Source organism: Deinococcus aerolatus (assembly GCF_014647055.1).
Lineage (GTDB): Bacteria > Deinococcota > Deinococci > Deinococcales > Deinococcaceae > Deinococcus > Deinococcus aerolatus.
The window spans coordinates 1-57047 of record NZ_BMOL01000006.1 but is presented as its reverse complement, the minus strand read 5'-3'; the positions used below and the strand labels follow the sequence as shown (position 1 = coordinate 57047).

General features: G+C 65.2%; 52 protein-coding genes and 1 pseudogene (1 of these 53 running past the window's edge). 27 read left to right on the top strand and 26 right to left on the bottom strand.

Features of this window, described 5'->3' with window-relative positions:
- The 5 genes from IEY31_RS08155 to IEY31_RS18920 form a co-directional block, all read right to left on the bottom strand.
- On the bottom strand, positions 1 to 776 hold the 5' portion of the coding sequence (locus IEY31_RS08155; RefSeq protein ID WP_188970776.1) for an isocitrate lyase/PEP mutase family protein. The gene continues 28 nt to the left of window position 1, outside the view; 776 of the gene's 804 nt are visible here — the first part of the coding sequence; its start codon is at positions 774 to 776; its stop codon lies beyond the left edge, outside the window.
- Between the two features lie 82 nt (positions 777 to 858).
- Positions 859 to 1692: an alpha/beta fold hydrolase gene (locus tag IEY31_RS08150; protein WP_188970774.1), complete on the bottom strand. Its 834-nt coding sequence runs from the start codon at positions 1690 to 1692 to the stop codon at positions 859 to 861.
- A gap of 92 nt (positions 1693 to 1784) precedes the next feature.
- Positions 1785 to 2363, bottom strand: coding sequence for a TetR/AcrR family transcriptional regulator (locus tag IEY31_RS08145; RefSeq protein ID WP_188970772.1), 579 nt, complete (start codon positions 2361 to 2363; stop codon positions 1785 to 1787).
- 31 nt (positions 2364 to 2394) lie between these two features.
- On the bottom strand, positions 2395 to 2592 hold the full coding sequence (locus IEY31_RS08140) for a hypothetical protein (protein ID WP_188970770.1): 198 nt from the start codon (positions 2590 to 2592) through the stop codon (positions 2395 to 2397).
- A gap of 134 nt (positions 2593 to 2726) precedes the next feature.
- Positions 2727 to 3095, bottom strand: coding sequence for a recombinase family protein (locus IEY31_RS18920; RefSeq protein ID WP_188970987.1), 369 nt, complete (start codon positions 3093 to 3095; stop codon positions 2727 to 2729).
- A gap of 366 nt (positions 3096 to 3461) precedes the next feature.
- Here IEY31_RS18920 and IEY31_RS08130 point away from each other — a divergent pair, with 366 nt between their 5' ends.
- Complete coding sequence (locus IEY31_RS08130; RefSeq protein WP_188970768.1) at positions 3462 to 4571, top strand: nitric oxide synthase oxygenase; 1110 nt, start codon at positions 3462 to 3464, stop codon at positions 4569 to 4571.
- A gap of 97 nt (positions 4572 to 4668) precedes the next feature.
- Here IEY31_RS08130 and IEY31_RS08125 read toward each other — a convergent pair whose 3' ends face one another.
- The 5 genes from IEY31_RS08125 to IEY31_RS08105 all read right to left on the bottom strand — a co-directional run bounded on the left by IEY31_RS08125 (position 4669) and on the right by IEY31_RS08105 (position 8606).
- Complete coding sequence (locus IEY31_RS08125; RefSeq protein WP_188970766.1) at positions 4669 to 4932, bottom strand: hypothetical protein; 264 nt, start codon at positions 4930 to 4932, stop codon at positions 4669 to 4671.
- A gap of 26 nt (positions 4933 to 4958) precedes the next feature.
- Positions 4959 to 5858, bottom strand: a complete 900-nt coding sequence (locus tag IEY31_RS08120) for an alpha/beta fold hydrolase (RefSeq protein WP_188970764.1) — start codon at positions 5856 to 5858, stop codon at positions 4959 to 4961.
- 275 nt (positions 5859 to 6133) lie between these two features.
- Positions 6134 to 7090 (bottom strand): ABC transporter substrate-binding protein, encoded by a 957-nt coding sequence (locus IEY31_RS08115; protein ID WP_188970762.1) that lies wholly within the window; start codon positions 7088 to 7090, stop codon positions 6134 to 6136.
- Complete coding sequence (locus tag IEY31_RS08110; RefSeq protein ID WP_188970760.1) at positions 7087 to 7854, bottom strand: ABC transporter ATP-binding protein; 768 nt, start codon at positions 7852 to 7854, stop codon at positions 7087 to 7089. The genes IEY31_RS08115 and IEY31_RS08110 overlap by 4 nt, the downstream gene beginning before the upstream one ends.
- Positions 7851 to 8606, bottom strand: coding sequence for an ABC transporter permease (locus IEY31_RS08105; RefSeq protein ID WP_188970757.1), 756 nt, complete (start codon positions 8604 to 8606; stop codon positions 7851 to 7853). The genes IEY31_RS08110 and IEY31_RS08105 overlap by 4 nt, the downstream gene beginning before the upstream one ends.
- 137 nt (positions 8607 to 8743) lie before the next feature.
- Here IEY31_RS08105 and IEY31_RS19030 point away from each other — a divergent pair, with 137 nt between their 5' ends.
- Positions 8744 to 9025: an integrase core domain-containing protein gene (locus IEY31_RS19030; protein ID WP_373289137.1), complete on the top strand. Its 282-nt coding sequence runs from the start codon at positions 8744 to 8746 to the stop codon at positions 9023 to 9025.
- Between the two features lie 16 nt (positions 9026 to 9041).
- Here the strand turns inward: IEY31_RS19030 and IEY31_RS08095 are convergent, their stop codons facing one another.
- Both IEY31_RS08095 and IEY31_RS18665 read right to left on the bottom strand, forming a co-directional pair.
- The gene (locus IEY31_RS08095; protein WP_188970753.1) at positions 9042 to 10007 is read right to left on the bottom strand and encodes a proline iminopeptidase-family hydrolase; all 966 of its coding nucleotides are present in this window, start codon (positions 10005 to 10007) and stop codon (positions 9042 to 9044) included.
- Positions 10008 to 10259: 252 nt separating this feature from the next.
- Positions 10260 to 10460 (bottom strand): hypothetical protein, encoded by a 201-nt coding sequence (locus tag IEY31_RS18665; protein WP_229723417.1) that lies wholly within the window; start codon positions 10458 to 10460, stop codon positions 10260 to 10262.
- Here IEY31_RS18665 and IEY31_RS19025 point away from each other — a divergent pair.
- From IEY31_RS19025 to IEY31_RS08075, 4 genes are all read left to right on the top strand, one after another.
- Entirely contained in the window at positions 10407 to 10712 is a 306-nt protein-coding gene (locus tag IEY31_RS19025) for an HD domain-containing phosphohydrolase (RefSeq protein WP_373289132.1), read from the top strand. The two genes, IEY31_RS18665 and IEY31_RS19025, sit on opposite strands and share 54 nt — an antisense overlap.
- Positions 10703 to 11287 (top strand): DUF2726 domain-containing protein, encoded by a 585-nt coding sequence (locus IEY31_RS08085; RefSeq protein WP_188970751.1) that lies wholly within the window; start codon positions 10703 to 10705, stop codon positions 11285 to 11287. The genes IEY31_RS19025 and IEY31_RS08085 overlap by 10 nt, the downstream gene beginning before the upstream one ends.
- A gap of 309 nt (positions 11288 to 11596) precedes the next feature.
- Complete coding sequence (locus IEY31_RS08080) at positions 11597 to 11809, top strand: hypothetical protein (protein WP_188970749.1); 213 nt, start codon at positions 11597 to 11599, stop codon at positions 11807 to 11809.
- Between the two features lie 23 nt (positions 11810 to 11832).
- Positions 11833 to 12825 (top strand): hypothetical protein, encoded by a 993-nt coding sequence (locus IEY31_RS08075; protein WP_188970747.1) that lies wholly within the window; start codon positions 11833 to 11835, stop codon positions 12823 to 12825.
- Positions 12826 to 15773: 2948 nt separating this feature from the next.
- Here the strand turns inward: IEY31_RS08075 and IEY31_RS08070 are convergent.
- Complete coding sequence (locus IEY31_RS08070) at positions 15774 to 16286, bottom strand: hypothetical protein (protein WP_188970745.1); 513 nt, start codon at positions 16284 to 16286, stop codon at positions 15774 to 15776.
- Positions 16283 to 16840, bottom strand: coding sequence for a hypothetical protein (locus tag IEY31_RS08065; RefSeq protein ID WP_188970743.1), 558 nt, complete (start codon positions 16838 to 16840; stop codon positions 16283 to 16285). Before IEY31_RS08065 ends, IEY31_RS08070 begins: the two co-directional genes overlap by 4 nt.
- Before the next feature lie 197 nt (positions 16841 to 17037).
- On the opposite strand from IEY31_RS08065, the gene IEY31_RS08060 reads away from it, so the two are divergent.
- Entirely contained in the window at positions 17038 to 17310 is a 273-nt protein-coding gene (locus IEY31_RS08060) for a helix-turn-helix domain-containing protein (protein ID WP_188970741.1), read from the top strand.
- Here the strand turns inward: IEY31_RS08060 and IEY31_RS18660 are convergent.
- From IEY31_RS18660 to IEY31_RS08045, 4 genes are all read right to left on the bottom strand, one after another.
- Positions 17297 to 17818, bottom strand: a complete 522-nt coding sequence (locus IEY31_RS18660) for an MBL fold metallo-hydrolase RNA specificity domain-containing protein (protein ID WP_229723416.1) — start codon at positions 17816 to 17818, stop codon at positions 17297 to 17299. The two genes, IEY31_RS08060 and IEY31_RS18660, sit on opposite strands and share 14 nt — an antisense overlap.
- A gap of 43 nt (positions 17819 to 17861) precedes the next feature.
- A complete protein-coding gene (locus tag IEY31_RS18655; protein WP_229723415.1) occupies positions 17862 to 18083 on the bottom strand; it encodes a hypothetical protein in 222 nt (73 codons plus the stop codon).
- Between the two features lie 281 nt (positions 18084 to 18364).
- On the bottom strand, positions 18365 to 18838 hold the full coding sequence (gene sufU, locus IEY31_RS08050) for a Fe-S cluster assembly sulfur transfer protein SufU (RefSeq protein WP_188970739.1): 474 nt from the start codon (positions 18836 to 18838) through the stop codon (positions 18365 to 18367).
- On the bottom strand, positions 18835 to 20085 hold the full coding sequence (locus tag IEY31_RS08045) for an aminotransferase class V-fold PLP-dependent enzyme (protein ID WP_188970737.1): 1251 nt from the start codon (positions 20083 to 20085) through the stop codon (positions 18835 to 18837). The genes sufU and IEY31_RS08045 overlap by 4 nt, the downstream gene beginning before the upstream one ends.
- 709 nt (positions 20086 to 20794) lie before the next feature.
- On the opposite strand from IEY31_RS08045, the gene IEY31_RS08040 reads away from it, so the two are divergent.
- Positions 20795 to 21907 carry a GGDEF domain-containing protein gene (locus tag IEY31_RS08040; RefSeq protein ID WP_188970735.1) on the top strand — a complete coding sequence of 371 codons (1113 nt, stop codon included), beginning with the start codon at positions 20795 to 20797 and terminating at the stop codon, positions 21905 to 21907.
- Positions 21908 to 21998: 91 nt separating this feature from the next.
- Here the strand turns inward: IEY31_RS08040 and IEY31_RS08035 are convergent.
- Positions 21999 to 22184 (bottom strand): annotated as a pseudogene (locus IEY31_RS08035) (transposase); the annotation flags it as partial.
- Between the two features lie 179 nt (positions 22185 to 22363).
- Here IEY31_RS08035 and IEY31_RS08030 point away from each other — a divergent pair.
- Positions 22364 to 23260 (top strand): GGDEF domain-containing protein, encoded by an 897-nt coding sequence (locus IEY31_RS08030; protein ID WP_188970733.1) that lies wholly within the window; start codon positions 22364 to 22366, stop codon positions 23258 to 23260.
- 93 nt (positions 23261 to 23353) lie between these two features.
- Here the strand turns inward: IEY31_RS08030 and IEY31_RS08025 are convergent, their stop codons facing one another.
- The 3 genes from IEY31_RS08025 to IEY31_RS08015 form a co-directional block, all read right to left on the bottom strand.
- A complete protein-coding gene (locus tag IEY31_RS08025; protein WP_188970731.1) occupies positions 23354 to 26590 on the bottom strand; it encodes a diguanylate cyclase in 3237 nt (1078 codons plus the stop codon).
- Between the two features lie 86 nt (positions 26591 to 26676).
- Positions 26677 to 27513, bottom strand: a complete 837-nt coding sequence (locus tag IEY31_RS08020) for an alpha/beta fold hydrolase (RefSeq protein ID WP_188970729.1) — start codon at positions 27511 to 27513, stop codon at positions 26677 to 26679.
- Entirely contained in the window at positions 27500 to 30229 is a 2730-nt protein-coding gene (locus IEY31_RS08015; RefSeq protein ID WP_188970728.1) for a PAS domain S-box protein, read from the bottom strand. Before IEY31_RS08015 ends, IEY31_RS08020 begins: the two co-directional genes overlap by 14 nt.
- Before the next feature lie 937 nt (positions 30230 to 31166).
- Here IEY31_RS08015 and IEY31_RS08010 point away from each other — a divergent pair.
- The 5 genes from IEY31_RS08010 (at position 31167) to IEY31_RS07990 (ending at position 36836) form a co-directional block, all read left to right on the top strand.
- A complete protein-coding gene (locus IEY31_RS08010; RefSeq protein ID WP_188970726.1) occupies positions 31167 to 31991 on the top strand; it encodes a hypothetical protein in 825 nt (274 codons plus the stop codon).
- Positions 31992 to 32418: 427 nt separating this feature from the next.
- On the top strand, positions 32419 to 32772 hold the full coding sequence (locus tag IEY31_RS08005) for a hypothetical protein (RefSeq protein ID WP_188970724.1): 354 nt from the start codon (positions 32419 to 32421) through the stop codon (positions 32770 to 32772).
- 571 nt (positions 32773 to 33343) lie between these two features.
- The gene (locus IEY31_RS08000) at positions 33344 to 34318 is read left to right on the top strand and encodes a hypothetical protein (protein WP_188970722.1); all 975 of its coding nucleotides are present in this window, start codon (positions 33344 to 33346) and stop codon (positions 34316 to 34318) included.
- A gap of 331 nt (positions 34319 to 34649) precedes the next feature.
- Entirely contained in the window at positions 34650 to 35876 is a 1227-nt protein-coding gene (locus IEY31_RS07995) for a S1C family serine protease (protein WP_229723414.1), read from the top strand.
- A gap of 489 nt (positions 35877 to 36365) precedes the next feature.
- On the top strand, positions 36366 to 36836 hold the full coding sequence (locus IEY31_RS07990) for a hypothetical protein (RefSeq protein ID WP_188970718.1): 471 nt from the start codon (positions 36366 to 36368) through the stop codon (positions 36834 to 36836).
- A 395-nt stretch (positions 36837 to 37231) separates the two neighbouring features.
- Here IEY31_RS07990 and IEY31_RS07985 read toward each other — a convergent pair whose 3' ends face one another.
- Together IEY31_RS07985 and IEY31_RS07980 are read right to left on the bottom strand one after the other, a co-directional pair.
- Entirely contained in the window at positions 37232 to 38089 is an 858-nt protein-coding gene (locus tag IEY31_RS07985) for a hypothetical protein (RefSeq protein WP_188970716.1), read from the bottom strand.
- Positions 38090 to 38633: 544 nt separating this feature from the next.
- Entirely contained in the window at positions 38634 to 41219 is a 2586-nt protein-coding gene (locus IEY31_RS07980) for a CHAT domain-containing protein (protein WP_188970715.1), read from the bottom strand.
- A gap of 270 nt (positions 41220 to 41489) precedes the next feature.
- On the opposite strand from IEY31_RS07980, the gene IEY31_RS07975 reads away from it, so the two are divergent.
- The 13 genes from IEY31_RS07975 to IEY31_RS07915 all read left to right on the top strand — a co-directional run bounded on the left by IEY31_RS07975 (position 41490) and on the right by IEY31_RS07915 (position 55251).
- Positions 41490 to 42818 (top strand): CHASE2 domain-containing protein, encoded by a 1329-nt coding sequence (locus IEY31_RS07975; RefSeq protein WP_188970713.1) that lies wholly within the window; start codon positions 41490 to 41492, stop codon positions 42816 to 42818.
- A 31-nt stretch (positions 42819 to 42849) separates the two neighbouring features.
- Entirely contained in the window at positions 42850 to 43695 is an 846-nt protein-coding gene (locus IEY31_RS07970; protein ID WP_188970711.1) for a hypothetical protein, read from the top strand.
- A gap of 524 nt (positions 43696 to 44219) precedes the next feature.
- Complete coding sequence (locus IEY31_RS07965; protein WP_188970709.1) at positions 44220 to 45092, top strand: MurR/RpiR family transcriptional regulator; 873 nt, start codon at positions 44220 to 44222, stop codon at positions 45090 to 45092.
- A gap of 30 nt (positions 45093 to 45122) precedes the next feature.
- Complete coding sequence (locus tag IEY31_RS07960) at positions 45123 to 46409, top strand: ABC transporter substrate-binding protein (RefSeq protein WP_188970708.1); 1287 nt, start codon at positions 45123 to 45125, stop codon at positions 46407 to 46409.
- A 4-nt stretch (positions 46410 to 46413) separates the two neighbouring features.
- Positions 46414 to 47331 (top strand): carbohydrate ABC transporter permease, encoded by a 918-nt coding sequence (locus IEY31_RS07955; protein ID WP_188970706.1) that lies wholly within the window; start codon positions 46414 to 46416, stop codon positions 47329 to 47331.
- Positions 47328 to 48149: a carbohydrate ABC transporter permease gene (locus tag IEY31_RS07950; protein WP_188970704.1), complete on the top strand. Its 822-nt coding sequence runs from the start codon at positions 47328 to 47330 to the stop codon at positions 48147 to 48149. The genes IEY31_RS07955 and IEY31_RS07950 overlap by 4 nt, the downstream gene beginning before the upstream one ends.
- The gene (locus IEY31_RS07945; protein WP_188970702.1) at positions 48146 to 49660 is read left to right on the top strand and encodes a gluconokinase; all 1515 of its coding nucleotides are present in this window, start codon (positions 48146 to 48148) and stop codon (positions 49658 to 49660) included. The genes IEY31_RS07950 and IEY31_RS07945 overlap by 4 nt, the downstream gene beginning before the upstream one ends.
- Positions 49657 to 50289, top strand: a complete 633-nt coding sequence (locus IEY31_RS07940) for a bifunctional 4-hydroxy-2-oxoglutarate aldolase/2-dehydro-3-deoxy-phosphogluconate aldolase (RefSeq protein ID WP_229723413.1) — start codon at positions 49657 to 49659, stop codon at positions 50287 to 50289. Before IEY31_RS07945 ends, IEY31_RS07940 begins: the two co-directional genes overlap by 4 nt.
- Positions 50282 to 51223 carry a sugar kinase gene (locus IEY31_RS07935; RefSeq protein ID WP_188970700.1) on the top strand — a complete coding sequence of 314 codons (942 nt, stop codon included), beginning with the start codon at positions 50282 to 50284 and terminating at the stop codon, positions 51221 to 51223. The genes IEY31_RS07940 and IEY31_RS07935 overlap by 8 nt, the downstream gene beginning before the upstream one ends.
- A gap of 19 nt (positions 51224 to 51242) precedes the next feature.
- Positions 51243 to 52286 (top strand): mannonate dehydratase, encoded by a 1044-nt coding sequence (locus IEY31_RS07930; RefSeq protein ID WP_188970698.1) that lies wholly within the window; start codon positions 51243 to 51245, stop codon positions 52284 to 52286.
- On the top strand, positions 52283 to 52906 hold the full coding sequence (locus tag IEY31_RS07925; protein ID WP_188970696.1) for a bifunctional 4-hydroxy-2-oxoglutarate aldolase/2-dehydro-3-deoxy-phosphogluconate aldolase: 624 nt from the start codon (positions 52283 to 52285) through the stop codon (positions 52904 to 52906). The genes IEY31_RS07930 and IEY31_RS07925 overlap by 4 nt, the downstream gene beginning before the upstream one ends.
- A 36-nt stretch (positions 52907 to 52942) precedes the next feature.
- Positions 52943 to 54091 carry a galactonate dehydratase gene (dgoD, locus tag IEY31_RS07920; RefSeq protein ID WP_188970694.1) on the top strand — a complete coding sequence of 383 codons (1149 nt, stop codon included), beginning with the start codon at positions 52943 to 52945 and terminating at the stop codon, positions 54089 to 54091.
- A gap of 644 nt (positions 54092 to 54735) precedes the next feature.
- The gene (locus tag IEY31_RS07915) at positions 54736 to 55251 is read left to right on the top strand and encodes a ComEC/Rec2 family competence protein (protein ID WP_188970692.1); all 516 of its coding nucleotides are present in this window, start codon (positions 54736 to 54738) and stop codon (positions 55249 to 55251) included.
- Between the two features lie 47 nt (positions 55252 to 55298).
- Here the strand turns inward: IEY31_RS07915 and hydA are convergent, their stop codons facing one another.
- Together hydA and IEY31_RS07905 are read right to left on the bottom strand one after the other, a co-directional pair.
- Complete coding sequence (gene hydA, locus IEY31_RS07910) at positions 55299 to 56672, bottom strand: dihydropyrimidinase (RefSeq protein WP_188970690.1); 1374 nt, start codon at positions 56670 to 56672, stop codon at positions 55299 to 55301.
- Positions 56669 to 56935, bottom strand: coding sequence for a hypothetical protein (locus IEY31_RS07905; RefSeq protein WP_188970688.1), 267 nt, complete (start codon positions 56933 to 56935; stop codon positions 56669 to 56671). The genes hydA and IEY31_RS07905 overlap by 4 nt, the downstream gene beginning before the upstream one ends.
- Between the last annotated feature and the right edge of the window lie 112 nt (positions 56936 to 57047).

Here is a 57047-nt window from a genome sequence, read left to right as displayed (position 1 = left end):
AACTCACCACCGGCCACCAGCCCAGCTGCCGCGTCCTGCAGGGCGGTCAATGCCACGCGCTGGGTAAAGGGCCCGGTGGAGACGCGCGCCACCCCCAGTTCCTGCAGTTCCTGCACGGACAGACTTACACCCGGCACGCTGATCACGGTCAGCTTCTGTGCTCCCAGCGCCTCTACCACCGTCTTGATCTCCTCACGCGCCACCAGACCCGGAATGAACACCACCGGAGCGCCTGCGTCCAGAAAAGCCTGTCCCCGGCGAATGGCTTCCTCCAGCACCTGCGCGCGCGGTGTCTCGGCCGCAGCACGCACCAGGGCGTCAGTACGGGCGTTAAGGACAAACTCGATGCCCGCCTCCTGGCCAGCGGCCATCACCGCGCGTACGGCAGCCACCGCCTCGTCCAACGGCCGCATCTGATCTTCCAGATTGCCCCCAACCACACCCGCTGCAATGGCCCGCCGCGCCGTCTCGCCGGCGTTACCGTAGCCAGCTTCCAGGTCCATGGTGACTGGCAGATCCACGGCCTGAACGATCCGCCGGACCATGTCCAGATGCAGGTCAAGTGGAATGTTCTCGCCGTCGGCGTAGCCGAAGGTAGATGCGATGGAATGGCTGGCGGTCGCCAGGGCACGCACACCTGGAGTCGCGGCGACCACCTGGGCGGACACCACATCCCAGACATTGGCCAGCACGAGAATCTCTGGGACGGTGTGCAGTTTCAGGAAGGTGCGGGCCTGGGCAGCAAGGGGGGGACGGACGGGCAGGGTCTGCGTCATGGTGAACTCCTGGTCTGAGAAAGAAGAGGGTGGGCAGTTTCAGAGTTCTCAACCCCTGGACTACAGGGGGTGAGGACTGGCCTTACTTGTTGAGGAAGTCCAGCAGGGCGGAGTTCACCTCGTCGGCGAACGTCCACAGGATATTGTGCGGTCCCCCTTCGATCACCACAGACTCGCTGCCCTTGATCAGCTCCGGCAGGCGCGCGCCCGTGGCCTCGACCGGCAGCACGCGGTCCGCGTCCCCATGCATGATCAGGGTGGGCACCTCAATCTTCGCTACATCCGGCCGGAAATCTTCCAGCCACGTCCCCACACACGCCAGCGTCGCGGTGGCCGAAGCACGGGCCGCCACATTCCAGCTGGCCCGCACCGCCTCGTCACTGATGTGGCTGCCGCCCAGCACATCGGTGTTGTAGAAATTCTTGAAGAAGTCAGTCAGGTACGCGAAACGGTCCTTGCGGATGGCGTCCTCGATGCCCGTGAACACGCTGCGGTCCACGCCCTGTGGATTGTCGTCGGTCTTGAGCAGGAACGGCGGGATGGAACCGATCAGGACCGCTTTTGCCACGCGGGCCGAGCCGTAGGTCCCCAGGTAACGGGCGACCTCGCCCGTGCCCATCGAGAAGCCCACCAGCACCACATCATGAAGGTCCAGGTGGCTCAGTAGCGCATTCAGATCGGCGGCGAAGGTGTCGTAGTCGTAGCCGCCGGACGGCTGGCTGGACTGGCCGAAGCCGCGGCGGTCATAGGCGATGACGCGGTAGCCGGCCGCCAGCAGGGCCGCCTCCTGCCGCTCCCAGGAGTGGCCGTTGAGGGGGTAGCCGTGAATCAGCACGACAGGCTGACCCGCGCCGTGGTCCTCGAAATAGAGGTCGATGGGGTGGTTGTTTTCCTGGCCGACAGTCACATAGGGCATAGCGCTCTCCTGAAAAGAAGGCGTTGGAAGCAGCTCTGCAGCCACACCAACCTACTCGTAGGTAAGTAAATCCGATCAAAAAAAGTGCTATGTCAGAACGTCAGCATGGCCTTGATGGCCCGCTGACCAATAGCCTCAAACCGCCCGGGGGCGTGAGAGGTCCGGGCCAGCAGCATCGCACCTTCCAGCGCGGCCAGCAGCAGCTCCGCCAGGAGTTCCGGAGTGTCACGCAACTGCAGTTCCCCGCTGGCGTTACCGTGCTCCAGCACCTGAGTCAACCACGTCTGGTTCAGCTTGAAGAACTCCTCCACTTCACGTCGCATGGACTCTGGCAGAGTCGGTGCGTCCCCAGCAAGCACGGTACATAGACAGATCCGGCCGTCGGGATGGATAACGGTGCGGTAGGCTTCCAGGTAACGGTTCAACCGCTGTCTGGCCGAGGGGGTGGCGTTAAGAATGGTTTCTAACTGCTCCTCAGTGTGCCGTCGGTATCTGCGGACGAGGGAGATGCCGAGATCGGTCTTGAGCGGAAAATGGTAATGAACGCTGGCATTGCGAATACCCAGCGGGCCGCTGATGTCGGTGTAACTCACGGCATTGAATCCACGCAGCTGAACGAGGGCTTGGGCCACATCCAGAATACGTTGTGCAGTGTCTACCGGCTCCGACATGCCATAGTGTCTACCAACTAGTAGATAGATGTCAAGCTCTTGGGGTGAGCGGAGCCTTGAGGCTGACCCGGTTTGCGCAGCTGGAGATAAGTTCAGCTATGGAACGCACAGACAGGCTGCCCTGCTGCATGCTGACACGCTCGCCGCCCACCTGAAAATCCAGTTGCCATACCGAAATCCTGACGTACTTCAGCGGTTCGCCGGAGTCTTCCTGGCTGTGTTTCAGCACAGCCCACCCTCTTGCAAAAAATCGCCCCGTACCTCCCCCGTGATGCCACGCCCGAATCGAAGCCCCATGTCGTCGCGCGCACGGCAACCGAGAGAGACAGACTCTTGGCCCCTCTTGGCACGGCTCCCTGCAGATTAGCCAAGCTGTGCCGAGACTGGACGCGCTCTTGACTCTGAAGATGCCATTTCCCGCGTTTCAGACATCAATTTTCCAAAGGATTCAGGTATCGAACGGAGGTCATCCAGGTTGCGGGTGAGGCGGTCCATGCTGTGGACTACCACAGTGTCGCCCTCTCGGGCGTGACCCAGCAGGGCGATCAGCTGGAGGCGATGGGTGTTCTCGCCACTGACCTTGTCGGTGAACACCTTGTCGAATCTCAGGCCGTCCAGTTGGCGAACGGTGTTCTTGTCCTCCCAGCTGGTGTGGGCGTAGCCGAGGCGGTGGGCGGATTCAGGGGGACTCCCGTCAGGTTGGGGGCTTGAACCGTGACAGGATTCTGTCAAGAAATGCAAAAAATGACCCTGATCATACGGGCTCCGATTGAATCGTTTGTAAAACGATGGAAATCCGAGCGAAGCGAGAACGAGTAGAACGGGTTCCGGGAGTGGAGTTGGCAAACCGGCGCCCTCCCGGTTTGTCAACGAAACAGACGGAATACGTATCAGATGCTTTTTTGCCTATCACCTGACGTCATTTTGGGTACCCTGAATCGACACACGGTGTCCTGTCCCAATCTGCTCGCTACGCAACCTGTGCCGTGGACGTCCAGCACCTGGTGACCCGGACGCAGTGATCTGACTTGTGTTCCTGTTTAAAGGATCGTTCCAGTCAGGACAATTGAGAGGAGCAGGCGCCCTCAAGATAGGGCAATGACTGCCGCTCTGCTGCCGCCTCTTCTTGCCCAGGCTGAGGCTTTCTTGCGTCTGTTCTACCGAGAAAGCCGACTGGACGGCCTGGATGACCGGCTGAACGCCGTCCGGGTGGAAGTGGCGCGTACCGGCCAGTACACCCTCAGCAGCGATGAGCTGACCCACGGGGCACGGGTGGCGTGGCGCAACAGCGCGCGCTGCGTGGGCCGCCTACCGTGGCGGGCGTTGACGGTGCGTGACCTGCGCCAGGTCACGCGGCCAGAGGAGGTCTTCGGGCACCTGCTGACCCACCTGTATGAGGCCCTGAACGACGGTCATATCCGGCCCATCATCAGTATCTTCGGCCCCGGCGTTCGCATCCACAACCCCCAGCTCATCCGCTACGCAGGCTACCTCCAGCCGGGGGGTGAGATCATCGGCGACCCGGCAAACGTGGCCCTGACGGCGTATCTGCGTCGACTGGGCTGGAAGGGAGGCCCCGGAACCCGGTTTGATGTGCTTCCCCTGGCGATCGAAGCAGCGGGCGGCATTCACCTGTATGAGCTACCTGCGGACGCTATCCATGAGGTCCAGCTCACCCATCCGGAGGTCCCGGCACTGGGTGAGCTGGACTTGAAGTGGCACGTGCTGCCGGTCATCAGTGACATGAGTCTGGAGATCGGGGGTCAGGTCTTTGCCTGCGCGCCCTTCAACGGCTGGTATCTGGGCACTGAGATCGCCGCGCGCAACCTGGCCGACACCGAACGGTACCACCAGTTGCCCGGGGTGGCCCGGGCGCTGCGGCTGGACACGTCGCAGGCCCGGTCCCTGTGGCAGGATCGGGCGTTGGTGGAACTGAATGTGGCTGTGCTGCATTCTTTTGACGCGGCGGGCATTCGGATCAGTGACCATCACGCGGTGACCCGCCAGTTTGTGCGCTTTGAGAACCAGGAGGTTAGGGCCGGGCGCGCCGTGCGGGGCCGCTGGTCCTGGCTGGTACCGCCGCTCTCGCCCGCCACCACTCCGGTGTGGCACCGGCAGTATGTCGATGGCGACGAACCTCCCCGCTTTATGCATGAGCAGAGCGCATGGGCGGATCTGCAGGAGACGGTTCAGTGTCCCTTCCATTGAGGAGCGGTGGCTGACCGCCTGACATTAAGTGTGAGGGTTGGCCCATCTTCATGGGCTACCCTCAACGTGGAATTGGCCTATTTTTTGCGTGTCATCGTCAGGCCGCGTCAATTCTCATCCGGCGGAAGTGCCACAGGGCCGTGCCGACGATCCAGATGGCAGGCGGCAATTCTGAACGGGCAAAACAGCCCGCCGAGTGGAAGATCAGCATAAAAGCGTCCTCCACGGCCTGCCCAGGATCGGACAGGCCCTCGCGCTCGGCGAGCGTCCCTATGCATCCCGCGTATCGGCCGTGCAGCAGCAACAGGGCCGCCGCGTCTCCGTGGACCAGGGCCTGCAAAAGCAGCCTGTCATCGGGCACATCCCCCTCCCTGGCCATCAGGACCCTTAACGGAAGTTCTGTGACCGTCCCCAGTCCACAATGGCGCGGTTGGCGGCGTCGGCGTTCTCGTAGATGGCGGCGTGGGCCGCGCCAGGAATCAGCACCAGTTTGCTGCCCGCGATGTTCTGCTGCATCTTCATGGCGAACGGCGGCGGGTACACCGTGTCCTCCACGCCTTCCAGAATCAGGGTTGGCACCGTGATGGTGCCTAGCATGGGCAGCGAGTCAGGCCGCTCGGACAGCGCTCTGGCCCCCGCCACATCCCCGGCAACGCTGGCCTGTTTCACGATGTCCCCCAGGAATTTCGCGTCGCCGGGTTTGCTCAGGCGCGTCTGTCCCGTCAGCATGTCCTTGAGCAGTTCGCCCACCAGGGACTGCGGACCATACGTCACGGCCTTCTGCGCCATGCCGCCCCACACCGCTTTTTCCACCACGTTGGCGGGGTTGGCGATGGTGTCGATCAGCAACATGCCCTTGAAGCGTTCCGGGGCCGTGCGGTACATCTCGAAGACGATCGGGCCGCCCATCGACATGCCGCCGATGATGGCGCTGGGCACGTTCAGTTGATCCATCACGGCCAGCGCATCTTTCGCGTAAGTCTGGATGGAGCCGGCATCGCCCTCAGGCGCCACGCTCTGACCGTAACCGCGGTGGTCAATGGTGATCACGCGGTACCCCGCACTGGCCAGGGCGTCCCGGTTGCGGGCGAACAGCTCGCCACTCAGGGGATAACCGTGCAGCAGCAGCATGGGGGTGCCGCTGCCCTGCGAGACGTAATGAATCTGCGCGCCGTTCACGGCGAGCATGCCGTCCTGACGGGCACCGCTCGTACCGCCGGCCAGGGCGGCGCCGGAAAGAAGGGCCAGAGTAAGTACGGTGCCGGATTGTTTGAGTGCTTGATTCATCCCAACCTCCCATGACCAGCGGGCGCGTGACTGAGGTCAGGCACGCCGTGTCATGTTGACTGCCTGCCCAGGCTAGAGGCCAGGTGGGAGGTCCGGGCCAGCGGGGCTTCATGGCATCTTGGCCGTTCGGCCGGCCTGCAGGTCTTCTGCGGTTTCGATACCTTTCCTGCCGTCTCCCCCACCCGGTAAAGAAGTGGGGTCCTGTCGAGATGTCCGGAGCATTATCACTTGAGCTCTGCGAAGACAAAGACAGCGGCCCAACCCGTGCCCGGGTCCTACCGCGTGAAGCGCTGGTGCACCACCTGATTGATCGGCACTGTTTTGTCCACATTGCCGAGGCGCTGCAGGAGTTGCCCGTACTCCTCTGCGGACTTCAGATCTGCGGTGGTGATCTTTGCGTCATAGACGAGCCCCTTCAGGGCCGCCCGCACCACCTGTGGACCGGGAACAGTGCCCTGTTCGGTCTTAACGCCGTTGGGGAAAAACTGCCTGGCAAGGATTTCTGCCGCCGCTTCGGGCTGCTGTTTCACGAAGTTCACGGCCTTGGCCTGAACGGCGACGAGCTTCTTGACCGTTTCCGGCTGCTTGTTGATCAGGCTCGTGTGAACCGCCAGCACCGCACCCAGCGATGACTTCCACAAGGTGTTGATGTTGTAGGCCTCGCGCAATGGAAGTTGCAGTTGCGCGATGGTCGTCCACGGTTCCAGCAGCACCGCTGCGTCAAACCGGTTGGTTGCCAGTCCACCAACCAGGTTCGGCGCTTCCGAATTCACGATCGTCACCGATTTGCTGTCCACACCAAATTTGGGAAGGACCAATCCCGAGAACAGGGTTTCGGGAACACTCCCTGGGGGAAGGACCCCCACCCGCTTGTTCTTCAGATCTCCGGGACCTTTGATGTTCGAATCGCTCTTGACGAGGATGCTGAGATCCGCATTCGCTGCCTTCGCAACGACACGTACCGGCGCTCCACGGGCCGCCCAGACGTAGACGGGCGCAAAACCCACCTGTGCCGCGTCAAGCTTTCCACCGACCAGGGCCTGCATCAGCACAGGACCGCTGCCGAAGGGAATCAGTTCCACATCGAGGCCCTGGTCCTTGTAATAGCCCTGCTCCTGCGCGATCAGGGACAGGGCAGTGGGAAGCACCTGCACGTAGCCGATGCGAACTTTTTCGGCATGTCCTATGCCAGCGAGCGTCAATGGAAGAAGGAACAGGAGTTTTCTAATCATGTCAGGGAGACCTCTTTCGGGGGGTGGAACTCGTTGACGCCAAGGTCAGCGAGAATCCGGTGGCGCAGCTCAAGCAACGAAGGTGCCGCCCGGCTGCGCGGACGAGGCTGCGGCACAGGGTGATCGGCAATGACCCGGCCGGGGCGCGGACCAAGCACAATGACCCGGTCGGCGAGATAGAGGGCTTCTTCCACATCGTGGGTCACCATCAATACCGTCATCTCTCCGCCGGTCCACAGTCCGCTCAGTTCCTGCTGAAGATGCAACCGTGTGAGGGCGTCGAGCGCACCGAACGGTTCGTCCAGCAGCAGCACGCGGGGCTGGACCGACAGGGCCCGGACCAGAGCGGTTCTCTGGCGCATGCCTCCGGACACCTGATGCGGGTAATACCTGGCGAATTCAGCCAGGGAAACGCGGGCAAGCCATTGGCTGGCGTGCCCCCGCGCCTCAACCCGGGGCATGCCCTGGAATTCCAGCCCCAGCGCGACATTGTCCTGCAGGGTCAACCAGGGCAGGAGACCGTGCTCCTGGAACACCAGGGTGCGCGAGGCGTCCGGTCCCAGAACAGCTTCGCCGCCGACCAGCACCTGTCCGGAGGTGGGCAGTTCCAGCCCGGCCACCATGCGCAGCAGCGTGGATTTGCCCGTACCTGATGGCCCAACCAGGGCGACGAATGTACCCGCCTCCACCAACAGGTCAATGCCCTGGAGAACGTTGAGACTGCCGAAGGTTTTGTCGACATGCTCGAAGGTGACCGAGCTCACGCCGTTCTCCAGGAAAGATAGCGGCGCTTGAGGCCTTCAAACAGCCACACGTTGAGTCCGGCCGCAAGCACGGCGATCACGGTCACGTCAAGAAGCACGGTTGTCATATCCCCCACCTGTGAGGCCCGCTGGATGCTGCCGCCGAGCCCCTCGCTGACCCCCAGGACCATCTGAGCGGCGATCAACGAACGCCAGGCGTTTCCGAAGCCGGCCTGTGCGCCGGAAAGCAGGGCAGGCAACATCTCCGGTATGACGACGCGGCGCAGCATCTGACGCTGAGTGGCTCCCAGCACACGGACCGCGTCCAGATGAAGGCGATTGAGGTGATCAATCGCGCCGATCATGCTCAGGCTCATGGGGAAGAACGCAGCAACCGCGACGACCACGAGCACGGGCGCCCCACCAAATCCCAGCAACAGCACCAGCAGTGGAATAAGCGCCACGGGTGGGATGGCCTGCAGAATGCCGGTGAATGCCGCCACGTAACGCCGGAACGGAAGAAAGGTCAGCGTCGGCCAGAGCAGCACGCCCACCAGAACCACAGCCGTGGCGAAGCCGGCCAGAAGCTGCAGCAGACTCACCGAAACCGCTTCCCAAAAGCTCCAGTGGGCGGCGGCGGCGGGGAGCTGGGGCAGCACCTGGGCCGGCGCGGGAAACAGGAATCCCGGCACGAACAAGGACGCCACCTGCCAGACCAGCAGGATGCTCAGTAAAGCCATCAGATATGCGAACAAGTTACTTTTGGTTGCCATAGCTCCTTCCCGAGCGGTGATTCCGCAGCAGGTACAGTAGCAAATCAGTTGATAAAGTTTGTAACTTTTTGAAGGCCGCGCTGCAGGCAGTACTTTAGCTGCTCCATCGCCACTGGAATGAGGACAACATCGTGGTGATGTCGGATGGAGGGTCAGATTTCACGTCGCAGGCGTTCAGGCCTGTGAGGAGGCGGGCAGCTGGATTAAGGCGAAAGTGTCGCAGCACGGTGGAATGGGTCGACCGAACGCTGAAATACGAATGGATCTTCCGGCAAGTGGTGCGCGAAGTTACCGAACTCCGCGTCCAGTGCGCCCAATTCCAGCAGCAGTACAACACGGAGAGACTGCACACAGCACTAAGATGTGCCTACCCCTGGGTCAAACTGGGCGCAGCGGTGAAGAGGGGCTTCACCGCTTAACGGGTTTCCTGGAGCACTATTCGTCCACTTCATGCAGAAACCCAATCAAGCCTTCAAAGTAGCGTTCCTGATCGTCATACAGGGCCATGTGGCTCCCGTCCGGACAATGAAGGTGGCGACCGTTGGGCAGTTCGCGGGCCATCCAGGCCATGTGTGCGGGGTCCATGGTGTCATGCTGGGCGCCGATCACCAGCGTTGGAATTGAGATCCGTTTCAGGTCTGCGGTTCGGTCCCAGTTCACCAGCTTGCCGCTCGCGCCCAGTTCGCTGGGGCCCTGTAGCGGAACATAAATAGACGAATTGATGTGCCTGAAAGCGCGGTTGACCGGATCGGGCCAGTCCTCAGGCGGCAGACGCAGCACGTGATGCACGTAATGATGCCGCACCAGCAGTTCCATGTAACGCGGGTTGTCGAAGTCCGAGTCGGCTTCCAGCTGCTGAATGTCGGTCAGCACCTGCGGGTCCATGCTGGGCATCAGCACCGAGCGGGCGTAGGCGTTGTACTGCGGAATGCTGGCCATCATGTTGGAGATGATCAGGCCCCTGAGCTGCTCTGGGTACTTCAGGGCGTACTCCAGGGCGAGGATACCGCCCCAGGAGTGTCCCAGCAGGAAGAAGTTCTCGTGAGTTAGCCCGAGTGCCTGGCGCACCTGCTCGACTTCCTCGACGAAACGCGGCAGCTCCCACAACTCTGGAAGGTCCGGCTGATCGCTGTAAGCCGAGCCGAGCTGGTCATAGTAGTAGTACTCGATGCCTGCGGCTGGAAAGTAGCTGTCGAAGGCCTCGAAGTATTCGTGGGTGGCGCCGGGCCCTCCGTGGAGCAACAGCACCTTGATGGTCGGGTGGTTGCCCACACGTTTGGTCCAGACCCGGAATGTGCCGCAGGGCGTATCGACAGGGATGCGTTTGACACCGCCACTCAGTCGGTCGTTACGTCCGGTCATGTCGAAGTAGGTGGCGGGGTTTGGCGAGGGACGCGTCATACAAACCTCCTAGGCCCGGCGCAGCCGACGGTCCCGGCACCGGCCGTGCCAGACACCGCAACAGTCTCATTTGCCGTACCAGTATCAGCATAATTCGGCCCGGTCCGGATGGCGAGCTGCAGCAGATCCAGAGTAGAGACACACATCAAGGCACTGCCGGGCGTGCCCCGCTGGGCCTGTGGGCCACCGAAGTCTTGCCCGAGCCTGTGGGCCGGTTGAAGACTCCTCTTCATCCCGCGGCCTTCCAGGCTTTCAATGTTCCGTCTGGTGGGCGTACGGCGCGATCTCACGGGCAAAGCCCAGGTCCAGCTTCCGGAAGTCGGCCGCCTTGTCCTTGAAGGTCAGGCCCGCAGTTCGCAAACGCTCGACGATCTCGCAGTAGTTCTGCCCCGGGGCGCGGTGGTTCTGAGACCGGGCGTCCCAAGTGAACGACTCGGCCACGCACGCTGGCATGAGCAGGGCTACCCGGCCGGCAAGGCGGGCGAGGACATCAGATTGGCGAGAGGTGTGTTCGCGCTGTGCGACGTGTATGACCTCCTGATCAATGAGCGGCCCTACAAGCTGGCGTGCACGCCCAGCGCGGCGCTGGCCGAGATCGAGGCGGTCTTCGGGCCGCTTTCTCCATTGTTACCTGATTCTCTCCAGACAACGAGAGAAGCCTGTCAGAGATGCTTTGGAATGCTTTTGCTATGGCCATGTTGTTGATCCTGCTTGTCCTCGTGATCTCCCTTGCTGTCCTGACCATGGGGCCGGGCCATGGTGGGCAGATGGTTTGGCCAGAACCTGGACAGGAGGCCGCCGATCGGGGTCAGCCCACGTCCACGATCCCCGACCACTTGGACGGAAAGGTCGAGGGGTACTTCTTCAGCCGCAGCGAGGGCCAAGTCTTCCGAACGTTAGAGCGAACGCTGTCGCGTGAGTACCGCGTGTTCCCGAATGTGCACCTGAACGATCTGTTCGTGATCACCGCGCCGCCGCAGCGACGACAGGCGACGTACGCCTGGCGGCGCGACAAGCACGTGGACTTGCTGATGGTGTCGCTGCCGGGTCATTGCCCGGGCTTTGCCATTGAACTGGACGGCATGAGCCACGGCGCCGCCACCCAGCAGCACCAGGACAAGGTGAAACACATCGCTTTCTGCAATGCGGGATTGCCGGTTTTGCGGCCACACCCAGCAGAGCCTGGAGATGACCCTGAAACGCCACCTCCAGGATGTACAGGCGGTCAGGCGGCCCTTGCCCTTGGCTTGAGCGGGGTGATGTGGCGCAGGCCGTCGTGAGGCGTCACGGACTACGCATGCTGCTGGAACCGACGCCGGCGGGACGCGTTTCCAGAAATACCGTCCCCCCAGTCTGGGCGATCTGGGCAGCCCGCCACCGCGGCCCCGTCCACACACGCCACCTCCTCCCCGCCAAAAAAGACTCAAAAACAGCCCGCTTCCAGACCGAACTACGGTGCTTGTCGCCGCTCAGGAGAACCCATGCCTCCCAGAGCTGACCCCTTCAGCGGCGCGGCCCCAATGCCGGATTGCGCTTTCCCCTGAGCGATCAGGAACGATATGACCTTGCCGGGCTCTACAACGAAGACGGTGCCTGGACCCACCAGGAGGCCGCCGGGCTTCCTGGGCGAATCCCGACTCGCGGTGTTGCAGGCCGAGCGGGTGATCGGCGTGCAACACACCGAGATGGGCCGCATGTACCAGCTGCTCGCACGCGGCCGCGTCAGTCTGTTTCACACCGCCAGCGACGCCCTGAGTCTGGTGGCGCAGCTGGACCGGGGGCCTACCTGCGGCTGGTCCTGAACGCGCGCGGCTGGGCGTATGAGGTGCCGGACCGCGCCCGCAATCCGCACTACAGGGCGCTGGATACGCTGTTCCTGAAACTCAACCTGAGAGAGGTCAACACCAACGGCGCGCATCAAAGCGCACTGGTGGGCGGCAAGTTCTCCGGCGGCGGATACACCGCCGAGGCACTGGCCCACATCGCCACCCAGACCAAGGCGGACGCGCTGTACCGCAAGATCGACGTCATCATCTTCACGCCTTCCCCCCGCAAGGGTCAGGCCCGCGCCGAGACGCACCGCTCAGTCATGACGCTGATCCACGCGCTGCCCAGGGCGGACGACACCACCCGCTTTACCCGCATCCCCCGGTCACTCGAAACCTACCCTCACGGCAACACGCCGCACCTGCTCCCCCATCAAGTGGAGGTCCTGCGCGCACGCCGCAGCCCCCTGCCGGACGCCACCCTCGCACTGCTGCAACAGCCCCTCAGTGCCCGTCTGGCCCAGGCCCGTGTGGACCTGAACGTCGACGGCGTGCTGTCCAGTTCTCAGCCGCGCCGCTACTACGGACTGCTGCCGTCGGACCTGACCGGACGGCTGTCCACCGTCGCGCTGATGCGCCCCATCGGCGGGCGGTACGCCCTGGAAGTGCAGCGGACGCTGGTGGTCACCGACGACATGGCCGCCCTGGGCGACACGGACCTCAACCACCGGCTGACCCTCGCGGGGATGCGGCTGATGCTGGGCGTCCCGGCTGATCCGGCCCGCTGGAAGGTTGACCCGCGCAGCCTGCTCAAGCTCAATCAGCCCGATGCCGTATGGGTCAGCGACGCCGGAACACGCCACGCCGTCGAGGCGGACACGGGCGACTATTCAGGGCGGCTGGTGGAACGGAAGCTGGATTCGTTCATCCAGCAGGGCTACCTCAGCACCCTCTGGGGCACCCCATCGGCGCAGCGCTCAAGCAACCTGCAACGGCAGTTTGGTCACGAGTACCGCGTGGACTGGGTGCACCCGGCGTGGTGGAGCGCATGAGCCGGAAGCCTCAGAACCGGGCAGCCCGACACGGCCGGGTGGCAGTCCAGAACCATGGCCCGGATGCCCTGAAAGGTCCTGAGGCGATGCGGCGCCTGGACCGTGCGCGGTCACATTAAGACGGGACGCGGAGGCCCCGAACCATGGCGCGGATGCCCTGAAAGGTCGGGAGACGATGCGGCACCTGAACCGTGCGCGGTCACATCAAGACGGGACGCAGAGGCCACGGACGCCGGACATCTGGCGCTCCAGAACCATGGCTCGGATGCCCTGAAAGGTCCTGAGACGATGCGGCACCTGAACTGTGCGCCGGTCACATTAAGACGTGAAGTCGCGGCCCTGAACCATGGCACGGATGCCCCGAAAGGTCAGGAGATGATGCGGTGCCTGAACCGTGCGCCGGTCACATTAAGACGGGAAGTGGCGGCCCCGGACGCTGGACATCTGGGCACCCACCCCACCTTGAGGGCAGCGGCTGCGGTCACCCATCTTCGTGGGGCGGGGTGCCAGCGCCAGTGCTGGCAAGCCAGGCGAACACGCCAGATCAGGCCTTCTGGGGGTATCGATTCACGCCGAGACTTAGCGCGCTTTACCCCCGATAGCACACATATCCCCCAGATTCGGAGTGCTTCACAGTCAGAAAAAGTCTCGATTGGCGACGAAACTCCGAGATACATCGAATATCTACACTTCCACACCCACCACCCTCACAACGCCCCCCACACCCGGCCCTGCAGCCCTCCCCAGCGCTCCAGCCCGAGCCTTTACGGTGCGGGGCGGCGTGGCCCGCTCGGCGGGTGGCCGGCGGCAACACGTCGGCGGCGCCGGGCGAGGCAGGACGTCCGAGGCGGGTGGCCGCCCTGCGGGCTGAGGGCCACCCGGATGCACGAGGGGCAAGCGACTCATCCGCACACACCACGAGGCGCCGGGCAAGGCAGGACATCCGGGGCGGGTGGCCGCCCTGCGGGCTGAGGGCCACCCGGATGTACGAGGGGCAAGCGACTCATCCGCACACACCACGAGGCGCCGGGCAAGGCAGGACGTCCGGGGCGGGTGGCCGCCCTGCGGGCTGAGGGCCACCCGGATGCACGAGGGGCAAGCGACTCATCCGCACACACCACGAGGCGCCGGGCAAGGCAGGACATCCGGGGCGGGTGGCCGCCCTGCGGGCTGAGGGCCACCCGGACCCACGAGGGGGCAAGCGACTCACCCGCCCTAAGAGCGGGCGAGACCGGCGGCACGCATGACCCAACTCAAGACCGTCGGTGTGACTTTGAGTGGCCGTGTCCCCCGGTGCACCACTGGAGTCTGGATGAACTTCACTGACAGGGGCTGACGCTGATCCGGCAACGGGAGGAAGTCATCGAGCGGTGTGTCCTGTCTGAGCTGACCCGGGATCAGGGCGCGCCGCCTGGCGAGGTGCGACTGTGCACCTGAAGTCCGCAAGGTCTCAGCGGTGCACGGGCAGCCGTCACCCCGCGGTCTCTTCTTTCTGAAGAGGGCAGGGACTCGCGCACACTTCGTGGCGAGGCAGCGGCGAGCTGAGACCAGCGAGGTGTGGATGGAAGGGCGGGGAGAGAAGTGGCAGGACCGCTCGGCGTGTGCCGGTGATGCCGTGACCAGACGGACCGTGGGGTTGACCGGGCGCTGAACAGAAATCAGCGCCGCCCTTGTCCCTTCGTCAGAGGTCAGACACACTCTCGCGGGGACAGAGCAGCAGAGGTGAGCCAGCCTGAAATGGTCAGCGCAAAAATCTGGGCGTGGGCACTCAGTCTTGGCCGCAACACCATGGACCTCGTCTTGACTTGTCTCGGCGCCCAGTCCACATCCAAGGTGCTGGTCACCGTGACCTCTGGTGATGGCTGCGAGGCCAGAGGCCTGGCGCACTCCGACGACGGGTGCCCGTACGCGTCTCGAGAAATTTGTTCGCCTCGCTTGTGCGGGAGTGTGTCAGGTCAGTTGGTTGGAGGGTGCATCTTCTTGGGAGCATCGGAGACTCTGAAGCGCTGCAGGTGGACCGCCTCCACCATCTCCTGACGTTGTGACACAGAGTGCGGGCGTGACCGACACCCGACCCAGGGTCGTCAGCGTGTGCGCCTCCACCAGTCATCCAGAATTCTGTTGAGTGATGGACGTGGGACCGGACGCCGGGGTGAGACACACTTCTGTCCCACGTGCCGTGATGCCGGCGGCGGACGCGCACGGACGGTGATGCGTTGGCGACAGACCTTCATCCCGGAACAGCTGGCGGACTGAGCATCAACGAGGTCGCGGCGCGCGGCGTGACGGAGCGCCACGCATCGGACTCGTTCTTGTGTGACGACGGCGATGACGCAGAAAGTGAATGAACATCACGCGCCGCGCGCTGCCGCACGCCGAACGCCAGACAGCGCCGCAGTTGATCGTGGGAGAGAGAGCCAGCGAACCGAGAGCCAGGTCCTTGCCTTCGTCCCAACCTGGAACAACGCCCACGATGCTGAGTCCTCTACTCAGGAGGAGATGACCTCGGTGTCTGCCAGCCTGCAGCCTGCCACCTGAACTGACAGTAGATGTGCGGGTATGGATCAGTTGCGCTCGGGCGTCCACGGCATCACGGGCAGCGCGGAGAAGGCATGGACATCAGCATGGTGGGCTCGGTCTATCACTGCCACCCTGCACGGCTGCGTGGACGTGCCTTGAAGACGCAGACCGTGGAGTGCTCTGTCCACGCAACACCTGTGGCGGCGTTAGCGCGACAGGCGGGGCAACGTGCGGCCGATGACTCGCCCCGTGATGCCCGGCGAACTGTGGAAGCGCTGGCCAGCCGAACCAAGTCAGGGTGTTTGGCTTGGAAGAGGGAAGCGTTGGAAAGAGGCGCGGGAAGTTTCAGTACGGCCCGGTAATCCGCAGTCGGTCGTCAGGTCCCGATTGAAAGGGCGCAGCCAGAGCTGCGCCCTTCTTGAGCTGGGTTACACGAGCACGGGGAGCTCCCGCAAGTGCGGCACTGGCCCCTCAGCCTGCAGCACCCGGAAGCGCAGCTCGTCCTGTTGCAGCCACGTCAACAGCAGCAGCACATGGGGCAGGCCGCCACGCTCCGACGGGATCACGTACCGCTCAGGCTGCGTCCGCAGATGGGTCATTTCCGGCATCCCCAGCACGTCCCTGGCGTCCTCCGGCGGAGCTGCCTCACAGTGCCACCACCAGCCCAGATGGTGCCGCTTGATGAACCTGAGTCCCGCCCGGTAGCCGTCATACCAGGGCTGAACGTCATCGCCGCGCCCAGTGTCCAGTTCACCGTGGGCGTTGCGCATCCACTCGGGCGCATCGGTCTGCAGGTCAGCGATCCAGGCCCGGTCCCCCTGAGTCAGGCCCACCAGGGCGGTGAAGCAGGAGAGGGGCGGAGCGCGCATGAGGTTCACCGCCTGCTGCTGGGCACCGAAGTTGACGATGACCGTGAGGGGTTCAGTCGGGGCAGAGGTCATCCCTGAACCTCCGGTTCAGGGGTGTGGTGGAGAGCCAGCCAGGTACACGGGTCGAACTCGTCCGGCCCCACATGGCAGGCCAGCATCGTGAAACTGTGGGACAGCCAGCCGGCGAACACCAGGGGGTGTTCGGGCGTGACCAACTGCTGCTCGGCGGCCCGCTCGAACCACCGCAGACAGTCGGACACTTCAGGGAACTCCCCGCCACGGGCCGTGAGCCACTGCCCCGCCCAGTCCAGACGGGGGTCCGTCTGGCGGTAGGCATCGGTCAGGCCCAGGAGGTACAGGGGGTCCATGGCCAGGGGCTCCGGGGCCAGGGCGGCGCTGTAACCGCGCGCCGCTGCGAAGCGGACGTGCAGTTCGCCCTGATCGCGGTGGCCAAACAGCGGTCCACTGTGTGGGCCGCCCCCACCCAGGGCATTGAGCAGCGTGTTCTTCACGGCCGGACTGACCAGGAGGTTGGTGAGCGGCTCAGCCTCGTCGTCGGTCCGCCTGCGGCGCTGACCGATCAGCGGCAGGAAGCGCTGGTGGGCGCGCAGCAACTCAAACTGCATGGGGATCCCAGGGGTGATGGGACGGCGGGATGCTCGGGGTATGCTTCATACGATCCACCTCAAACAGGTTTTGGATTCTGAGGGGGCCTGAGTTCCTAGGCCCTAGCCCCTTCAGATCTCTATTATTGCCACTAGACGGTAAGTACGTCAAGACGGAATAGTCCAACGAATCTAACGTTGTGAGGCAGAATGGATGGATGTCCGAGGTCCGCTGGCAACTCGACTCTTTTCTCAAGGCACGTGGTCTGACCGCTTACGCGTTAGCGAAAGCGAGCGGCATTCAGCGCTTGAGTACGGTGTACCGGATTGCTGGAAAAGACGCTCCTGTCAGGGTTGATCTGCCAACCCTGGCCGCCCTGCTTGATGGTCTTCGCCGGTTAACCGGCGAAGATGTGCGACTCACAGACATTCTGGAATACGTGCCTGGATCCGAATCCACATCCGAGGTCGACCCGCTCAATCTGGACTGATGTCTGCCTCCGGCACCTCCATGCCTGCCAGAGCCTCCTGATCCCGCTCGCGCAGCTTGATGCGGCTAAGCTTGCCCCGCAGCACCTCCAGGGTGTACTCCCCCTCCCCAAACAGCGTGCCGTCCACTTCCTGGGGCAGCTCGATGACCACCGCATGCTGCTCGGCGTCGTAGCGCACCTGCACCTTGCCCCGGGCATGGCGCTCCTTGAGGGCCTCGAGCTTCTTCTTGCCGGCGTTGAGAAAGGCCCCTTTGCGGCGGCCGCTGTCCTGCAGTTCGATGACTTCCCCCACTTTAGGCAGGGCTACCTCGTACTTGCTGTTCAGGTAGCCGGCCATGTTGGTGCGGGGGGCGACGTCCCCGTGGGTCAGCAGCACCTTGCCCGGGCTGTAGCGGGCGATCATGCCGAGCAGGCCGCCCCTGTCGGCGTGCGCCGACAGGTAGAAGCGCTCGATGCGGGAGGAGGCCGGGATGGGCTCGCGGCCCCCTCGGCCATCCGGCAGCAGCACTTCCCCGCCCTGCTGCAGTTCCAGCAGCCGTCTGCTCGGACTCTCAGCGTCCTGGTAGCCGACGACGAACAGGGCGTTCTCCGCCTGAGGCAGCCACGCACGGACGTACTGCGGGCCGGTCCGAGGCGAGGATGGCCTCGCGCTCGCGCCGGTCTCCCACCGGGGTCACGATGCCGCTCAGGAAGGCGGGCTGCCCGCTGGATTTCGTGCGGTTCTGCAGGGCTTTAGGTAGCAGGGGCAGCAGCTCCTCGTACGTCTGGGTCATCTGACGGGTCAGCCCATCCAGATGGATGGGCACCTGGGGCAGCAGCCCACTGGCCATACCCGTTTGCAGCAGCTGGGTGATCTCCTGGGCGCGGCCCAGCGCGAACGAGGGGATCAGCCCCCGCCTACCCCTGCGTAGGGTCGCTCCGATGGCCGTGATTGAGAGTCAACGCCGCTTAAAGCTGGTTGAATTTTCCGAACCATTGATGAGACCGAAATGGGGTGACCCAAAAGGGGCTTAGCCTGGGCCTGTGGGCGCACCGTGTGGGCACCGCGCCAGACTCAGGGCCGCCCGGGTCCCGGTTCATCATGCCCGGCGTCCAGTTGCGCCTGATTGAGCAGCGCCTGCAGCGTCTGCCAGGGCAGTGCGGCGCACTTCACGCGTGTGTGCAGGGTATGCACGCCGCGCAGGGCCGCGAGGTCACCCAGTTCCGGCGCGGCTTCCCCGGTGCGGATCATCCCGGTAAAGGCGCCGATCAGGGCAAAGGCCTGCTCCACGGTTTTGCCGTGCAACGCGCTGGTCATCAGGCTGGCGCTGGCCACCGAGATGGCGCAGCCCTGCGCGGTGAAGCGGGCGTCTTCAATGCGGTCCCCGTCCAGCCGCAGCATCAGCTGCAGCTGATCGCCGCACGACGGGTTGTGGCCACCCTCCGCGTGCGTGGCGTCCGGCAGGTCTCCGAAATTGCGCGGGCGGCGGTAGTGTTCCAGCACCACCTCCTTGTAAAGGGCCTGCATGACGGTGCCTGATCCGGTCATGGTTCCTCCGCGAAGAACTGCACGATGTCGCCCAGTGCGTCTGCCAGGGCGTCCACATCGGCGGGCGTGGTGTAGACCGAGAAGCTGGCCCGAACGGTGCTGGGAACGTCAAAGGCGCGCATCAGTGGCTGGGCGCAGTGGTGGCCAGCCCGCACGCAGATGTTGGCCTCATCCAGAAAACCGGCCACATCGTGGGCATGGGCACCCGCCACGTTGAAGCTCACCACCCCGCACCGCGGCCCCGACGGGCCGTACAGCTGCAGGCCCTCCAGCGCTTCCAGCCGTCCAAGGGCGTAGTCCAGCAGGGCGCGCTCGTGAGCCTCAACGCGGGCCATGCCCAGACCGTCCAGGTAGTCCAGCGCCGCGCCGAAGCCGATGACCTCGGCGATCGCAGGGGTGCCCGCCTCGAAGAGGTGGGGCAGCGGGGCGTAGGTGCTGGACTCGGGATAGACCTCGCGAATCATGTCGCCGCCGCCCTGGTACGGAGGCAGCCCGCGGAGCGCCTCGGGGCGGGCCAGCAGCAGCCCCACCCCGCTGGGGCCCAGCATCTTGTGGGCACTCAGGACGTAGAAGTCCGCGCCCAGCTCGTCCAGGTTCAGCGGAAGGTGCGGCGCCCCCTGCGCGCCGTCCAGCAGAATCGGAAGACCCTGGGCATGGGCCAGCTCTACCAGTTCGTGGGCCGGATGAATGGTTCCCAGCGCGTTGCTCACGTGCTGGAGTGCCACAATTTTGACGGGCAGCTCGCGCAGCTTGCGCCTGTAATCGTCCAGGTCGAGTCTGCCGTCCGGGGTCATGGCAACGGCCTCCACCCGCGCGCCGCACTGTCGGGTCACCAGATGCCACGGCACCAGATTGGCGTGATGTTCCATCTCGCTGACCAGCACCACGTCGCCGGCGCTCAGGTGGGTCTGTCCCCAGCTGTGGGCCACCAGATTGACGGCCTCGGTGGCGTTGCGCGTAAAGATGACCCCGTCACGCGAGGGGGCGTGGAAGAACTGCGCGGCCCGGTCGCGCACAGCCTCAAACCGGTCTGTGGCGCTGGCCGACAGCCGGTAGGCCCCCCGGTGAATGTTGGCGTAGTCGTGGGCGTAGAACTCCGCCATCGCCTGAATGACGGCGGCAGGCTTCTGACTGGAGGCGGCTGAGTCCAGAAAGACCAGCTCCGGGCGGTGGGCAAACAGAGGAAAGTCCGCCCTGACGTCCAGCAGCTGGGCTGCAGGTGGGGGGGGTAGAGGCGTACGAATCATGACCGCTCCTTGGCCGGGCAAAGGCACCGGGTCCTGCGCTGCATGGTACCAGCCGCCCACACGGGCCATTCCGGCCCAGGGCACAGGCGCCGTCTGGAGGTGGCGTGAATGTGACGGTGGGCCTTGCTACACCCGCCGAACAGCTGCGTTTCTCGCTGGCAGAGGCGGGTATAGCAAGGCCGGTTTGACCCGCAGAGTCAGCGCGCCTGGTGGGGCAAGTGCGGAGGGCATATGGCATGGTGGAGGGCCACTGGCAGGCCGTAGGCCAGGACAACACGATCCAGGTCCCTGGGGTGCCCCGCTTCAGGGGGAAGCGTCGGTGGAACCCAGCTCCGACGTGCTCAAGCAGGTCGGCTGGGCGTTCTGGAACCATCCTGCCTCCGCCTCCTGCCGTCCGCCGTGGGTCAGCCGCTGTGGCAACAGGTCAGAAAAGGGTGGGCGGTGATGCAGCAGCGGGAGTCGTCATAGGACCAGATCCTGCCCTCTGTATGCCGCACTGCGTCGTGAACGCCATTGACCATAAAGTAGCAGCTGCTAAGGGAGCCAGACTCCACCGATGCGCAGCAGGTACCGGGCAGCTCCGGACACGTGTTCACGCGGCTGCAGCTGCACCGGTACAAGGCTTCTGTCAGATTGAGTGGCCTAGACTTCTCCTCAGGTATACATGTCGACAGGACAACGCTCCCTTCAGGCCGCTCAAAAGTTGCGATTGCAGCGCACGCTGCTGGGCAGCCTGACCTACGTCTTCACGGCGCTGGTCGCCGTTGGATTTGAAGTGATGGGGGTTATTGAAACCTCGACGCTGATCCCCTATATCATCGTCATTCTGGGCGTCAACGCGACCGTGTTGTGGTTGCTGCTCAGCGGGCGCAACTTGCGGCTTCGGGATCCGTCCATGACCGCTCCGCAGGTGCTCACTGGCCTGGCGTGCAATGCGTACATCATGTTCCACTTGCAAGATCCGCAGGCCCGCATGGCGTTCTTGCTGCTCAGCACCATGGCCCTGATGTTCGCTCTGTTCATCTTCCAGCTGCGGCAGGTGTTGATGCTCGCCCTCCTGATGGTGGGGATGTACCTGACCATCCTGGGCACCCTGCTGGTCACGCATCCCGAACGCGTCCACCTTCCGATCGAAGTCGTGGTGGTGTTCGCCTACACCGGAGTCATGGGCATGATCAGTCTGCTCGGTCATGAAATGACCCGGCTGCGCCAGAAACTCCAGGAACGCAACGCGCAGCTCGAAATAACCATGAGAGAGCTGGAGCAACTTGTCCTGCACGACACGCTCACGCAGCTCCCCAACCGGCGAGCGATCATGCAGGAACTCACCCACAAAATGGAAACGGCCCTGCATGACAGCAGCGGCGAGAGCTTCTATGTCTTCCTGCTTGACATCGACCACTTCAAGACGGTGAATGACACCTATGGACACAACTGCGGTGACGAGGTGCTGCGGACCCTCGGGCAGGAAGTGGCGCGCAGCCTGCGGCACGGCGATTTCGTGGGGCGCTATGGGGGCGAGGAATTCCTGCTTGCGTTCGCGCCGGGCAGTTCGGAAGCCGCCCGGCAGGCCGCTGAGCGCATCCGGGCACGGGTGGCCGGGTTGCAGGTGAGCAACGGCAAGCCCGCGCTGCGGGTGACCGCGTCGCTGGGCGGCAGCCGTTACATTCCTGGGGAAGCCATCGAGGACACCCTCGAACGGGCGGATCAGGCGCTTTACACGGCCAAACGCCAGGGACGCAACCGCTCGGTGCTGTGCAAGCAGTCCGCTGCGCCGGCGGTCCGGTATCCGGACCGCCGGCGCAGCAAGGTGCCGCACTAGACTGAGACCACGCGCTCGGGGTTCCCCCGATTCTGCGGTTCTGCCGCTGATTCCGTCCACCGGGGCAGCTCGCGAGCAAAACACGTTGGCGAAGGGTTTCAAATGACCCATGCCCGTACATCTGACGCTTGATCAACCTGATCTTGTTCACAACGCCTTCAGTGAGCCTATTGCTCCAGGACAGGGTCATCGCGGCGAGGAGTGCTTCCTTCTCCCTCACCCGACGGGTGGCCAGCGTTTGGATGTCGGGCAGGCCGCAGGAAGCGGCTTGCTCCAATCACCTGACCACATGCGGTTTCCCGCGTCGCGGAACGGTATTGCAGATCCCTGATGAATGGCAGCCCTGTATTGCAATCCAGAGATCCCATGCCATTCGGTTACGCCTGATGCCGTGACCCCAGAATCTGAAGACTGACTGTCAAGACGTCGGTGGGCGAGAGGAGCAGAATGCCTGGCATGCTCAAAGACCATGGACACCTTCCTGAAGTGCTGATGCGCGCAGTGAACGCGGCGACCAACGGGATCGTCATCACCAGCAGCGAGGGTGACCAGCCGATCGTGTACTGCAATTCAGCCTTCGAGCAACTGACGGGTTACCAATCCAGCGAGATCCTCGGACGCAACTGCCGCTTCCTGCAAGGAGAAGACACAAATCCTGAGACCCAGGCGAGCCTCCGGCATGCGCTGAACGCTGGCGAAGCGATTGACGTGATCATCCGGAATTACCGCAAGGACGGCACGGCATTCTGGAACGCGCTCAACCTCGCGCCTGTACAGGACGTGGCGGGCCACCTCACACACTTCGTGGGCATCCAGACGGACGTGACGCAGCGCGTGCTGCTCCAGCGAACACTGGAAAATCAGGTGCACACGGATGACCTGACCGGACTGAGGAACCGCTCGTTCTTGATGCAGGCGTTACAGGCGGCCGTCCGTGATCTGGGATCCGGCCGCCTCTTCGCTGTAGGCTTCGCCGACCTCGATGATTTCAAGGCGGTAAATGACGCCTTCGGTCACGAAGCGGGAGATGAAGTGTTACGGCAGGTCAGCATCAGGCTGCAGCAGTGCATCCGGAAAGGGGACGTGTTGGCGCGGCTGGCAGGAGATGAGTTCGTGGTCCTGGTGCGGGCTATGGAAGGCTGCGCCCTGGACTCGCTCGCGCAGCGGCTTCTGAACGCGCTGGAACGTCCAGTTCGGCTTCAGGGTGTTCAAGTGCGGGTGCAGGCGAGTCTCGGCTTTGTGCTGCCGGCAGCAGGTATGGATGCCGAAGCAGTGCTGGCGGCAGCAGACCGGGCCATGTATGACGCCAAGCGTGCGGGGAAGCACACATTCGTCATTCGCGACTGTCGCTAACGGTTGGAGCACCCTGGCGAGCCTCATTCTCTGAGATGCTGGGAGCTCCTTCAAAATAAGCGCTGACGGTCTATCCAGTTGTCCTGGTCACGCTCAGGCGTGCTGCGCCAGGTTGACGCGGTTACGGCCCTCCCGTTTGGCCGCATAGAGGGCGAAATCGGCATTGCGCATCAACTGGGCCAGGTGGGTTCCATGCTGGGGGTAGACGGCCGCGCCCATGGACACAGTGACCATCCCGATCGGGTGCCCCTGGTAGTTGACTTTCAGGTCCTCAACCGCCTGACGGATGTGTTCGGCACGGGCAGCCGTCTGCTGCAGGTCAGCGCCAGGCAGCAGCAGGGCAAACTCTTCACCGCCGTAGCGGCAGGCCACATCCTCACCCCGCACGTTGGTCTTGAGCAGGCCGCCCAGGGTCTGCAGCAGGATGTCACCAACCTCGTGTCCATAGTTGTCATTGACGCGCTTGAAGTGATCGACGTCCAGCATGATCAGGCCCATGGGAACCCCATACCGCTGGGCCCGGCGGACTTCCCGTTCGAAGGTCTCCTCCAGATACCGGCGATTGAATATGCCGGTCAGGGGGTCGCGAATGGACTGTTGCTTCAGCGTCTCCCGAAGGCGGAGGTTGACCAGCGCCGAGGCCAGCGCTTCAGCAGTGGTCTGCGCGAGGCGCTCATGCCGGGCCGTGAACGGCGCCTGGCCGCTCAGGTGCAGCAGACCAATGGTTTCCCCCTGCGCGAGCAGCGGCACGCACAGGACCGGGCCGAGGACATGCACGTGCCGGCAACGTAAGTCCCGCAGGCCCTGCTCCCCCTGGGCGGAGACAAAAGCGCGGCCGCGGCGCAGGCCCCAGCAATCGGATGGACCGAAGATCGTGTCGCTCCCAGACGCACCATTCCAGGCGGCCACCTGCTCCAACACATTCCTGGACGGGCCGAAGTCATACAGGGCACCAGCCACGTCTGGGAACAGTTGCGCCGCGTACTTCGCCACGACCTGCTGCGCCTCCTCCGCGCTCAGGCAGGACTGCAGCATTTCCCCCATCTCGCTGAGGACCTGGCTTTCCTCGTTGTGGCTTTTCAGTTCCTGCACCTGGGTCTGCAGCTGAATGCTGAGGTCCTGCAGCTGAGCGGTGCGCTCCTCGACGCGGAGTTCAAGTTCGTCGCGGGCGAGCCGCAGGGACATCTCCGCTTGTTTGATATCGGAGATGTCTTCCACTGCGGCAATGAAATAAGCAGGCTGACCTTGTGCGTCACGCACCAGAGAGCCGGTGAGATTCACCCACACCTCCGTCCCGTCCTTGCGGAGATACCGCTTGTGCAGGGAATAGGTGCGCAGTTCACCGGTCAGGAGCCGCTGTACGTTCGTGAGATCGATATCCAGATCATCCGGATGGGTGACGTTCTGGAAGGTCAGCTCGGTCAGCTCTTCGCGGGTGTATCTCAGGATGTCGCACAGTCGGTCATTCACGCCCATCCAGCGGCCCTCCAGGCTGACATGCGCGATGCCGATCGCCGCCTGGTTAAAGGTAGAGCGGAAGCGCGCCTCGCTTTCGCGCAGGGCCTGCTCAGCCTGGTGCTGTTCGCTCACGTCACGGAAGACTGCCGTGAAGAGCTGTTGTCCTCTCACGTTCACCTGAGAGATCGTGGCTTCCACAGGAAATTCAGAGCCGTCTACCCTCATGGCCTGCAGGGTGATGCGCCCGCCCGGCAGGCCATGAGACGAGGTGCGTGCCTCTGCGAACTGCTGCATGAGCTGGGCATGCTGATCGCGAGACCGGACGGAAATAAACCGGTCCATCCGCTGGCCAAGTGCCTCCACAGCCGGAAGATGGAACATGGCTTCAGCCGCCGCGTTGAACACCAGGATCCGCTGGTCTTCCCCCGTGGTGATCACGGCATCGGAGACCGTACTGATGATGCCGGACATTCTGGCCTCGCTGTCCACGACGGCCATGTACAGCCGGGTGTGCTCGATGGTTGCTGCCGCCCGGTGCGCGAGGTCCTCTGCCAGTTCCAGGTCTTCTGGCGTGTAAGCGCGGTCCGCCTGCGAGGACGCCAGGCACATCACGCCGATGGTCTGCCCCTGCGCCACCAGCGGCACGGTCAACATGGAGCGCAACGCCAGGTTCTGGAGCTGCTCACGTTTCTTCGCGTCCGGAAGGGCGTCAATCACGGCCTGAGAAACGCTGGCCGTGAGGACCGACTGGCCTGTGCGGTAGACCTGATAGATCCCATTCGGGGCGGCTCGGTCGAGGGGGTAGGCCTCGAGCATCTGTGACAGCGAGGCCACCAGCTGCGGGTCCCGATGAACGGCCGTTCGGAGTTTCAAGTCGTCCACCGCGTCAGGCAAGAAGACCGTGCACCAGTCGGCCAGCGTCTCCACCGTCAGTTCTCCAAGACGCTGCAGGGTGTCCTCCAGGTTCAGGGAGGAGGACAAAAGCGTGCTGGCCTGCCCCAGAAAAGCGAGCCGTTCATTCGCCTGCACAACGACTTCCCGGCTTTGCACACGGTCAAGCGCCTGAGCACACAGCTGCGTCATGGTAAGGATGAAGTGCTGCTCCATCTCGTCGAAGCGGCGTGGCCCGTTGAAGCTCAAGGTCAGGACCCCATAGAGTTGTTCGTTGACCACCAGCGGAAGTGCCGCGACGCTCTGCGTGCGCTGCGCATGGACCTCCGCGGAATCCGGGTACTGCCAGTCCCGTTCATCACCACTCACAAATACAGGCTGATGGTGCCGGGCTGCGTCCGTGGGAGGAATGTTCAGGTGAAGCGGAACACGGCTAAGCCGGGCGCGCAGTTCGGGGGTATACCCCCATTCGGCCACGCGTTCCAGATGCTCGCCGTCCGCAGTGATCTGCATCAGCGCCGTCATGGACGCCCCCATGACTGCCCCCGCCTGGGTCAGCATGATCTCAATGACCTGCTGCGCCCGCCTGGGCGTGAGCAAGGCCGCGGTGACCTGCTGAAGCTGCTCCATCCGGCGAGCATTGGTCACGTCCTGCAGGTGAACCATCAACGCGCTGTTCGCAGGGATGAGGGTAACCTTGAACCAGCGCCCTAAAAAGGCGTTGTACGGCTCGAGGCTCAGGGACCGCTGTTCACGAAGGGCCTTCTCGCAGACCACGGACCACTCGTCATCCAGCAGGTGATGGAACTCCGTTTCCAGATGACACCCCACCAGGGTCTCCCTGTCCCGCCCCACCAGCTGCGCGGCGCGTTGATTCAGCGCCGTGATATTGCCGGTGGCGTCAAGCGTGAAGTACGGGGAAGGCAGGCTGTCGAGCAGCAGGGTAAATTCGGCAGAGGCAGGGGATGTATTTTCTATCATGTTCTCATTTCTTGAATTCGGCGGGGCCCTTCGTCTTGCTCTGCTACACAGTACGCTGCAGCACTCCAGGATCCCGAGATCAAGCCTCAGGCGAGCGCCAGCTCACGCATCGCCAAACGGTTCAGGAAGTTTTGCAGCACGCGGTTAAACGCTCCTGGTTCCGTAAAGTTGGGGATGTGTCCCACGCCCGGTAGGAAGGCCAGTTCTGCATCGGGCAGGCGCTGGGACAGGTACTGGCCCACTTCCACCGGGACTGCGCTGTCCGCCCGGGTTTGCGTCACCAGCACCGGGTGACGGGCACTGTCCAGCAGGCCGCGGTAATCTGATTCGAAGATGGCCCGCGCCACCACGCCCGCCACTTCTGACCGCACGCCCTGAACGCGCTCAGCAATCTCCTGGAGGGCCAGCGACACGGGTTGATTGAGCAGCATGCCGGTCATCGCGTCCTGCCAGCCGTCCTGTCGGTCAATCAGCCCATAGAACGCCTTGACATCGGCCTGCTTAAAGCCTCCCAGGTACGTGGGCGCGTTCAGATACCTTGGGCTGGCCCCAATGAACACCAGGGCATCAAACCGTTCCGGCCGCTGCAATGACGCAAGCAGACCGATCATGGCGCTCATGGACGCGCCCAGCAGGGTGATGTGCCGCAGGTCGAGTTCATCGATCAGCCGAACCATGTCCGCCGCGTACCCGTCCAGGTGGTGGTGCCGGTCAGCCTGCCACAGCGCTGGATCGGAGTTGCCGAACCCGGCCAGATCGTAGGTCACAACCCGGTGAGTGGCTCCAAACTCCTGAACCTGGTGACGGAAGATACCCTGATGAGAACAGAACCCATGGGCGCACAGCAGGGTTCGTTCCCCTGAACCGGTGATGGTGACGCGGGATTGCTGAGCAAAGCTGGAGCTGAACTTAGTGTGGGTCATGCGATGGATCCTTAATTCGGGAGTTGTGATTCAGGATGCCCAGGAAGGTCTCGACGACCCGTGCATCAAGCAGCACGCCCGCCTCCCTGCGCAATTGTGCGGCGGCTTCCTCGTGGGTCCACGCCCGCTTATAAGGGCGCTCGCTGGTCAGGGCGTCGTAGACATCCACCACTGCGAAGACCCGCGCAGCAAGTGGAATGTCCGCGCCTGTCAACCCTTTTGGGTATCCGCTGCCATTCCAGCGTTCCTGGTGGTATAGCACCACCTCCAGGGTGGTCGGGGGCAAGGAAGGAATGTGATGCAGCATCTCGTACCCGATGCCTGGGTGCCGCTTGATCACCTCCCACTCTTCCGGGGCGAGCTTGCCAGGCTTGAGCAGGATCGCGTCGGGAATGGCAACCTTGCCGGTATCGTGCAGGAACGCGCCCCAGCGCAGGGCGTCCAGGTCATCACCTGAAATGCCCAGGGCTTGACCCAGCAGCTGGGTCAAGCCCACGACACGGTCGGTGTGGCCCTTCGTTTCGTAATCCCGGTACTCCAGCGCCAGGCCCAGCGCCCGCAGGGTCTCTTCACGGGACAGCTTCAAATCGTCGAGATGGGCGCTGCGTTCCACCGCGCGGCTGGCATGTTCACTCACGCCGGTCAGCAGCCGGCGGGTATCGCCGTCCACCTCGAACCTGCTGTTCGTGCCGAAAGCCATGCAGCCCCGCAAGACACCTCTTGAGACCACCGGCAGAACCGCCAGGGACGTCCAGACCTGCCGTGGCAGCGGTTCAGGCGGACAGAACACCGTCTGCTCAGGGCCCGCGAAGAAGACTTCGTGGCGACGCAGGGCCTTACCGACCTGACCGTTGCGGTGGATGCGCTCCAGGGGAAGGGTCCAGGCGAGCATCTGCTCCGCGGTCTCACCGGCACGCAGTGATCCGATCAGGGTGTCGCCGTTGACCGGAAAGTAAAAGCCGTAGGTGTAGGGCGTCAAGTTCAGGCAGCGCTCCAGGGCGGTCTGAATGTGTTGCTCAGCGTCCTCCTGCGCGGCGAACTCTGCAGTCAGGTCCACCAGATGCTGGAAGCGGCGCAGCTGGAGGTTCAGGGCCTGCTCTGCTTCTTTGCGTGAGGTGATGTCCCGGGTGGCGACATGCATTTCCACCAATGTGCCAGCCTCATCGGTGATTTTTCGCGCAGTGCTCTGTACCCACACGAACGTGCCGTCCCGGCGCCGCATCTGGTAAGCAGAACTGGGGGTCTGGGCGCCCCAGGCCGCTGTCACTTCCGCTGTGTCCATTACCTGACCGATCTTGAAGGTGCGCAGTTCCTCTGGGGTATACCCCAGCATGCCTTCGGCTGCGGGCGACGCGTACAGGCACTTTCCGTCCGGATTGTAGATGCGGATCAGTGTGTCAGATTGCTCCCCGATCAGTTGCAGACGGCGTTCACTGGCCTGGCGTGCCTGCTCGCCCTCAATCCGGGCGGTCACGTCACGGGTATTGACCACCACGCCCCTGAGGTCAGTGTCATGGATGGCGTTGGTGCCGGTGGACTCCAGCCACACCCAGTGGCCTGCCTTGTGTTGAAAACGGTAGGTGACCAGACATGGCAGCCGGGTATCCACCGCCTCCCTGAACGCCCGGTTGACCCGGTCGCGGTCATCCGGGTGGATGCCTTCGAACACGTTCAGGCCGATGCGCTCCTGAGGCGTATAGCCCAGCATGCGCTCGACCGAAGGGCTGACGTACTGCGTCATTCCGCTGAGGCCGATGATGGCGACCGGGTCGGAACTGTGGTCCGCGAGCTTGCGGAACAGTCGTTCCTGGGTTTGAAGCCGTGCGTGTAATTCACTGCGTTCCAGGGCCAGGGCACACTGGGCCGCGACGCTCCGCAGGTGCTTCCGTTCGGTTTCACTGGGGGCACGGTCCTCCTGGAAGGACAGTGTGATGGCCCCCATGACCTTCCCGTTGCTTTTGAGGGGCAGCACGGCCGTGCTGCCGGCACCATGGGCATGTTGCAGGTGCGGATACATACTCTGCCAGTCCTCGTGCGTGAGGAACACATCACGGTCTTCGCGAATAGCGTCGGCCGCGGGGACAGGTGTGTCTAAGGCGAAGCGCCGCCAGGGGCGCTCGATGCGTTCCGGGTACCCGGCGCTCCCCAGCACATTCACTAGTGTGCCGCCCTCGTCCAGCAGGAGAACACCACCGGCGAGGGCGCCCATGGCTTCAAGCCCCTGAAGCAGCATGACCTGCACGACCTCGTCAGTGGTGCTGGTGCTGGCCAGGGCCATGCTGAGTCCTTCCAGCGCACGGGCCCTCTGCCCGGCCAGCACTTCGGCAGTCACATCACGTGACTGCACCAGAATGCCGCGCACTTTGGGGTCGTCCAGCAGGTTGACAGCAGTGCCTTTCAGCCAGCGCCAACTGCCGTTGGCATGGTGCACCCGGTAAGGGCACAGCGTCAGCGTCTCACCGGGCGTAGAGAGACAGATGTCACGGACCACCCGTTCACGGTCTTCAGGATGGAGGCAATCCGTGATGTGGTGCATGGGTGCACGGTCGCGGTCACAGCCGAGGTGCTGACATGCGGAGGGGCTTTGATACAGGATCTGTCCATCCCGGTTAAGCAGGGTGATGAGGTCTGCACTGTGCTCGATCAGGGCCTGAAAGGAGCTGTCGTTGTCATGCAGGGCACTGAGGGTAAAGGGAGCTGTGGAGAATTCAGTCATTGGACCTCAGGAGCCGGGTTCCACGAGCAGGAGCCTAACGTAGAGTAAAGTATAACTGAACATCTTCACATCTTCCTTACACTTGGAATGTTCCTGCAAACCGTGGGTCAGAAACCAATTGACCGGGATAAGGGTGCAGAGCAAGGACCAGTGCAGTGCACGCGTCTGTGATTAGCGAGCGAGGCTGGTCAGGACCGCAACGGGGTCCTGACCGCGCAGTCTCCACCGTGGACTTGATACGCATGTACGTGTGCGCCCCAACCGCGTTCTTGCTGCACTGCGAGACTTTCCTCGCCATCACCACAGTCCGCAGGCTCGGTCAGCCGCGTTATTCGTCGGGGGAATGTCGGGGTGCTTCAGGAACTGCCACAACCGATCCAGTACGTGCTGTTTCATAATGCCCTGCTGGAGGCGCTCGTTCGCTTTCGACTGTAGCGGTGCCCGGTTCAGCAGGGCGTCCAGACGCAGGGTGAGGGATTCACTCTGCTGCGCATAGTCCTCCCGCGTACACCCACCCGTCGTCAGGTCCCGGTGCAGCCAGATCCCCTCTCGGAACACCTGTTCCAGCCGCTGTCCGTACAATTCCCCGCGCCCTGGGCGACCCTGCCCGCTCGGCCATGAGCCTCGTGCGGTACGGCGCCGAAGCCTTGCGTTGGGATCCGCCGGAGTCAGGTGAATTCATCGGGCTGCTGGCCCCTCCTTTTCCTGTGCCAGGTGCCGCTTGAAGTGAAGTTGTCCGGTACAGAGCTCCACCGCTACAACGCGTTATTTGCCTGCGCTGTACCTCAAGGGGCGCGTGAGGATCAGTGCCACCATCAGGCGTTGCTGCGGGGGCATTAGAGGATCAGTTCCAGTCGCTCTGACCCTTGAGGGGACATTGTCAAAGGGCTGGACAGTGGCTGGTAACGGGGTACGGTGAATGGCCTGGAGGTTTACCATGAACCAGAAAGCCCTTGTGTTCGCGGCCCTGCTGGCCTGCGCCCCGCTGCCCGCCGTTGCTCAGACCACCCCCGCTCCCCTGCTGAGCGGCACCACCGGCACCCTGCCCTGGGGCCTGTACGCCGGTGGCCTGACCGATCTGCAGGCGGGCGACAACCGCCTGCGGCTCAGTGCCCCGGCCGGAGTCAGGGTGCTGGGCACCCGGTACGACGACGGCTCCCGCACGGCCTTGCTCACCTACCGCCCCACGTCAGGGCTGAGTGCCCAGAATGCGCTGGCCTTTGCGACCGAGCAACTTCAGCGGCAGGGCTTTGAACTGACCTACCGCGTGATCTACCCGGACGAGGCGCGCGCCCGCGCCCTGCTGCGCCGCATGGACCGGTTGATCGAGGTGCAGGTGCTCAAGGGGGCCACGGGAGCTATTCAGGCCCTGTACCAGTTCCGGGGCGGGGCGCTGCCCGGGCGCCTGCTGGTGGGTGAGGCTCCAGACAACCTGCGGGTGTACGCTGAACCCATCGACCTGAAGACGGTGCAGATTGTGCCCGGCCGGATTTTTCTGACGCCGCCCGGCAACGTGTTGATCGACAGCGCCAGTTACCGTGACCGTGAGGCCAGTCTGCTGTTCTACGGCATGTACACGCTGCAGGAGCTGGAGGATTATTACCTGCCGTTCTTCCAGGCGCAGGGCTTCGTTGAGACGGTGGAGCGGGACAGCGGTGAGCTGTCGCGCACCTATCAACTCGCCCGCTCAGGCCAGACCTACCGCCTGACCCTGACGGCCTCCGACGCGACGTCGCGGTCCAGGGTCACCCTCGAACCGTGAACCGTGTCCTGGCAAGCGGCCTGACCGCCCATTCGATTTAGCGGCGGCCATGAGGTTGAGGGCACACGGCCCAGATCCCCGCACCGCTCTTCGGTTGCGCTGACCGTGCTGGTGGTGGGTGGCGGCCCTGGACCTGGTTCTGCCGCAACTGTTGCTGCCTGCGTTCGCCGGATTGGTCAGGCTGGCGTGGCGCGTGGGACAGGCTGGCTGAGTGATCTGGAATGTCGCGGTGGCCGCGGCTTTTATGATTCTTCAAGTGGGCTGGGTCCTTCCCGGCGCGTGCCTATGCTCGCGGCTCCCATCACCCTGCTCAGCCTGAACACACTGGGCGCCTCTGCCGATCTGGCGTAGATCGCCGCGCTGGCCGAGCTGGAAGCGGCGGATGTGGTGGTTCTGCAAGAAGCCGTGGTCAACGACCATCCTGAAGATGCTTACCCCGCGCGGGTGCGCCGCTTCTGCCCGCTGGGCCACAGCGCGTCAGGGAGAACTGGTGATCCTGACGCGCTCGTCCTTGCGCTTCAGCCGGACGCTACGCTTTCCTGAAACGGGTCACGCTGTGCTGGTGACACGCCTGCGCGTGTCGGCGGGTGACGTGATGGTCATCAATCCCCATCTCCAGATGCCCACTCTGGCCCTGCTCACTGACATCGCCCGGCCTGGCGAACCCCGCACCCTGCTGGAACGGGCGGCGGGGCGTTTGCAACTCTGGCGGGAAGTGCCAGGGGCCGTGCGGCAGGTGCAGGCGGCAGTGCCGGGCGCGGTGGTGTCGGCGGTTATATGAACGCCCCGATCAGCGGTGAGTTGCACACCCAATTGCGGGCTTTGGCTTTACCTGTGCTGCCCAGCTGGGCGTCACCCGGCTCAATCACGTCTGGGGCGGCGACGTGGTGTCCACCGAGGCCTAGGCGCCTTCAGCCACTGTCCCCTACTGGTGCGCTCTGGGCTACGCGCAGCCGCTTCGGTCAGAGGCACAAACCACCCCTGAAAACCTGGGTATTCGCCCTAAAGTTGACGGCACGTTCTCAGAATGATGAGGACCAGACTTTTTAAAGAAATAATGGAGACTTCTGAGCAGACTAAAATGAGCCCTCATGGCTGAAGCATGGACGCTTCTTCATTCGGGGATCTGTTTGAGGGCCGAAGAAGATCCTGAAACAACATTTTGCCTGAATACCTGTTCATTCTTTGTGCAATTGATGGGCAATCAATTAAACCTTCGCTTTCGTGAAATGAAGAATTTTTTTTGTCCCTTCATTTCATGTTCTGAAGGCAGCGCCTCGTTAGGGTCACGGCAGATCACCAACATCTGGTCATCTGGTTTATTCGTTCACTAAACCAAGGAAGGAGTTTCTATGAACAACAAAATGATTCGGAATGCTGGCGCTGTGGCGCTGACCGCCGTTCTCGCTTTCTCTCCCGTGGCCTTGGCCCAGCAGGCTGTCCTGTCTGGCACCACCAATGGCTTGGCCTGGACCCTCTATGGCCCGGGCGAACTGGGCAGCCTGAGCAACCAGTCCACCACCTTGCGGGTCTCGGCCCACCCACAGGCCAAGGTGGTCGGCAGCAAGTACGATAAGCAATCGGCGGTTCTGGCCTTCCGGGTGGATGCGCCTCTGAAGACGGTCTACACCTATCACGATGACCAGTTGCGCGCTCAGGGTTTTACCCGAACCTCGCAGAACACGGCAGACAACACCGCTCAGGCCGTGTATACCAGGAGCGGCTCACAGGTTCGTCTGAACCTGGTTCGTCAGGGCAACAACAGCTACCGCGCCACTTTTGACCTGAGCGGCGTGCAGATGATGGCGCAGGGCAAGGCAGGCAGCACAAATGCCAGCAACACAACAAATGCCAGCAATACAGCCGTGACCCGTGTCTTGCCCGTCACGGTGGTGGGCGTCACCAAATTCACGCCGCAACAGAATGCCGCTGCGGGCCGCAACGCACTCGTCAGTGCCAAGGACTTCGCGGGCGTGCAATACATGCTCTACGGTCCTATCGAGCTGAGCAACCTGTCCAGCAACGCGGGAACGGTCAGCTTCTCCATTCCACAGGGATCGGTCCTGACAGAAACGGATATCAACGCCGACGGTACCCTGATGGGCCGGATCGAGGGGTCCAGCCTGGACCTGCAGCAGGTGATGGACTTCTATGACCGTCAGTTCAAGGCGCAGGGGTTCAAGCTGGTCAACCCTACCGACACGGGTGCGGGCCTGGATTATGCCCTGACCTACATCTATGAGCGCGGCGCACAGAGCCGGGTGTCGTTCAGCGTCGAGAAGGAATTCGGTACGTACCGTCTGGTCTGGGATTTCCAGCGGTCCTGATCCCGGTTCTCTGAATCTTCTCCATAACAAAGAACAGCAGGTGGCCGAAGATAAGGCCCCTGCTGTTCTCTATCAATTTGTAGCTTCAGATCGTAAGAGCGACGGGGAATTGGACGCTTTTGCGGGCAACTGTTGTAATCACGGCTTAATGGTATTGCATCAACACTTTCTCCATATATGAAGTTCGTCTTCCCGGCATACTTACGTTGTATTCCGGCGCTCCCGTGATAATGGAGGCATGGATATCAAAGGAAGAGCTTTCGCTGTGTTACTGGGTGGCCTTGCCCTGGGCCTGGCTGGGTGCAGCACGCCAGCAGACCAGACCGCAACCGTGCAGATCCCCGAGGCAAATACCACTGCGCTGCCCCCCAATTCCGCAGGAACTGATACTGCAAGCGCCGACGCCACTGCTGGCACACTGGGCCTGGCGGCAGGGGCGGGCTTGCAGTACGAGCAGAACACCATCAGTGTGGTGGACCGCTTTGAGCCGGGGCTGGTCTATATCACCACCGAGCAGCAGGCAGCGGCCCAGAACCCCTTCGGCATGATGGGCGAAGAAGGTCAGGCGCAATCCGGTGTCGGCAGCGGTTTTTTCGTCAACGATGCCGGGGACATCCTGACCAATTACCATGTCGTGGCGGGCGAGGGTGGAAGTGGCGCGGCCAGCCGCATTACCGTCCGGGTGATGGGTCAGGAGGAGGCCGTGGAGGCAAAAGTCATTGGTCTCGCGCCGCAGTACGATCTGGCGCTGATCCGCGCCGAAGGCATGGCACAGTCATTGATCAGGGCCATTCCGTTGGGTGACAGTGACGCACTGAAGGTGGGTCAGAAAGCCATCGCCATGGGCGCGCCGTTTGGCCTGGATTTTAGCGTGTCGCAGGGCATTGTCAGCAGTACTGCGCGCCAGATTCCGATCGGGTTTTCGGCGGGCGGCGGCGAGGGCATCACGCAAAAGGCCATTCAGACCGACGCGGCCATCAACCCCGGCAACTCCGGCGGGCCACTCCTGAACAGTGCGGGTGAAGTGATCGGCATCAACACCCAGATTCTCTCACCGGCCGGACAGGCCACCGGGGTGGGCCAGAGTGCGGGCGTGGGCTTTGCCATTCCCATCAATGCGGCCAAGAACCTGCTGCCGCGCCTGCAGGCGGCAGAAGGCCAGATTGTAACCCTGCCCCGGATCGGCGTCAGCGTAGGATTGCTGGTGCAGGGGCCGCAGGGCCAGCCGGTACCGGTGGGTCTGGGGCTGCTCAACGGTCAGGGCAAGCAGCAATTGAATTTGCCCGATACGGGGCTGGTGGTGGGAGATGTGCAGCCCGGTACGCCCGCGGCCACGGCTGGCCTCCAGGGCGGCACCCGCACTGAAGAGTTCCAGGGCGGTTCAGTCAGTGTAGGCGGCGACGTGATCGTGGCCATTGATGGCAAACCAGTGGACGGCCTGGAAGACCTGCAGGCCGAACTGATCAACAAGACGCAGGGGGACACCGTGACCCTGACCGTGGTGCGCGGCGGCGAGGAGCGCGAGGTGCCGGTGACCCTGGATGCGGCGTCCTTCTAGTGAATAGAGCCTGACGCTGAACAGTTGTGGGCGATTTCCCGCCTGGGTTGCCCAGCAGCGATTTACGACATACGACAACGCCCGCTAATGCAACGGAGTTCCCGGTGATACCCAGACGTCTCTGCGCCTCGCGCTGGGTGAAGACCGCTTCCATCTCGGCTAGAGTCTCCGGGTACACCCCAGTCCGCCGTTTGAAGTGCTTGCTGTTCATCTTCAGTGCCCGCTTCATTCGTCCGTGTCCCACACCTGCCGCTGACCCACCCGCTTTCGCAGGAGGTCTGGTAGGTGAGGGGATGTGGCAGGCGCAACGTGTCGGGGAACCTCTGTGCGTGCATGGTCACAGCATTGAACGAGCAACTGGTCCGTGTCCCGCAGCGCGGTCGATACCTTGGCCTCCCCTGACAGTTGATGGATGAGAACCTGCGTCGTGATCAGTCTGGGTGGCGCCAGTGCGTGCGGCGAACCGTCATGTTAACCTTCGCATCTGCCATGAGCGAACTCCAGTCCAGCGAAGCCTTTAGCCGACTCCAGTTCTTCCGGGGTGAGGTGCAGTTTGAGACCGCTCAACTCAACAGCCGCATCAGCGCCTTTCTGACCGCGCAGTCCTTCTTGCTGATCACTTACGGCTCGGCCATGAACAACAGTAATCCTGATTGGGGCACGTGGTTCCGCCTGGTGGCACCGCTGATCTTCGCGGCGCTGGGCGTTGCGCTGGCCATCAACATCCGTCCCAGCATTCAGGCCTCACTGGAAGTTATTACGAACTGGCACGCCAAGCAGCAGAACGTGATCGACAGCCACGAGGAGCTGTCGGCCTACAACGTGAACGCTGGAGACGGCATCACCGAGGATTCGGTATCCACCTACAAAGGCAGGCGCTACGCCCTGACCACCCTGATCGGCGCGTGGTTGGTGCTGGGCGCAGTGTCGGTGACGATGTTCGCTCTGGGACGGGGTTGACTGATTTATGGGAACCTTCAGGAGGCACTGAACAGGGCCAGGGTTCCATGGGTCTTGCCAGTTTAGTGCGCGCCTGTGAGGGAACTGCGTCGCCTGGCCTCGGACTTCCGTCAGCTTTTCCAGGACGGGAACGCTGGCGCCCAGCCTCCAGAGGGAGAGGGGCGCCCTCCAGGCTGCGATGACCTAACGATGGAGCAACAGACCTGCCGAAAGCGTGGTGAAAGGTCAAGTTGATCCGGTGTCAGATGTACGGACGCGGGTGTTTTAAGCCCCTTGGTCAGCGTGTCGTCCTCGCAGGTTAACTCGCTGCACGGAAGGAACGAAAGGGCGGCAAGACCGGGGCAAGTTCAGCCCGGGGTCCAGATGCTGGGACGTTCTCGGCAGGTGCGCTGGTTTTAATCGTTCTGGAGGGCGCTGGCCAGACCCTGGGCCAGGGCGGTGGCCTGCTCGAGGCGGCGGGTGTCGTCCGCGCTGAAGCCGGCACTCTGTGGTGTGTGCAGGTAGTCCCGCAGGGAAATGCGCCGCAGCTCGCCGGGCGGGGTGTACGGCACGTTGGCCGCCTTGCACGCCCGGAACAGGGCTGCGCGCAGGTCGCGTTCCTGCTTGTATGGAAAGACCCGCCCTCGCGCGTAAAGTTCCCCGCCCGCCGCCGTGAGGAGAGGCTGCAAGGCCTTCAGGGCAGTGTCGTTTAGGCGTGTGACGGCGTGCGGACGCAGGGCGCTGCCGGTGGCGAAATCGAAGTCGGCCCACTGCAGGGCCAGCAGATCACGTACCCGGTAGGCGTGCTGGTCGATCAGGACCAGGGCGGCGTGCAGCGTGGCGTCGGAGGCCGCCTGGCGGTGCAGCCGTTCCAGGTCCGCGCGGGGCAGCAGCGGGGCGCCGGTGCGTTCGTTGGGCGGACGCTGCAGGCCGCGCAATGGGTGAACCAGCAGCAGGCCCTGGTCCTGCAGGGCGGTGTACAGGGTGGAGAGCAGCGAGAGGCGCAGGCGGATGGTGTTGGATTTGGCGGGGGCGGCGTTGACGTTGGTGCTGGCGTGCTGCAGCAGCCAGGCGTGGAAGTCGTGTGGGGGGTGCAGCAGGTTGAGGGCGTCCTGCCGGGCCTGGGCGAAGATGTGGCGCAGCAGGGAATGGACCTGGGTGGTGGGGATGGTGGCGGCGGGCCACTGTCCGGCCAGCAGGGGAATCAGCGCGTCGAGATCGGCGGTCTGCAGCGCGCGGATGATTTTCTGGCTGCGCTCGTCGCTGGGGTGCATGGCTGATTATAACAGTCGTTATACGACAAAAGATTACAACTGATTCCTTCTAATCCTCTTCCCCACCCCGTCAGCTTGTGCGCGTGCTCAAGCATGGAAAACAGATAATAGGGTATGAGGATCTTACGTCGTATAACGCCGATCTAACGCGCGTCCGAATCCCCTGACACGGCATCGCCCTTTAGCAGAACCTCGCCCGGGCCATCCCACAGATACGACGCCGGACACCCGTTCACCACCGCCCCAGCGGCTCTTCCCTCTCTATCCAATTGAGCCGAGCATGCAGCGACAGGAGACCTCCACCGAGTTATCGCCGACAAAAACATAGTCCGTTCCCTGAGGCCCCCAGCGCCGAGATTCATATCCAACACACCAATGCACCACGAAGCCCCCATCAAGGAAAAGGGCATTCAAGAGAGGAAACGAGCCTACTCTCTCCTGAAGTGATGTTCGATGGTCGACCAACAGCGGCACATCGCTGCCACCGGCTCAGGGACGCGACACCCAGCTACCCGGCTGCCGGCCAACGCATTTCAACTCAAGTCTAGCCACCGCTCAGAAGAAAGGCCGCCCAGTCACGGGGCGGCAGGCCCCGCCGCTTCATGGTCAGTTTGGCCTGCCTGAGGGCCTCGGCCGCCTCGGTGCCGCGTGTGTACCGGGCGTAGAACGCCGCCATCAGCTCGGCCGTCTGGGTGTCCGGCACCTTCCACTGACTCAGCACAATCCGTTGCGCGCCGGCCGTCAAAAACGCCTGATTCAGGCCGGCCACCCCCTCACCGGCCACGGCGTCACCCAGCCCCGTCTCACACGCGGACAGCACCACCAGGTCCGTACCATCCAGATGCAGTCCCGCAAGTTGGAGTCCCGTGAGCAGGCCCTCGCCGCTGCCCTCGCTGACTGCCGTCTGGGCACCGGCCAACGCCAGACCGGCGCGCAGCATGGGATTGGGCAGCGCGCGGCGCTCCCAGGCCTGCTGCAGAAAAAAGCCATGCGTTCCGATGTGAAGCACACGGGGCGAGCTCAACCCGAACAGCTGGAGGTCACTCGCGTCCGCGCCCAGAAAGACGCGCGTGTCGTTTCCCAGCAGTGCGGACACCGTCTGCGCCTCGGTCCCGGTCCCTGGCAGCGCCGCGAAAACCGTGCCGCGCAACACCTCAGAGAGGGTTGCGGCGGTCTCGCCGGCTGGGTCACCACCTCCAGAGACCGCCCCACGTCCGGTGGTCTCTGGGGGCGGCGGTGTCTGGGCTTGGGGCACCGCCCAGTACGCGGGGTTGCCGAACACTGCGGCCGGGCTGGTCGGGGCCACAGCGGGCCGGCGGCGCAGCCTCAACAGGTCACGTCCGCTGGGGACGTAACGCAGCGCAAAGCGCTCCAGCAGGGAGTGCCGCCCATCCGAGAGCAGTTCGAATGGCAAGAAGTTGAGTGGCCCGTCCGGAGACACGATCAGGGACGTGGCCCCCTGGAACGTGCTGGACAGGGGCCGGATCAGCATGTCGTACAGGAAGGTGGCCTGGGGGCGCAGCGCGTCCTCGCTCAGGCCAGCCTCGGCGCCGCGCCGCAGCGCCTCGTAGGTGGCCGCCACCTTCCCCATTAGCGGCAGCCACTGCACCTCGAAGCGCCCATCCCAGGTGTAGGCATAGGCGAACACATTGGTATCCGTCCAGACGTAGTCCAGATAGACCTCGCCGCGCCGCAGGACACCCTGCAACTGGTCGAGCGTGATGCGGCCCGCCAGCAAGACGTCCTGGAAGCGGCCGAGTTCGCCCGAGAGCGACTGTTCCAGCGCCGTAAGCCGCGCACGCAGCTCGGCCAGCCGGACCGCCGTGCGCGCAGCGTCCTGCACCGTGAGGGGCGGCGCCGTGGACAGGGTGGCCAGTTCGCCGCGCAGATCGAGGTAGCTGCGGATCCGGGCACGCAGCGCAGGATCGGACCGCGACAGCAGGGCCGAGAGGCCATTTTCCAGGGCGGAGGCCGAGCCCTTGAACGTGAGCCAGCTCTCGAAAGCGGCGCGGACCACCGGGCGACTTCCCGCCTCGTCCACCATGCGCTCGATGAAAACCGCCTCGAAGTAACGCGTGAACTGGTCACGGGCCAGGGCGTTGAACTGCACCTTCGCGGCGCTGTCGAGATTGCGAAAGGCCGCCAGCTGCGCCGCGAAGAAGGCCTGGGCAAACAGCCGGTGGTAGGTCATCGCCCTGCCGTGGTCCTGAAGGCCTGGCGGAGCGTCGGTGTAGGCCAGGGCCAGGGCGCCGGCGAGGCGGCCGACGGCCGGCGCGTCCTGACCGTAGCGGCGCTGGACGGTCGCCAGCGCCTCACCCAGGTGCTGGCGGGCCGGAAGGATGAGCTGCTGACGCAGTTCGGTGAATCCCAGCGTCTCCTGCACAGCGGCTATTTCCGGCGCGTCTGGGCCGAGGGCCGCTTCATACAGCGGCAGGGCCCGCCGCAGGAAACCCAGCGCCCCGACATCATCGCCCTGTCGGACGGCCAGACGACCCAGCCCGAACAGCACCACGCCGGTATCGACTGTGCCCGTGGGATTCAACGCGTCCAGATGGGCGAGGGCGGTGGTGAGGGTCGTCCGGGCCCCGGCCCACTGCTCCAGCTCCAGCTGCAACAAACCCACGCTGGCCAGGGCCACGGCGGCTGCAGGTGTGCCCCCGCCTTCCCGGCCTTCCACGGCGGCAAGGATCTGCTGGAAGGTCACGAGGGCCATGGCGGTCTGACCGAGGTGGTACTGCGTTTCGCCCAGATGACCGAGGAGTGCGGCGGTCTCGGCCGCGTCAGCGCCCAGACGGGCCAGCCGCAGCGGCAGCGCGGCCTGAAACGCCGCGAGCGCCTCTGTCAGCCGGTTGCCGTTCAGCAACTGCAGACCCTGCGCTTCGAGCGTCACGTCGGATGCCGTCACCGGGCTGACCTGGACAGGAGCAGCAGGTGTGGCTGCCCCGGCCGCCGACCATGGACCCATGCACAGCAGCGCCGTTACCAGATGTCCGCAGAACGAGGCCAGGCGCGGCACGGCAGCCGGGCGGGGCCGCCGCCAGCGCCACCAGGTCCCCTCCTGCTGGGCGGCCCTCCCCGTGTTGGAGCCGTGCCCCGAACCGGTGCAGGTCGCTTTGTGGAGGGGGAACATACCCGCTATCCTAATACCACTCTCACTTTAAAACCACGACCTGTGGAGGGCCCATCTGCGTGTGCATAGTCCACTCCCCTCGCCCAAGCTTCCTGCCCACGACCCCAGCAAGCATTCCGCAGGGGTGGAGCGTGCCGGTGACCGCGTTCAGACGACGTCCCCACAGCGGGGGGGCCAGACCTTGCCCGCCAGAGGCCACCGGATTTCCAGCGGGCCGCCCGAGATGACGGCTCACGATGCCGCGCGGCCGGTAGCCCTGCAGGCCATCCCGTGAAAGGGCCGGAGGCAGACGCCCCGACGTCGGAAACCGCAGAGGCGCCTGAGCCCCAGCGCACCTGGGCGCAGGCGCTGCGGGAAAGTGCTCTGGCGGTGGTCATCTTCCTGTTTCTGTCGTGGGCGGCGGCGGAGGGGCGACTGGGCTGGTTCTCCGATACCCTGTCCGACGCCCAGGATCAGGCCTACGACGCGCTCGCGTCCCTCGAGTACCATTTTGCCGGCCCCGTTGTCCCGCCGCCTGGCACACCGCCGGTGGTGTTCGTCGACATCGACGATGCCACGGTGCAGGCCGCAGACATCAGCCCCTACCTGTTTCACCGGAGACTGCTCGCCGAGTTGCTGGGCCGCGTCGCCGCGACGCAGCCGCGCGCCGTCTACGTGGATCTCAACCTCAGCGCCCCCAGTCAGGAACCGGAGCTCGGCCGCACCGGCCAGGCCCGCTTTCCCCGGTCACCTGGCGATGAGGCGTTGCTGAGCGTGCTGCGCACCCCCCAGGAGTTCCCCGTGCTGCTGCCCCAGCCGGCGGTGTTCGGCGAGCCGCTCTCCACCCTCGGCGCCGCCTGCTGGGTCACGCCGGCGGTCATCACCGACAGCGGTGACACGGTGCGCCGCGTGCCCCGCCGCTGGGCCGGGGGCCCGTATCCAGTGTCTGAAGCGCTGTTTCTCGCAGCCCAGTCCGGCGGTTTTCGCTGTCCGGACGCCCAGCGTGCCAGCCTGCCTCCTCAGAACGTCTACCGCACGGCGCTGTACGGCGAGCCCATCGTCTTTCACGAGGTGCCGGCGCCCGGGACACGGACGTCCACGTGGCCGGGTCTCAGCGTGATCTCGGCCCGGGAGGTGCTCACGCAACCCGGCACCACGCTGGATCCCGGCGCCCTAGTGGTGATCGGCCGCACGGACGCCAACAATATGGACATGCACGGCAGCGCGGTGGGGACGCTTCCCGGCGTGGAACTGCATCTCAACGCCCTGATGACCCTGCTGGCCTACCGGCATCCGGTGATTCCACTGCCACCCCTGGCGTCCTCGCTGCTGGCCTTCACGGCCATGCTGCTGGCGATCGTGACCGCACCCCTGTTGAGTGAGCGGCTCGCCCGCGGACTCGCCCGGCTGGGCGTGCGGCGCACGCTCAGGGACGTCTTCGAGCATCCCATCTTGTGGGGGCTGCTGTTCGCCGCGGCGTTTGTGGCCTACCGCTACGCTGGACGCTTCCTCGACTTCGCGCTGCCCATCGTCAGCCTGGAACTCGCCCGGCTGGCACTCGGCCGGCGCTTCAACCAGCTCGCCACCAAGACCCTCAAGATGACCAAACTGCTGAATTGACCGACGTCCCTGCCTGTAAGGAGTGCCTGCCATGTCCACACCGTTTTCCTCCGACATTCGGCGCCGCCTGTTCCTGCTCAGCCTGACCGTGCCGGCGCTGCTGTGCGGCACGGCCGCCGCCGCTCCCCCACCCCTGCTCACGCTGCCGGCCGGCGCGGTGGCAACCCTTCAACCGGGTGGCGTACCGGTCAACGGTCCCCAGCAGCGTGAGCTTGTGCCCGGCATCCAGGCGTGCGTCGCCACAGGTTCGGCCACCGTCTCTGAAGGCGGGGTGCGGCGCCTGCTGACTGCCGGACAGTGCTATCAGATGCCTGCGCCGCGTTCTCTGGTCTCCAGTCTGCGGTCGCTGGCCGCCTCCTGGGTGCCGTCCAGCCGCAAGGCCGGCACCGTGAATGCCGAGTCCCGCGGGGAGGACCGCTGCGGTGACCCCACCCCGGGCGTGGCGCTGCCCAACACCTATCTCCTAGAGACGCTGGCTGTTCCCTTGACTTCCCGTCCGTACCCGAACGCGCTGGAGGTGACCAGCGGGATCAACGGGCGTCTGTACCGTGCCGAAAAGGCGGCACCCGGCGCGGACTTCACGGTGCCGACGGCCGCGCTGCAGCGCGCGGACCACATGGATATTCGTGATGGCGCCGGGAAACTGCTGTACCGCGGCGCCGTGTCGCATGTGGTCTTCCCCGAGCGTACGGACGGGGAAGACTCCGCGCCGGCAGCGCTGGCCCGGCAGCTTCTCGAGACCGGCCTGTTGGAGTACGCGCTGCCGGCCTACTCGTTGCTGAGACACGCAGGGGAGCAGGACGCGGCAAATGAGCTTCTGGGGGTGATCCGTGCGTGTTTCGTCGTGCCGCCCCCAGAGGCTGGAGGCCAGCGGTAGCCGCGCCGAGTTAGTAAAGGCGGGCCAGTGCCAGCGTTCACGTGCAAAGCGGCCGGCAGCAGTCTGGGACGAGCTTCAGGCTGAGGCGCGAGGGGAGACTGCCCTGGCCATTCCAACCAGATTGACAACACGGGCGGTCTAAAAGCAGCACATCGGTAGGGGCAAGCTTTTGAGAGGGCACGGACCACTCAGGCCACCACCGGTCATGGCTATGGCCTGTCTATCCGGTGACCGTGGCTTACCTCATCTATAGACACCAGAAAGTCAAGTGAAATTTCTAGTCGGTTCTCTAGGAAACGAAATATTATTTCGCCTCTTTTGCTCCGTCCTCTGCTAAAGCCTCATGGAAACGGCAGATTTGGGTGGTAGGTCCTGTGCCGACGTCCAGTCCTTGGAAACGACTAAGCATGAAGCGAAAGAAAACGCGATGTTGCGCTTTCCAGATGCGAAAGATCCTGTTAGATTCATGGTGGTCTCCACAACCCAGCGTGTCTCTCCCCTTCAATCTCTGGCGGTGTCTCCTGATGGCTCTTCCCCCTGCCCACCTTGCCCCGGTTCTGCGCCGACTGCACCTGCTCCGCGACGAGCAGGGCGCGGCGACCGTCCGGGTCATCGACCAGATCCTGGCCAACCCTGAGCGCTTCTTGTCGCTGACCATCGCCGAACTCAGCGAGGCGGCGGGAACCAGTGACGCGACCGTGGTCCGGCTGGTGCAACACCTGGGATTCGGTGGGTATCAGGAATTCAAGCTTCAGCTCTCGCGGGCGCTGGCCGTCAGCCGCAAAGCCGATCTGGCGGTGGAACCCCATGACGCTTCGGTCACGGTGGTGCGCAAGGTGTTCGACTCGGCCGCCACCGCGCTGGGCGACACGCTCGAGCACCTGAGCCTCGAAGCCGTCAGCGCCGTGGTGCAGGCCATGACCCTCGCCCGGCACGTCGAGCTGATCGGCATTGGGGGCAGCGGCGTGGTCGCCGGCCACGGGCAGCACCGGGGCCTGCGGCTGGGGCTGTCCTGCCGGGCCACCACCGACCCCGGCACGTTCCTGACCACCTGCTCGCTGCTGGAACCCACGGACGTGTTGATCGCCGTGTCATTCAGCGGCGAAACCGCCCGCGTCGTCCAGGCCGCGCGGCTGGCCCGGCAGGCCGGCGCCACGGTGGTGGCGCTGACCGGCCTGGGCCGCACGCCCCTGAGCCGGCGCGCGCACCACACGCTGAGCGCCTCGGCACCCGGAGACCGCTACCGCCCGGAAGGCCTGGCCGCCCAGCTCCCGCAGATCGCCATTCTCGACGCCCTGTTCACCAGCCTGCACGTCTCGCAAGACCCCTATCTGTCCGAGCGGCTCTCCCGCGCGGCGGCGGCCCGGCGCGGCCTGCATGCCGAACCCGCCCCGTAAACCCTCTCTCGCCTGCCCAAGGAGCCCACGATGCGTAACCTGACTGTCCTTTTCACCCTGACCGGCCTGCTGGCCACCGCCCCCGCCCAGGCCCAGACCGTCAATTGGGACGCCTACAAGGGCACCACCCTCCGCGTGCTGCTCAACCAGCATCCGTGGACCACCGCGGTCCAGCCTTACTTTCCGGAGTTCGAGAAACTCACCGGTATCAAGCTGGCCGTGGAAACCTACCCCGAAGCGCAGTTCCGTCAGAAGGTTCTGGTGGAACTGTCCACCGGGGGCCAGAACCTCGACGCGTTCATGCTCTCGCCCGGCCAGGAAGGGCTGCTCTACGCCCGCAGCGGCTGGGTCGAGGACATGAAGCCGTACACCGTCAACAAGACCCTGACCGCCGGCAACTGGGGCTTTTCGGACTTCTACCCCTCGGTCGTGAGGTCCACGGAATACAACGGCATCATGACCGGCATCCCGATCCAGACCGAAACGCCGATGCTGTTCTACCGCAAGGACCTGCTGGCCAAGTACAAGATCGCCGTGCCCAAGACGCTGACCCAGCTTGAGGCGGCGGCCAAGGCGCTGAACGGCAAAGATGGAGTCGCGGGCATCGCCCTGCGCGGCAAGGGCGCGTCGGCCACCAGCCAGTTCAGCCCGTACATGTTCTCCTACGGCAGCAGCTGGCTGACCAGGGACGGACAGGCCAACTTCACGGATCCCAAGTTCATCCAGGCCATGAACATGTACACCGGCCTGCTGCGCAACTACGGTCCGCCCGCCGCCGTGACCATGAGCTGGCCGGAAGTCACCAACCTCTTCGCGCAGGGCAAGGTGGCGATGTTCACCGACGCCTCGCTGTTCCGCAGCATCGTCGACGACCCCAAGAGCAGCACGGTGGCCGGCAAGGTGGGCTACGCGCCGTTCCCGGCCGGTCCCGCGGGCCGCAAACCCTACGTGACCACCTGGGCGCTGAGCATCAGCAAGGGCAGCAAGAACAAGCAGGCCGCGTGGCTGTTCACCCAGTGGGCCACCAACCGTGAAAACCAGCTGCGGGTGCTGCTCCAGGACGTGCCGGCCGTGCGCCGCAGCGTGTGGAATGACCCGACCTTCAAGAAGCAGGAGACCAGCCCCGAGTGGACCCAGGCGCACCTCAGCCAGCTGGCCAGCGCCAACCCGCTGTGGAACCCCCCGGTCAGCCAGGTGGGCGAGGTCCGCGACGCGCTGGGACAGGCCATCGTCAGCATCCTGCAGGGCGGCAACACCGCTGACCTGCTGAAGCGGGCCGAGCAGACCGTCAACACCATCATCAGCAAGGAAAAGTAACTCCGTGACCTCCGCCCCCACCCACACCCGGGGGCAGCCGCGGCCAGGAGGAGGCTTTTCCTCCTGGCTGGACCGGAACATCCGCTGGGTGTTTCCGCTGCCTACCCTGATCGTGCTGTTCGCGCTGACGATCCTGCCGCTGGTGTTCAACCTGATCCTGAGCACCCAGGAACGCTCGGTCAGCGACGCCCTGCCCAGCAGCTTCGTGGGCCTGGGCAACTTCACGCAGGCCTTCAGTGACCCGCGCTTCTGGAACGCGACCTGGCTGATGATGAAGTTCACCCTGATCGCGGTGCCCGCGCAGATGCTGCTGGGCCTCGGCCTCGCGGTGCTGCTTAACCGCCACATGCGCGCGCAGGGGCTGGTGCGCGCCGCCGTGCTGCTGCCCATGATCAGCACGCCCGTGGCGGTCGCCCTGATCTGGGCGCTGATGATGGACCCCAACCTCGGCGTGCTGAACTACTTTCTTCAGACGCTCGGGCTGGAACGCAGCCTGTGGCTGGCTGACCCCGCGCTGGTGATTCCCGCGCTGGCCCTGGTCGACGTGTGGCAGTGGACGCCGCTGGTGGCGCTGATCCTGCTGGCCGGGCTGCAGACCATGCCCGACGATCCCTTTGAGGCCGCGCGCATTGACGGCGCGAGCAGCTGGCAGGCCTTCCGCTACATCACCTGGCCGCTGCTGCAGCCCGCGCTGTTCGCCGCGCTGACCATCCGCCTGATCGACGCCCTCAAGACCTTTGACATCATCGAGGTGATGACCCAGGGCGGGCCGGGCAGCGCCAGCGAGACGCTCAACGTCTACGCGTATCACACCGGCTTCGAGTTCCTGCGGGTCGGCTACACCGCCGCGCTGCTCACGCTGCTGCTGGTCGTGGTGGCGGCCGTGGCCATCGGCGTGAACCTGTTGCGGCGGCGCGTATGAAGGCCCGCGCGTCCGCGCGCAGCAGCCTGGTGCCGAACCTGCTGCTGCTGCTGGCCATCGTCGTGCTGCTGTTCCCGTTCGTGTGGATGATCATGATGAGCCTCAAGAGCCAGGTGCAGAACACGGCGGCGGTCCCGGTGTGGGTCTTTACGCCCACCTGGGAGAACTACCGCAACGTGATCGAGCGCAACAACTTCTTGCAGTACACCAAAAACAGCATGATCGTGGCGCTGGCGGCCACCATGATCGGCATGGTGCTGGGCCTGCCCGCCGCGTACTCGATCGCGCGGTTCAAGCAGCGCGGCCTGAGCCTGTGGATCCTGATCAGCCGGATCATTCCGTACATCACCTTCCTGCTGCCGCTGTTCTTGCTGTTTACCCGGCTGCGTCTGGTCGGCAGTTTCACGGCGCTGATCGTCAGTCACCTGATCATCACGCTGCCGCTGATCGTCTGGATCACCATCGCATTTTTCGAAGACATTCCCACGGACCTCGAGGAGGCCGCCCTGGTGGACGGTTCGTCGCGCGCCGGCGCCTTCGTGCGCATCATCTTGCCGCTGGTGACCCCCGGCGTCGTGACCGCCGGCATCCTGGCGATGATCTTTTCCTGGAACCAGTTCCTGTTCAGCCTGATCCTGGGCGGCCCCAACACCAAGACCGTCCCGGTGGCCGTGTTCAACTTCCTGAGTTACGGTAGCCAGGACTACGGCGCGATCGCGGCCGCCGCCGTCCTGATCACCCTGCCAATCATCCTGCTGTCCCTGACCGTTCAGAAGTACATCGTCAAGGGCCTGACCGCCGGCGGCGTCAAGGGATGAGTCTGACACCCCCGAACCCGCAACCGATGCGCGGGCCCCCGCCGGTGATGCTGAGCCTGGATCTGGGCAGCAGCGGCATGAAGGGCTCGGCCTTCGACACGCTGGGCCGTCCGCTGGCGGGCCTGGAAGCGCACTCGCCCCTCGAACTGCAATACGGACCGGACGGCGCCGCGGAAGTGAACCTGCCGGCGCTGGTCCGGGCCATCGAGGACGTGCTCGACCGCCTGCATCAGCGCCTGGGCCAGCGCCCCGTGCTGGGCGTGGCACTGACCAGCTTCGTGAGCAGCCTGGTGGCGCTCGACCACGCCGGGCAGCCCACCGGTCCGGCCCTGTCCTACGCCGACACCCGCGCGGCCGGGGAGGTCGAGGCCGTGGCGCACCTGGTGGACCCCGGCCAGGTGGGCTGCCCGGCCTTCAGCGCGTACTGGCCGGCGCAGATCCGCTGGTGGCGCGCGGCCCACCCCCACCTGCGGGCCGCGCGCTACTGCAGCGTGCCCGACTACCTGACACTGCGCTGGACCGGCGCGTGGCTCACCAGTTACTCGCTGGCGTCGTGGACCGGGATGCTGGACCGCGCCAGCCTGACGTGGAACGCCGGGGCGCTGGCGGCGGCCGGCGTGGGGGCCGACCAGTTGCCCGAACTGGCCGACCACGACGCGGCGCGTACGCTGCGCCCGGCCTTTCAGGCCCGCTGGCCAAAACTCGCGGGGGCGCCCTTCTACGTGGGCGTCTCCGACGGCGCGACCGCCACAGTGGGCAGCGGCGCGGCCGGCGGGAGCCGCGTGGCCCTGACGGTCGGCAGCACCAGCGCAGTGCGCCTGGCGGTGACCGGGGCACCCCCCGCCGTGCCGAGTGGCCTGTGGTCCTACCGCATCGACCGCCAGACCCACCTGCTGGGCGGGGCCCTGACCGAGGGCGGCAACCTGTACGAGTGGCTGGGTTCGACCCTGCAGCTGGACCACCCAAACCTGGACCGCGAGCTGCTGGCAATGGCGCCCGACAGCCACGGCCTGACCTTCCTGCCTTCCCTGGGCGGCACCCGCAGCCCCGACTACGACCCCCACACGCGCGGCACGGTCCACGGCCTGGGCTACGCCACCACCCCGGTCCAGATCGCGCGCGCGGCGATGGAGGGGGTGGCCTGCCGGCTGGCCGATCTGGCCGGGCGGCTGCCGTTGCCGGACGACGCCGTGTTTATCGCCAGCGGCCGGGCGCTGCTGGCCTCGCGTCCCTGGCAGCACATGCTGGCCGACGCCCTGGGGCGCCCGCTGCTGCTGGGCGGCCCCGGCGGCGCCAGCGCGCGCGGCGCGGCGATGCTGGCGCTCAGCGCGCAGGGCTACCCGCTGCCCACCGGGCCGGGCGCCTGCCGGAGGGTGGACCCGGTGCCCGGACACCACGAACGCTACCAGGCCGCCACGCGGCGGATGCACGCCCTGGAAGCTGCCCTGCGCGGCCTGCGCGAGCCGCGTCCGGCGCCCGGCGCAGCGTCCCCCCAGCCGGTCCTCACGTGACCCTGGACCTCGCCGGCGTGCTGGCTGCCGACCGCGTGCTGCCGCTGTTCACGCCCGGGGACGAGGCGCAGGCCGCCGCACGCCTGGCCGCCCTGACCCGCGCCGGGATCCGGGCGGTGGAACTCACCCACCGCAGCCCCGGGACCCTGGCCACCTTCGGTGCGCTGCGCGGACGCTTCCCCGCGCTGCTGCTCGGGGCCGGGACTGTGCTGAACGCCCGGGACGCCGACGCGTTCGTGCAGGCCGGCGCCGACTTCATTGTCAGCCCGTGCTGGGTGCCGGCCGTCGCGGCGGCGTGTCGGGACCGCGGCGCCGCGTACCTGCCGGGAGCCGGCACCGTCCGCGAGGTGTTCGAGGCCCAGCAGGGCGGCGCGGCGATCGTCAAGCTGTTTCCCGGCGAGGTGCTGGGCCCGGCATTCGTGCGGGCGCTGCTCGGTCCGTTGCCGCACAGCCGGGTGCTGGTCACGGGCGGCGTGGAACCCACGGTTGCCGGCGTCGGCCCCTGGCTGGCCGCCGGCGCCCTGGCGGTGGGCCTGGGCAGCGCCCTGTTCATGCTGGACGAGGACGCGCTCGAGGCGCAGGTCACGGAACTGCTGGGCTTCACCCGGCAGGAGGGCGCCGATGGCTGAGGGTCCCGCCAGCGTCCTGACCTTCGGGGAGGCGCTGCTGAAGCTGGTGCTGGCGCCGGCCCAGCGCCTGGAGGCCATGACCAGCCTGGACGCGCAGTGCGCCGGCTCGGAACTGAACGTCGCCGCCGGGCTGCGCGCCCTGGGCCGCCCCGCGGCGTGGGCGAGCGCCGTGCCGCCCTCCGCGCTGGGCACGTGGGTCCGCGGGTACGTGCATGCCCTGCAGGTCGAGGACCTGGCCCTGACCCGCAGCGGCCGTCTGGGAACGTTCTACCTGGAAGACCACCACGCTCCCCGTCCCAGCCGGGTGGTGTACGACCGCGCCGGCAGCGCCTTCGCCAGGCTGACGGCCGCCGACTTCGCACCGGAGTGGCTGACCGGCCGCGCCGCGCTGCACGTCAGCGGCGTCAGCCTGGCGCTGGGCGCGGGACCGCGGGCGCTGGCGCTCCGGCTGATGCGGGCGGCTAAGGCGGCTGGCCTCACCGTCAGCTTCGACGTGAACCACCGCCGGCTCTTGCTCGCGGACGACGCGGCCCTGGACGCCTACGCGCCGGCCTTGCGCCTGGCCGACCTGCTGTTCGTGGCCGAACGCGACACGGCCCTCCTGGGCGGACTGACCGGCCTGCGGCAGCTCGCGCCGGACGCCCTGCTGATCCAGACGCGCGGCGCGCAGGGCAGCGCGCTGCTGGGCGGCGGGCAGAGCCTGACGCAGCCCGCGGTCCCGGCAGCGGGACCGGGCCGGGTGGGGCGTGGCGACGCCTTCGCTGCCGGCTACCTGCACGCCCACCTGAGCGGTGAGGCGCCGGCGGCCGCTCTGGCGTTTGCGGCCGCCACGGCCGCGCTGAAGACCACCACGCCGGGCGACCAGTTGCGCGCAACCGAGGCCGAGGTGCGGGCCGTGCAACACGCGGGTCCCGGCAATGAGCCGGTCCGCTGAGCTCCAGGGAGGAATGAGGATGGAATTGACGATGCGTTGGTTTGGCCCGGCGGACCAGGTCCAGCTCTGGCAGTTGCGGCAGATCCCGGGGCTGGGCGGCGTCGTGTCGGCACTGCATGACGTTCCACCGGGCGAGGCCTGGACGCCGGCGGCCGTTCAGGCCCTGCGGCAGCGGGTCGAGGCGGCAGGCCTGCGCCTGAGCGTCATCGAGAGCATTCCGGTGCACGAGGACATCAAGCTGGGCAACGCGCGCTGTGAGGAACGCATCCGGGGCTTTACTGAAAGCCTGCGGGCAGTGGCGAGTGCGGGCGTACGGACGGTGTGTTACAACTTCATGCCGGTGTTCGACTGGACCCGCACGGACCTGGCCCACCCGCGGACGGACGGCAGTACCAGTCTGGTCTTCCGGCAGGCCGAGGTCGAGCAGTTGCGAATCGGGGTCGGGAACCTGAGCCTGCCCGGCTGGGCCGAGGCCTACACGCCCGGTGAACTGGCCGGCCTGCGCGCGGCGTACGCGGGCGTGGATGGGCCGGCGCTGCGCCGCAACCTCGTGGCGTTCCTGCAGGCGGTGGTGCCGGAGGCCGCGCGGCTGGGCGTCAGGCTCGCCCTGCACCCGGACGATCCGCCCTGGCCGGTGCTGGGTCTGCCGCGGGTGGTCAGCACCGCCGAGGACCTGCGCTTCATTCTGGACGCCGTGCCGGACACGCACAGCGGCCTGACCTTCTGCCTGGGATCGCTGGGCGCGCGGCCGGACAACGACCTGCCGGCGATGATCGAGGAATTCGCGCCCCGCATCCATTTTGTCCACGCCCGCAACGTCGAGCGCGTGGGTGAGCGCGATTTCGATGAGGTCCCGCACGTCAGCCGCTTCGGCAGTACCGGTCTGGCCGCCGCCGTGATGCGGCTCGAAGCCCTGCGCCCCGGCGTGCCGGTCCGCCCGGACCACGGCCGCATGATCTGGGGTGAGACCGGCCGTCCCGGGTACGGCCTGTACGACCGCGCGCTGGGCGCGATGTACCTGCAGGGCCTGATGGACGCGGTGCAGGAACGGGGGCGGGCATGACGGACCTGCTCGGGGAGCTGCGCCGCACCCGGATCCTGGCCATCTTGCGGGGCGTGCCTGCCCGGCACGCCCCGGACCTGGTGAGAGCGCTGCAAGGCGCCGGCATCGAACTGTTCGAGGTGGCCCTGAGTGACAGCCACGGGCTTCCGGCGCTGCGGGCCATCCGCGCCGCGTTTCCTGCCCTCACGCTGGGCGCGGGGACGGTGGTGACGCCGGCCCTGGCCCGGCAGGCCCAGGAGGCGGGAGCGGCCTTCCTGGTCACGCCGCACCTGGCCCCCGACGTGAACGCTTTCGCGCGGGCGCAGGGGCTGGGGCTGCTGGCCGGAGCGCTGACGCCCACCGAGATCGTTGCGGCCCACGCGCAGGGCAGCGCCGCGGTCAAGGTCTTTCCGGCCGGCAGCCTGGGGCCAGACTATTTCCGGCAGTTGCGCGGGCCGTATCCGCACCTTCCGCTGCTGGCGGTGGGCGGCGTGGACGCCTCTAACCTGGGGGCCTACCTGCAGGCCGGGGCGGTGGGGGCCGGCATCGGCGGGGCGCTGACCCGCACCGACTGGTCACGTCCCGACTGGAGCGCTCTGGCACACACCGCCCAGGAGCTCGTGGCGCGCGCCCGCCACTGAGCGCGCCCTCTTTCCTCTTCCCCCTGGAGTCACAGCATGAAAATCACCCACATCGAAACCTTTCTCGTGCCCCCGCGCTGGTGCTTTCTCAAGATCGAGACCGACGAGGGCATCGTCGGATGGGGGGAGCCGGTGGTGGAAGGCCGCGCGGCGACCGTGCAGACGGCGGTGCACGAGCTGTCCGACTACCTGATCGGGCAGGACCCGCACCGCATCGAGGATCTGTGGCAGGTGATGTACCGGGGCGGGTTCTACCGGGGCGGGGCGGTTGCGATGAGCGCCATCGCCGGCGTGGATCAGGCGCTGTGGGACATCAAGGGCAAGGCGCTGGGCACGCCGGTCCACAACCTGCTGGGTGGGGCGTGCCGTGAGCGCATCCGGGTGTACTCATGGATCGGCGGGGACCGGCCGGCCGAGGTCGGCGAGGCCGCGCGCCTGGCCCGCGCCGCCGGCTTCACGGCCGTCAAGATGAACGCGACCGAGGAACTGCAGTACGTGGATTCCTACGCCAAGGTGGACGCCGCGCTGGCGCGCGTGCAGGCAGTGCGGGACGCAACGGCGCCGGATTTCGGCATTGCAGTGGACTTCCACGGCCGGGTCCACCGCCCGATGGCCCAGGTGCTGGCCCGTGAGCTGGAACCCTACCGCCTGATGTTCATTGAGGAGCCGGTGCTGTCCGAGAACATTGAAGCCCTGCGCGACGTGAAGCGGGCCACCACGACGCCCATTGCGCTGGGCGAGCGGCTGTATTCCCGCTGGGACTTCAAACAGGTGCTGCAGGAGGGCCTGGCCGACATCGTGCAGCCGGACCTGTCGCATGCCGGGGGCATCAGCGAGTGCCGCAAGATCGCCGCGATGGCCGAGGCCTACGACGTCGCGCTGGCCCCGCACTGCCCGCTGGGTCCGGTGGCACTGGCCGCCTGCTTGCAGGTGGACGCGGTGTCGCACAATGCCTTTATTCAGGAGCAGAGCCTGGGCATCCATTACAACGCGGGAAACGACCTGCTCGATTACGTCACCGACCAGAGCGTCTTCGAGTACGCCGGGGGGTTCGTGCGGATCCCGACAGGGCCGGGGCTGGGCGTGGAGGTGAACGAGGCCGCCGTGCGTGAGCTGGCCAGGGCAGGCCACCGCTGGCGCAATCCGGTCTGGCGCCATGATGACGGCAGCGTGGCGGAATGGTGAGGCTGGCGGTGTCCCCAGCGTGATCCGCTTCTCGCCGTGTCCTCCGGGTCCGGCGTGCGGGAGTGAATGCCGGACACCACCGCTGTCCCGGCAGGTGCAGACGTGGCGTGCCGCGGTCCGCGAGGCGGCGAGCGGGTTGTGGATGGCGGCTCAACCACCTGAACAAGGACATGGAAAAAGCGGCCCAGAGGCCGCCTTGATTTCCTTAATATAGGGCGGTATGCAGCCCCTGTCAACTCATGCAGCCGGGTACCCCGGGTTTCAGGCCAGCCTGCGGTCTGCAGCGCGTTCCAGAGGGCGTCCTTACGTGATACCGCCCCATCACGATGCACGCGGACGCCTGCGCCAGGTTGCAGCTATGGTGGAGTCACACGAAGATCCAGGCACCACCCACGTCACCGTCGACGGCATTGAGGGAAAGCTGGCTCGCGCCAAACTGCCGGACGGCATCACCGAGGGCTGGAGGGCTGGCCCCTGGCAAGCCTGCCCAAAGCGGTCAGTGAGGGTGACGTCGTCCGCATCCACGTCACGGGCGGCGACATGGACATTGAGATGGACCAGCAAGAGACGGACCGCCGTCAGGCCCTGGGCCAGCTGACGCTCGATGGGTTGAATGCCCGCACGCCCGACGGGGATCTGGACCTGTGGGGCGCTTTTTCCTGCTGGCAGCGCTGCTGGCTGGTGTGGCCCTGGCCCAACCTGCCCCGTCCGGCGTACTCACCATCCCCTTCCTGAACGTCGGCCAGGGCGACGCGGTGCTGATCCCCGCGCCGGAAGACCAGTCCCTGCTGTACGACGGCGGGCGATCTGAAAAACGCATGACCGACTTGCTCGGCCAGTACGGCGTCAACAGTCTCGCGGTGGTGGCGGCCAGCCACGGCGACGCAGGCCACATCACGGGCCAGATCCCAGCTGTCCAGCGCTTCAAGCCGAAATTCTTCCTGAACAACGGCATCGCGGCGACGACCCAGTTCTTCGGCAAGCTGACGGCAGCGGTCCAGACCGCCGGCATCCAGGGCCTGCTGGCCAGTGACCGGGTCATCAATCCCGGCCGTGTGAAGGTTGCGGGGTTGCCCCCACCACCCGACATCCCGAAGATCAATACGTCTTGCCCCAGGGATTCCCCAGCACGCGGCGACACAGCGCGGTTCAGCTACTGACTTTGCCGGAGCCTGAAACCACCGTCCCACAGCTGGACTCCGAACGATCAGATGCGTTGGCGGTGTAAGAACTGGCCACTGCCCCGCTCGGCCAGCAGGCGTCCCTCATGCATCACCGTCTGTCCGCGGATGAGCACCGTGACTGGCCTGCCCTGCACCGCCATGCCCTCATACAGGCTGTAGTCGACGGCGCTGTGGTTCGTGGCCGCCGTGATGGTGTGGGGGCGCGCCAGGTCCCACAGCGCCAGATCGGCGTCGTAACCCGGCGCGACGCTGCCCTTCACGCCGCCCAGACCGAAACTGCGGGCTGGATTGGTGGCGGTCAGGGCCACGAAACGTTCCAGGCTGAAATGTCCCCCGCGCACGCCGGCCTGGTGCAGGACCATCAGACGTTCCTCGATGCCAGGGACACCGTTGGGAATCAGGGTGAAGTTGTCCCGGCCCAGGATTTTCTGACTGTCGAACCGGAAGGGACAGTGGTCGGTGCTGATCACGCTGAGCGTGCCGTCTGCCACCGCTGCCCACAGTGCACGCTGGTCCTCCTTCTCGCGGGGCGGCGGGCTGCACACCCACTTGGCGCCTTCAAAACCAGGCCGGTCCAGATCGTCCCTGGTGAAGAAGAAATACTGGGTGCAGGTCTCGGCGGTCACGCGCGCCCCCCGCGCCTGGGCCTCGCGCACCCGCGCCAGCGCTGGGCGGCAGCTCAAATGAACGATGTACAGCGGCGCGCCCAGCACCTCGGCCAGCGCGACGGCCCGTCCCGTGGCCTCGGCCTCCAGTTCCGGGGGGCGGGTCAGGGCGTGGTACTTCGGGGCCGTCTCGCCCCGCGCCACGGCCTCGGCCATCAGCACCTCGATGGCGTCGCCGTTCTCGGCATGCACCAGCGTCAGTACGCCCGCGTCGCGCGCCCGCTCCAGACAGCGGAACAGCGCCGTGTCGTCGACCTGCAGGGTGTCCTTGTACGCCAGAAACAGTTTGATGGACGTGACGCCCTGGTCCGGCAGCGTGGCAATCTCGTCGAGCACCCCGGGCAATGGGTCGGTCACGGCCACGTGAAAGCCGTAGTCGATCACCGCCTGTCCCCTGGCCCGGCCGTGCCAGGTGTCGAGCGCTGCTCTCAGGCTGCTGCCCTTCGGCTGAATGCAGAAATCGAGATGCGTGGTGGTGCCGCCCATCACCGCCGCAACCTGACCCGTGTAGTAATCGTCGCAGGTCACCGTGCCCATTGACGGCATCGACAGGTGGGTGTGGACGTCGATGCCGCCCGGCAGGATGTGCCGGCCGGCCGCGTCGATGATCTCATCGTCCGCCTGCGCCAGACTGCGTCCCACCGCCGTGATCTGGCCGCCGTCGACGCGAACGTCGGCCTGAAACTGGCCCTCCGCCGTGACGACGGTGCCGCCGCTGATGATCAGGCTCATGACAGGCGCGCCATGCCAGCTCCTAAGTCCGCCGCGACACGGGCGCTGGCCTCCTGCGACACCGCGTCAGTGGCTCCGGGCTGCACGCTGGTGCTCAGCAGGTAGGCGCTGACCCGTTCGGCCACGCCGCGCAACACCGGAGAGCCGCCCGCATTGTCGAGAAAGGCCCGGGGACTGTCCAGGGCAGGAAACTGTGAACGGATGAAGCCTAGGTGCGGCCCCAGCGGTGAGACGGTGGCAGTGGAAACGGACACTGTTGTCATAAAACCTTCCTTGTCACCAGGTCAGGTATCAAAAGAACGCGGCTGGTCCGTGCTCAACGGCCGGATCGGAGTTTGCCCCGCGCCTCGAAGCGGCTGACCAGGCGCACCAGCG

Coding starts and splice junctions, on each gene's coding strand:
- IEY31_RS08150 (WP_188970774.1), bottom strand. CDS start 1,692: ATGCCCTATGTGACTGTCGGCCAGGAAAACAACCACCCCATCGACCTC.
- IEY31_RS08145 (WP_188970772.1), bottom strand. CDS start 2,363: ATGTCGGAGCCGGTAGACACTGCACAACGTATTCTGGATGTGGCCCAA.
- IEY31_RS08130 (WP_188970768.1), top strand. CDS start 3,462: ATGACTGCCGCTCTGCTGCCGCCTCTTCTTGCCCAGGCTGAGGCTTTC.
- IEY31_RS08120 (WP_188970764.1), bottom strand. CDS start 5,858: ATGAATCAAGCACTCAAACAATCCGGCACCGTACTTACTCTGGCCCTT.
- IEY31_RS08115 (WP_188970762.1), bottom strand. CDS start 7,090: ATGATTAGAAAACTCCTGTTCCTTCTTCCATTGACGCTCGCTGGCATA.
- IEY31_RS08105 (WP_188970757.1), bottom strand. CDS start 8,606: ATGGCAACCAAAAGTAACTTGTTCGCATATCTGATGGCTTTACTGAGC.
- IEY31_RS19030 (WP_373289137.1), top strand. CDS start 8,744: ATGTCGGATGGAGGGTCAGATTTCACGTCGCAGGCGTTCAGGCCTGTG.
- IEY31_RS08095 (WP_188970753.1), bottom strand. CDS start 10,007: ATGACGCGTCCCTCGCCAAACCCCGCCACCTACTTCGACATGACCGGA.
- IEY31_RS18665 (WP_229723417.1), bottom strand. CDS start 10,460: ATGCCAGCGTGCGTGGCCGAGTCGTTCACTTGGGACGCCCGGTCTCAG.
- IEY31_RS08085 (WP_188970751.1), top strand. CDS start 10,703: ATGTTGTTGATCCTGCTTGTCCTCGTGATCTCCCTTGCTGTCCTGACC.
- IEY31_RS08070 (WP_188970745.1), bottom strand. CDS start 16,286: ATGACCTCTGCCCCGACTGAACCCCTCACGGTCATCGTCAACTTCGGT.
- IEY31_RS08065 (WP_188970743.1), bottom strand. CDS start 16,840: ATGCAGTTTGAGTTGCTGCGCGCCCACCAGCGCTTCCTGCCGCTGATC.
- IEY31_RS08060 (WP_188970741.1), top strand. CDS start 17,038: ATGTCCGAGGTCCGCTGGCAACTCGACTCTTTTCTCAAGGCACGTGGT.
- IEY31_RS18655 (WP_229723415.1), bottom strand. CDS start 18,083: ATGACCCAGACGTACGAGGAGCTGCTGCCCCTGCTACCTAAAGCCCTG.
- sufU (WP_188970739.1), bottom strand. CDS start 18,838: ATGACCGGATCAGGCACCGTCATGCAGGCCCTTTACAAGGAGGTGGTG.
- IEY31_RS08045 (WP_188970737.1), bottom strand. CDS start 20,085: ATGATTCGTACGCCTCTACCCCCCCCACCTGCAGCCCAGCTGCTGGAC.
- IEY31_RS08030 (WP_188970733.1), top strand. CDS start 22,364: ATGCTCAAAGACCATGGACACCTTCCTGAAGTGCTGATGCGCGCAGTG.
- IEY31_RS08025 (WP_188970731.1), bottom strand. CDS start 26,590: ATGATAGAAAATACATCCCCTGCCTCTGCCGAATTTACCCTGCTGCTC.
- IEY31_RS08020 (WP_188970729.1), bottom strand. CDS start 27,513: ATGACCCACACTAAGTTCAGCTCCAGCTTTGCTCAGCAATCCCGCGTC.
- IEY31_RS08015 (WP_188970728.1), bottom strand. CDS start 30,229: ATGACTGAATTCTCCACAGCTCCCTTTACCCTCAGTGCCCTGCATGAC.
- IEY31_RS08010 (WP_188970726.1), top strand. CDS start 31,167: ATGAACCAGAAAGCCCTTGTGTTCGCGGCCCTGCTGGCCTGCGCCCCG.
- IEY31_RS08005 (WP_188970724.1), top strand. CDS start 32,419: ATGCTTACCCCGCGCGGGTGCGCCGCTTCTGCCCGCTGGGCCACAGCG.
- IEY31_RS08000 (WP_188970722.1), top strand. CDS start 33,344: ATGAACAACAAAATGATTCGGAATGCTGGCGCTGTGGCGCTGACCGCC.
- IEY31_RS07990 (WP_188970718.1), top strand. CDS start 36,366: ATGAGCGAACTCCAGTCCAGCGAAGCCTTTAGCCGACTCCAGTTCTTC.
- IEY31_RS07985 (WP_188970716.1), bottom strand. CDS start 38,089: ATGCACCCCAGCGACGAGCGCAGCCAGAAAATCATCCGCGCGCTGCAG.
- IEY31_RS07980 (WP_188970715.1), bottom strand. CDS start 41,219: ATGTTCCCCCTCCACAAAGCGACCTGCACCGGTTCGGGGCACGGCTCC.
- IEY31_RS07970 (WP_188970711.1), top strand. CDS start 42,850: ATGTCCACACCGTTTTCCTCCGACATTCGGCGCCGCCTGTTCCTGCTC.
- IEY31_RS07965 (WP_188970709.1), top strand. CDS start 44,220: ATGGCTCTTCCCCCTGCCCACCTTGCCCCGGTTCTGCGCCGACTGCAC.
- IEY31_RS07960 (WP_188970708.1), top strand. CDS start 45,123: ATGCGTAACCTGACTGTCCTTTTCACCCTGACCGGCCTGCTGGCCACC.
- IEY31_RS07950 (WP_188970704.1), top strand. CDS start 47,328: ATGAAGGCCCGCGCGTCCGCGCGCAGCAGCCTGGTGCCGAACCTGCTG.
- IEY31_RS07945 (WP_188970702.1), top strand. CDS start 48,146: ATGAGTCTGACACCCCCGAACCCGCAACCGATGCGCGGGCCCCCGCCG.
- IEY31_RS07935 (WP_188970700.1), top strand. CDS start 50,282: ATGGCTGAGGGTCCCGCCAGCGTCCTGACCTTCGGGGAGGCGCTGCTG.
- IEY31_RS07930 (WP_188970698.1), top strand. CDS start 51,243: ATGGAATTGACGATGCGTTGGTTTGGCCCGGCGGACCAGGTCCAGCTC.
- IEY31_RS07925 (WP_188970696.1), top strand. CDS start 52,283: ATGACGGACCTGCTCGGGGAGCTGCGCCGCACCCGGATCCTGGCCATC.
- dgoD (WP_188970694.1), top strand. CDS start 52,943: ATGAAAATCACCCACATCGAAACCTTTCTCGTGCCCCCGCGCTGGTGC.
- hydA (WP_188970690.1), bottom strand. CDS start 56,672: ATGAGCCTGATCATCAGCGGCGGCACCGTCGTCACGGCGGAGGGCCAG.
- IEY31_RS07905 (WP_188970688.1), bottom strand. CDS start 56,935: ATGACAACAGTGTCCGTTTCCACTGCCACCGTCTCACCGCTGGGGCCG.